Here is a 44,340-nt window from a genome sequence, read left to right on the forward strand (position 1 = left end):
TTCGGGGGGTCGGCACACACCCACCCACGGGGGTCGGGTCGGGTGCACGCGAGCACCGTCAGGCGCCCAACAAGAACAGGGGGTCCGGCACGCGGGGCACGGCCTCTCCACGCCGCCGGAACCAGATACAACCACCGACCGGGCTGGGTCATTCCCAGCCCACCCCGTTGATCATGAAGTTGTTGTCAGCCCGACCGGCGTGGCGTGACAACAACTTCATGATCAACGGGGCTATGGGGGGCACGCAGCGGCCAGCCGGCGCCGGGGGGGTTAGGCGGCGGGCCAGTCTTGGGAGGCCACACGCGGCGAGACCGCCCCCGGAGGGGCGGCCTCGAGCCAGGATAGGAATCCGGTGACGGTGGATCGTGCCATGGCGATCTCGACCGGAGCGTGTCGACTGGTACAGCGGAGAATGACCCAGTCTGCCGGCATGGACATTCGTTCCTGTCCTTCCGGCAACCGCCGTCGCTCCACGTTCAGGCCCTCGCGGGAGAGCACCCGCTTGGGACGTACGGCGAAACTGACCATTCGGTACCAGCGCAGTTCGTCACCGACGAACCGACCGAAACCGGGCGACCAGCCACGACCGTCGAGCATGGTGGAGGTCCGGACACTGAGCCGGATGATGCCTCCGCTCCGGGTGACCACGGCCCGCCGGATGAAGAGGAACAGGATCGCGCCGAGAACTACGGCGAAGCCGATTCCGATCCCTTCCACAATCTCCATCGGCGGGTCGGCTCAGTTGTCCGAGGCGGCGGAGGCCGGAGTGGCGCTCTCGGCCAGTACGGTGACGCCCTGCTCGTTGACGGAGAGGAAGCCACCGGACACCTCGTAGGCGACCTGCTCGCCACCGGGGAGCTTGATCCGTACCCGGCCGGGCTCGGCGAGTTGACCGAGCAAGGGCGCGTGCCCCGGCAGCACACCCAGCTCACCTTCGGTCGTCCGGGCCATGACCATCTCGGCCTTGCCGGACCAGACCTTCTCCTCTACGGCCACGAGCTGGACGTTGAGCTGCTCTGCCACGCTGTCTCCTTGTTGAGGCGGCGGATTGGGGAAAGTCTAGTCGCGTCCCGGGCGGGTTCTTCATGCGGGTGGCGAGACGCGCACCACGGTCAACCCTTGTTCACCAGCTTGGGGTGTTCGAGGAGGAACGGATCGAGCAGTTCGCGTTCCAGTGCGACGAAGAAGTCGTCGACCTCGGGTTCGAACCGCTCGCCGAGATAGTTGCCGTTGTCGAAGACGCCACCACCCGGCAGCTTGATCATCTGGATGTTGCCGGGACGGATGTCCTTGAGCGCCAGACCGAAGTCGACCACACTGTGCCCCCGGCCGCTGAAGATCAGCGACTCGCCGGCGGCCCGGAGCACGCGGTCCAGCTTGACCGGGTTGGTCACCACGTCGGCACTGAGCGCCTGACCGGCCATCGCCTTGACGAACTGCTGCTGGTGCCGCTGCCGGCCGTAGTCACCGTCCGGTACGCCGTTCTTCGGGTACCGCTGGCGGACGTAGTCCAACGCCTGCCAGCCCTCCAGGTGCTGCTTGCCCTTCGGGTAGACCGCCTGCGGCCCGATGTAGCCACTGCCGTTCGGGTTGCCCTTGCGGTGCTTGCCGTCCGGCTCGCGGTGCTCGGAGCGGACCTCCCGCTCGATGTTCATGGTGACGCCGCCCATGGCGTCGACGATCTTCTGGAAGCCGGAGAAGTTGATGATCGCACCGGCGTCGAAGCGCTCGATCCCGGTGACCCGCTGCACGGTGAGGGCGAGCAGTTCGAAGCCGCGCGCCGGGTCCGGCTTCCCGTTGGGCACCCGGCTGCCGAAGGACATGGCGGCGTTCAGCTTGGTGGTGGAGCCGTTGAAGTTGGCCTTGGGGAAGGCCGGGATCTCGACGTAGAGGTCGCGGGGCAGGGAGAAGAGGTACGCCCGGTCCATCTCCTTCGGCACGTGCAGGACCATGATGGCGTCGCTCAGCGGCGGGCGGTCGTCCCGGACCGGGTCGATGCCGACCAGCAGGATGTTGAGCGGGCCCTTGATGTCGCTCCTGGGCTCGCTGGCACCGGCGGCCTGGTCGCCGAAGAGATCCGCCTTGCCGACCGCGCCCTCGTAGCGGGCCATCAGCGCCTCGGCACCGACCAGCGACGTCCCGCTGAGCATCATCAGCACCACGCCGAAGATGGTGCAGAACTTCGCCCAGCCTGGCACGCCACGCCAGACGGACGGTCGTCCACCACGCTTGCCGCGTCTGCCGGCCTTACCCACGGGCATCTCCGTTCGTCGCGTCCCCAGGGGATACGGGTACGCGCATCCAGAAGGTTGAACAGGATCATCGCTCGTCGGCGCATGAGCGTGGCTAGACGGTATCTCGTGCTCGACCCGATCGCCGACCACGCAGAACCGGGCAGCGGCGACCTTACGTCCCGAAGATGAACGGAAGGCCGCCCCGGCGTGAACCGGGACGGCCTTTCTCCGTTCGGAGCGACGGACCGAAGGGTCAGCCCTTCATCAGCTCGGCGGCCTTCTTCTCCAGGTCGTCGAGCCCACCGCACATGAAGAACGCCTGCTCGGGGAAGTGGTCGTACTCGCCCTCGCTGATCTTCCGGAACGCCTCGATGGTCTCCTTGATCGGGACCGTCGAGCCCGGCACGCCGGTGAACTGCTCCGCCGCGTAGGTGTTCTGCGACAGGAAGCGCTCGATCCGGCGGGCCCGCTGGACCGTGATCTTGTCTTCCTCGGAGAGCTCCTCGATACCGAGGATGGCGATGATGTCCTGCAGGTCCTTGTAGCGCTGGAGGATCCGCTTGACCTCGCTGGCCACCTGGAAGTGCTCCTGGCCGACGAACTCCGGGGCGAGGATCCGCGACGAGGACGCCAGCGGGTCCACCGCCGGGTAGATGCCCTTGTCGGAGATGGACCGCTCCAGGTTGGTGGTGGCGTCCAGGTGGGCGAAGGTGGTGGCCGGAGCGGGGTCGGTGTAGTCGTCCGCCGGCACGTAGATCGCCTGCATCGACGTGATGGCCTGGCCCTTGACGGACGTGATCCGCTCCTGGAGCTCGCCCATCTCGTCGGCCAGCGTCGGCTGGTAACCCACCGCGCTGGGCATCCGGCCCAGCAGGGTGGAGACCTCGGAACCGGCCTGGGTGAAGCGGAAGATGTTGTCGATGAAGAGCAGCACCTCCTGCTTCTGCACGTCACGGAAGTACTCCGCCATGGTCAGCGCGGAGAGCGCGACGCGCAGCCGGGTGCCCGGCGGCTCGTCCATCTGACCGAAGACCAGCGCGGTCTTGTCGATGACCCCGGACTCGGTCATCTCGTGGATGAGGTCGTTGCCCTCACGGGTCCGCTCACCCACACCGGCGAAGACGGAGGTACCACCGAAGTTGCGCGCGACGCGGGTGATCATCTCCTGGATGAGCACCGTCTTGCCCACGCCGGCACCGCCGAACAGGCCGATCTTGCCGCCCTTGACGTACGGGGCGAGCAGGTCGATGACCTTGATGCCGGTCTCCAGCATCTCGGTCTTCGGCTCCAGGTCCGCGAAGGCCGGGGCCTTGCGGTGGATGCCCCAGTGGTCGTCGGCGGAGATGGTCTCACCCTCGGTGAGGTTGAGGCACTCGCCGATCGCGTTGAACACGTGACCCTTGACCGCGTCGCCGACCGGCACCCGGATCGGGAAGGCGGTGTCACGCACCTCGGCACCGCGCACCAGACCGTCGGTGGGCTGCATCGAGATCGCGCGGACCAGGTTGTCACCCAGGTGCTGGGCGACCTCCAGGGTCAGCGTCCGCTCGCCGCCGGAGAGGGACACGTTCACGTGCAGGGCGTTGAACAGGTCCGGCATGGCGTCGCGCGGGAACTCGGCGTCGACGACCGGGCCGATGACCCGAACCACGCGACCCGTGGCCGTCGTGGTCTCGGCTGGTCCTCCAGCAGCAGTGGAAACAGTCATCACACTTCACTTCCCGACGCGGCCAGCGCGTTGGCGCCGCCGACGATCTCACTGATCTCCTGGGTGATCCCGGCCTGGCGGGCCGAGTTCATCTCACGCGTGTACTTGTCGATCATCTCTTCGGCGTTGTCGGTGGCGCTCTTCATCGCCCGCCGCCGGGCCGCCGACTCGCTCGCCGCCGACTCCAGCAACGCCGCGTAGATCCGCGTGTTGATGTACTTCGGCAGCAACGCGTCGAGCAGTTCCTCCGGGTTCGGCTCGAACTCGTAGTCGGGCAGCAGCCCGGGGGCCGCCTCCGACCGAGGCCGCTCCTCCACCTGCAACGGACCGATGATCCGGGTGACCGGCGTCTGGGTCATCAGGGACTTGAACTCGGTGAAGACGATGTGCAACTCGTCCACCCCGAGCACCCCGTCCGCACCCGGACCGCCGTCGAGGTCGTCCGCGCCGGCCGAGAACGCCTTGACCAGCGTCTCGCCCACCTCGCGGGCGTCGGCGAACGACGGCTGCTCGGAGAAGCCCGTCCAGCTGGCCTCGATCGGCCGGTTACGGAACCGGTAGAACGACACGCCCTTACGCCCGACGACGTAGAGCACCGGCTCCTTGCCGTCCTCCCGCAGCCGCGCGACCAGCGACTCCGCCGTCTTGATGGCGTTGGAGCTGTAACCGCCGGCCAGACCCCGGTCGGCGGTCACCAGCAGCACGCCCGCCCGCCGCACCCGCTCGCGCGGGGTCAGCAGCGGGTGGTCGACCGACGCGTTGGACGCCAGCGCCGTGAGGACGCCGGTGATGGCCCGGGCGTACGGCAGGGACGCCTCCACCCGGGCCTGGGCCTTGGCGATCCGGCTCGTCGCCACGAGCTCCATCGCCTTGGTGATCTTCTTCATCCCCTTCGCCGAGCGAATGCGTTGACGAAGAACACGTACCTGCGCCGCCATGGCCCGGCCCTAACGCTTCTGGGCCGGCGCTGCGCTGTAACGGGTGACCGTCTCCTGCTCGGCCTCGCCCTCCAGCGGCGCCGCCGGCGCCTCGTTGATCGTGCGCTCGTCCTCCCGGCCGAGGAAGCCCTGCTTGAACTCCGTGACGGCCGCGTCGAGGGTGGCGATGATCTCGTCGTCCCACTTGTTGTCCGCGATCGCCAGCAGGGTGGCGTTGTGCTTGCGCCGCAGGTGCTCCAGGAACTGGGTCTCGAAGCGCCGCACGTCACCGACCGGGATGTCGTCCAGCTTGCCCTCGGTGCCGGACCAGACCGCGATGACCTGCTCCTGCACCGAGTACGGCGAGTAGTTCGGCTGCTTGAGCAGCTCCACCAGGCGGGCACCGCGGTCGAGCTGGGCGCGGGAGGCCTTGTCCAGGTCGGAGGCGAAGGCGGCGAACGCCTCCAGCTCGCGGTACTGCGCCAGGTTCAGCCGCAGCGAACCGGAGACCTTCTTCATCGGCTTCACCTGCGCGGCGCCACCGACCCGGGAGACCGAGGTACCGACGTTGATGGCCGGCCGGACGCCCTGGTTGAACAGGTCCGTCTCCAGGAAGATCTGGCCGTCGGTGATCGAGATGACGTTGGTCGGGATGAAGGCCGAGATGTCGTTGGCCTTCGTCTCGATGATCGGCAGACCGGTCATCGACCCGCCGCCCATCTCGTCGGAGAGCTTCGCGCACCGCTCCAGCAGCCGCGAGTGCAGGTAGAAGACGTCACCCGGGTACGCCTCACGGCCCGGCGGGCGACGCAGCAGCAGCGACACGGCCCGGTACGCCTCGGCCTGCTTGCTCAGGTCGTCGAAGACGATCAGGACGTGCTTGCCGCCGTACATCCAGTGCTGGCCGATCGCCGAACCGGTGTAGGGGGCGAGGTACTTGAAGCCGGCCGGGTCGGAGGCCGGGGAGGCGACGATGGTGGTGTACTCCATCGCGCCCGCCTCCTCCAACTGCCCCTTGATGGAGGCGATGGTGGAGGCCTTCTGGCCGATGGCGACGTAGATGCAGCGGACCTGCTTCTTCGGGTCGCCGGAGGCCCAGTTCTCGCGCTGGTTGAGGATGGCGTCCAGGGCGACCGTGGTCTTGCCGGTCTTCCGGTCACCGATGATGAGCTGCCGCTGACCACGCCCGATCGGGGTCATCGCGTCGATGGCCTTGATGCCGGTCTGCATCGGCTCGGAGACGGACTGCCGGGCCATCACGTTCGGGGCCTGCAGCTCCAGCTCGCGGTAGCCCTCGTCGGTGATCTCGCCGAGGCCGTCGATCGGGGCGCCGAGCGCGTTGACCACGCGGCCCAGGAAGGCGTCACCGACCGGTACCGAGAGCACCCGGCCGGTGCGCTTGACCCGCTGGCCCTCCTCAAGGCCGGCGTAGTCGCCCAGGACGACGACACCGATCTCCCGGACGTCGAGGTTCAGCGCCACGCCGAGCGTGCCGTCCTCGAACTCGAGCAGCTCGTTGGTCATGGTCGAGGGCAGGCCCTCGACGTGGGCGATACCGTCGCCGGTGTCGGCGACGGTGCCGACCTCCTCACGGGAGACGTCGGGCGAATAGGAGGAGACGTAGCGCTCCAGGGCGCCGCGGATCTCCTCCGTCGAGATGGTCAGCTCGGCCATCCTCTGCTTCCTTAAGTATCAGGGGCCCGGGATACCTAGTACCGACCGGTCCTCGGGTCGACTGTTATTCCGGGCGCTTCGCGGGGTGCTGGTCAGCGCTTCGCGAGCGCGTTACGGGTCTCGTTGAGGCGGCGCAGGATCGTCCCGTCGTACAGGTCCGAACCCACCCGGACGCTCGCTCCGCCGAGGATCGTCGGGTCAACCGTAAGCTTCACGGCGACCGCCCGGCCGTAGATGGCCGAGAGCTGGTTGGTGAGCCGGCTCTCCTCGTCCGCGGACAGCGGTGCTGCGACCGTCACGTACGCGACCTGCCGGTCACGCCGCTCGGCCGCCAACTCCACCAGCCGGGACAGCGCGGCGGAGAACGACCGACCGCCGAAGCCGGCCAGGGCCGCCTCCACCAGTCGCACCGTCACCGGCCGGGCCTTGCCCGTCAGGAGCATCCCGATCAGCTCGGCCCGTTGGGCCACCGGGGCCCCCGGGTCGGACAGGGCGTTGGAGAGCTGCGGGTCCGCCGCGACCACCTGGCCGAAGCGGAACAGCTCGTCCTCGACCTCACCGAGCTCGTCGGCGCGGGCCGCGCTGGCGAGCAGCGCCTGCACGCCGAGACGCTCGGCACCTTCGAGCAACTCCGACGGGGCCGACCACCGGCCGGCGACCAGCACCCCGAGCAGGTCGAGCGCGTCCGCGCCGACCTTGCCGGAGAGCACCGAGTCGAGCAGGCCGCTGCGGTCCGCACCGGCACGGGCCGGGTCGGAGAGCGCCCGGCGCAGCCGGACCTCCCGCCGCAGCAGGTCCGCCACGGCGAGCAGCTCGGCACCGGTGGTGGCGAGAGCCGTCGAATCGGCGCCCCGGACGTACTCCTCCAGCCGCTGACTCGCGGCGGTGTAGGACTCCCGGCTGGCGGCCTGCATCAGCGGGCCCCCGCGCTCTCGAGGTCGGTGAGGAAGCGCTCGACGGTGCCCTTACGACGGGCCTCGTCGGCGAGCGACTCGCCCACGATCCGCCCGGCCAGCTCGACCGCGAGACCGCCGACCTCCGCGCGCAGCTCGCGCACGATGGTCTGACGCTCGACGGCCAGCGACTCCCGGCCGGCGGCGATGACCCGGTCGGACTCCTCCCGGGCCTTGGCGAGGATGTCGGTGCGGATCGACTCGGCGTCGGCCCGGGCGTCGTCCCGGATTCGCGCCGCCTCGGTACGCACCTCGGCGAGCTGGGCCCGGTACTGCTCGAGCAGCTGGTTGGCCTCGGCCTGCGCCGCCTCGGCGCGCTTGAGGCCACCCTCGATCGCGTCGACCCGCGCCTGGTACATCGCCTCCATGCGCGGCATGACGAACTTCAGCAGCACGAAGCAGAGCAGGGCGAAGGCGATCGTCCCGATGACCAGCTCCTGCCACAGCGGCACGAGCGGGTGGTGCTCCACACCTTCGGCGGCGAGAATCATTTAGACCTCCGGGTCGGGAAGCGGACGGTCAGACAACGGCGAAGGCGAGCACCAGGCCGAAGAGGGCGAGCGCCTCGACCAGGGCGAAGCCCAGGACCAGCCAGGTGCGGTTGTAACCGGCCGACTCCGGCTGGCGGGCGCTGGAGTTGATGTACGCAACGAAGATCAACGCCACACCGATCGCGGGGCCGACGGCGGCGAGGCCGTAGCCGATCGTGTTGACGTTACCGCTGATCTCAGCCAGAACAGTGGTTGCGGGAACAGTCATTGCGGGTATTCCTCCTGTTTGACGCGTGAGGTTTCACGCGTACCGGTCGTACCTGAAGCTTGGGCGGGTGACCCGCCGGGCGGATCAGTGTTCGGACGCGAGCGCCGATCCCATGTAGTTGGCGCTCAGCGTGACGAAGACGTACGCCTGCAACAGCGCGATCAGCACCTCGAAGAAGGCCATCACGATCGCCATGATGAAGGAGAAGATCGAGGTCGCCTGGATGAAGACGTTGTCCGAGGCGAGCAGCACGAAGCCACCGATGGTGAAGACCAGCAGGATCAGGTGGCCGGCGAACATGTTGGCGAAGAGACGCACCGCCAACGTGACCGGCCGGTTGATGAAGGTCTGCAGGAACTCGATCGGGATCAGCAGGAAGTGCATCGGCCAGGGGATGCCCGGCAGGATCAGGCTCTGCTTGAGGTAGCCGCCGACGCCGTGCTGACGAACGCCGAGGTAGATGTACATCACGTAGGTGATCGCCGCGAGCACGATCGGGAAGGCGATGTGCGAGTTCGGCGAGATCTGCAACCCCGGGATGATGCCGAAGAGGTTGGTCAGCGCGATGTAGCAGAACAGCACCGTGAAGTACGGAGCGAACTTGACGCCGGCGCTGCCCATCTGCTCCCGGGCGATGTTGTCCCGGACCAGCCCGTAGATCGATTCCGCCACCCATTGACCCTTACCCGGCACCAGCTTCGGGTTCCGGTACGTGGCCATGAAGAAGATGATCAGCAGCCCGACGGCCAGCCAGATCATGAGAGTGAACTTGGTGACGAATGGGCCGGCCACTTCCGGCAGGTAGAAGTCCTTGACCCCCGGGGGCCAGGGCAGCCCTTCAGCGGCGACAAGCTGTGCGCTCACCGTGTCATCCTCCGCACTCGACAGACCCGCGCGTGCCGAAACTCAGGCACCGAGCCTCTTCATGATCAGGTAGATCGCTCCGGCTGCGCCGAGCATCATGCCCACCCCGATCCCGATGCCGGTCGGCAGGCCGAGGAACTTCCCCGCCAACCAGCCGAGGAATCCCCACGCCACGATGCCGGCGAGCAGGTAGCCAAGAACGGCTCCGGCAACGCCTTCCGACGAGTGCTCGTCGGAGCTTCCGCGGTGAGGGTTGTCGGCCATGACGAGGCGAACACTATCAGCCGGGTGTTTCGCGAGTGTGCGGCACCCCCCACACTGCAAGCAGCGTGCGGGCGGCGGGTGCGGGCGCGTCAAGCCGGGGTCAGCTTACTCCTGCATGGCCACCCGTACAGGGTGGCGAAACGCCCGGCGAACACCGGCCGTACGGTCAGTGACCCGTAGCCCGGTCCACGGTGGGCAGCGGGGCACGCCAGGCCCAGGTCACGTGGGCGACGATCCACACCAGCACGGCCGCGATGATGGCCACGCCCATGTCGGGCAGCCCGGGCCAGCCGGCGCTGGCCACGGCGGACATCACCACGCCCAGGAAGACCATCTTCGTGGCGTAGGTGACCAGCCCCACCGACATGATCAGCTTCGGGTTGACCGCGTCGGCCCAGGCCACCGAGAAGCTGGAGACCAGGTAGCTCACGATCACCAGGCCGATCCCGGCGGCCACCCCGGCCGCGCCGGTCGGACCCCGCAGCAGCGCGGCGAGCGGTACCCCGAGCACGGCGAGCGCGGCGCAGGCGAGCAGCGGCAGCCGCAGGTGCGGCAGCCGGGCCCGGATCGCGCCCCGCTCCCCCGCCCGCGGCGCGGGCGCCGGTCCGGACCCGGCCGGCGCGGCCCCGCCGGTCACGGCCGGCGCTGCCCCGCCGGTCACGGCTGGCGCAGACTCGGCCGGCGCAGACTCGGCCGGCGCAGCGGGCGTGCCGGGCGCGGTCCGGGGGGCGACGTGGGGCTCACGCGGCGCGGCCACCGTGGGCTGGCCGGGCTGACCGGTACCGGGCGCGCTCATCGGGGGTACGCCGGGAACTCGGCGACCAGGTCGGCCACGTCGGCGGCGACCCCGGCCAGTGCGTCGGCCCCGCCGGGGGCCGCGGGATCGGTGCGTACCGCTCGGGCGATCAACTCGGCCACCTGCCGCATCTGGGGTTCGTGCAGACCCTGCGTGGTGACGCTGGGGGTGCCCACCCGGATACCGGAGGCGACCATCGGCTTACGCGGGTCGTACGGGATGGCGTTCTTGTTCAGCGTGATGGTCGCCGCGTCGCAGCGCGCCTCGGCCTCGGCGCCGGTCACCCCGGTCTCCCGCAGGTCGATCAGGGCCAGGTGGGTGTCGGTGCCGCCGGAGACCGGCCGCATCCCCTCGGCGGCCAACCCGTCGGCCAGCGCCTGCGCGTTGGCCACCACCTGCGCGGCGTACCGGCGGTACTCCGGCTGCGCCGCCTCGCGTAACGCGACCGCCTTGGCCGCGACGGCGTGCATCAGCGGGCCGCCCTGGGTGAACGGGAAGACCGCCTTGTCGATCCGTTCGGCCAGCGACTCCCGGCAGAGGATCATGCCGCCGCGCGGCCCACGCAGTACCTTGTGGGTGGTGGCGCAGACCACGTCGGCATACGGCACCGGCGAGGGGATGGCCTGCCCGGCGACCAGCCCGATGAAGTGCGCCGCGTCCACCATCAGGTACGCGCCCACCTCGTCGGCGATCTCCCGGAACCGGGCAAAGTCGATCAGCCGCGGGTACGCCGTCGCGCCACAGATGATCATCTTGGGGCGGTGGGTCCGCGCGAGGTCACGTACCTCGTCATAGTCGATAAGCTCGGTGTCCCGCCGCACCGTGTAGCCGACGGTGGCGAACCACCTGCCGGAGAAGTTGACCCGGCTGCCGTGGGTCAGGTGCCCGCCGTGCGGCAGCTCCATCGCCAGCACCGTGTCCCCCGGCTGCACCAGCGCGGCGTACGCGGCCAGGTTGGCGCTCGCCCCGGAGTGCGGTTGCAGGTTGGCGTGCTCGGCGGCGAACAGCTCCTTCGCCCGGGCGATGCCGATCTCCTCGGCCCGGTCCACCTGCGCGCAGCCGCCGTAGTAGCGCCGACCCGGGTAGCCCTCGGCGTACTTGTTGGTGAGCGTGGAACCCAGCGCGGCCAGCACCGCCGGGGAGGTGAGGTTCTCGCTGGCGATCAGTTGCAGGCCGGTACGCAACCGGTCGAGTTCGCCGAGCACCACCTCCGCGATCTCGGGATCGCCGGTGCTCAGCTGCTCGAAGTCCGGCCCCCAGAAGGTGCCTCTCGCGGTCTCCACAGCGCCAAAGTCTATTGGGCGCCAGACTGGAGACCGTGAGATGCCTGGTCACCGGTGCCACCGGTTACATCGGCGGGCGGTTGGCACCCCGCCTGTTGGCGCAGGGACACGACGTACGCTGCCTCGCCCGGCGGGCCGGTCGGCTGCGCGACGTGCCGTGGGCCGGACAGGTCGAGGTGGCCGAGGCGGACCTGAGTCGGGCGGAGTCGCTGACCGGGGTGTTCGACGGGATCGACGTGGCGTACTACCTGGTCCACTCGCTCGGCCAGGCCGGTTTCGAGGCCGCCGACCGGCAGGCCGCCAGCAACTTCGCCGCAGCGGCCCGGGCGGCCGGCGTACGCCGCATCGTGTACCTGGGCGGGCCCGAGCCGGCGGCGGCCGACCCGGCCACCTCCGCGCACCTGCGCTCGCGCAGCGAGGTGGGCCGGATCCTGCTGGACAGCGGGGTGCCCACGGTGGTGCTGCGGGCGGCGGTGATCATCGGGTCCGGTTCGGCGTCGTTCGAGATGCTGCGCCACCTGACCGAGCGGCTGCCGGTGATGGTCACCCCGCGCTGGGTCAGCAACCGGATCCAGCCGATCGCCGTCCGCGACGTGCTGCACTACCTGGTCGGCTGCGCCACCCTGCCGCCCGAGGTCAGCCGGGGCTTCGACATCGCCGGTCCGGACGTGCTCACCTTCGGCGAGATGATGCAGCGCTACGCCCGGGTGGCCGGGCTGCACCGCCGGCTGCTGCTGCCGGTGCGCCCGTTGACGCCCACGCTGTCGTCGTACTGGGTCGGGCTGGTCACCCCGGTGCCGAACGCGCTGGCCCGGCCGCTGGTGGCCAGCCTGGTCCACGAGGCGGTGGCGCACGAGCACGACATCGCGGCCTACCTGCCGGACCCGCCGGGCGGGCCGACCGGTTTCGACCGGGCCGTCGAGCTGGCCCTGGCCAAGGTACGCGACGCGCAGGTGGAGACCCGCTGGTCGACGGCGGCCGGGCCGGACGCGCCCGCCGAGCCGCTGCCCAGCGACCCCGAGTGGAGCGGCGGCACCGCCTACACCGACGTACGGGAACGGACGGTGGCGGCGTCAGCGGAGGCGCTCTGGCGGGTGATCGAGGGTGTCGGCGGCGAACACGGCTGGTACTCGTTCCCGCTGGCCTGGTCGGCGCGCGGCTGGGTGGACCGGCTGGTCGGCGGGGTGGGGCTGCGCCGGGGCCGGCGCCATCCGCACCAGCTGCGGGTCGGCGAGGCGCTGGACTTCTGGCGGGTGGAGGAGATCGTGCCCGGCGAGCTGCTGCGGCTGCGGGCCGAGATGCGGCTGCCCGGCCGGGCCTGGTTGGAACTGCGGGTGCAGCGGGACGCCGCCGGGCAGGTCAGCTACCGGCAACGCGCCGTCTTCCTGCCGCACGGGCTGGCCGGGCACGCGTACTGGGCCGCGGTGGCGCCGTTCCACGCGCTGGTCTTCGGCGGGATGGCCCGCAACATCGCCGGTCGCGCCGAAGCAATGACGGGCGCCCTGGCAACGCCTTCGGCATAGAAAGGGCGCCGGCCGACCACCACCCGGCTAGTTGCCGGGTCTTCCAACATTGGCCGGGGTTACGCGCGGAAGGGCCAGGCATTGACTGCCTGCGGATCGTCGGGCTGGCGGCAGATCCGTGGGCAGGCGTGATTTCACACCGCAATCGTTATTTCACCGTGAAATCAGCGTCCGGAGGACGATCGTCCCGGGCGCGCCGTCCCCGGGCGCGCCGTCCCCGGGCACGCCGTCCCCGGGCACGCCGTCCCCGGGCGCGCCGTCCCCGGGCACGCCAGTCACGGATGCCGGCGCTGATCATCCAGCACCGGTCCCGCCGTCGCGACCGAGGCTAGTTGCCGTCGCGCTGGCCGGTGACCCGCCAGGCGGTCGTGTCGCTGGGCGGCACGAAGTCGCGTACCGGCTGGTCCCGCAGCGCGAAGGCGAGGATGTCGCCGACCGAGGCCACCATCCGGCTCTGCACCGCGCTGCCGACCGCGTCCCGGGGATCGTCCGGGTTGGCCGCCATCGCGGCGACCGCCAACTGCGGCGTGAAGGCCACCACCGTCTCCGTGGCGTACCGCTCGGAGCTGCCGGTCTTGCCACCCACCGGGCGGCCGAGCTGCCCGCGCAGCCGGCTGGCGGTACCGCCGTCGCAGGTGTGGTACATGGACTGGTCGCCGACCGGGCAGCGGGCCGCGTCCACCGCCGCCCGGGCCACGTCGACGTCGAGCACCTGCCGACAGTCCGGCTGCCCCGCGCTGACCGGGCGGCCGGCGGCGTCGGTGATCGAGGTGATCGGCGTCGGCGCGCACCAGGTCCCCTCGGCCGCCACCGCGGCGTACGCGCCGGCCAGGTCCAGTGGGGTGGTGGCGGCCACGCCGAGGGTGAACGGGCCCCACTCGCGGGCGCCGTGCCGGGCCAGTTGCGCGTCGCTCTCGGCCCGCAGCACGATGCCCAGCCGCTGCGCCATCTCCACCACCCGGTCGGCGCCGACATGCTCGGTCAACCAGGCGAAGTACGTGTTGACCGAACGGCCGAACGCGGTCCACATGTCGTGCTCGCCGCTCATCGACGCGCTCGCGTTGGCCGGGCACCAGTACCCGCCGCAGTTCACCTCGCCACTGACCCGGAAGTCGGTGACGATCCGCGACGGGGCGTCGAAGACCGTGTTCAACGGCAACCCCGCCTCCAGCGCGGCCAGCATGGTGAAGAGCTTGAAGGTGGACCCGGCCTGGTAACCGACGATGGTGCCGCCCCCGCCGATCAGCTGGTTGACGGTGTTCGGGTGGTTCTTCTGCCCGGACGGGTTCGCCGCCACGCTGTAGTTCCGGTTCACCGACATGGCCAGCACCCGACCGGTGCCCGGCTGCACCACGGCGGTCGGCATCGCGTACGGGTTGTCGGCGGAGTAGACCGAGCGGACCTGCTCGGTGGTGGCCCGCTGCACCGCCGGGTCGAGCGAGGTGACGATGTGGAAGCCGCCCCGGCGCAGGGTGCGCTGCCGTTCGTCGACGGTGCTGCCGAACGCCCGCTGGTCGTTCCACCACCGGGTGAACCAGTCGCAGAAGAAGCCCCAGTCGTTGTGCCCCTCGGGCACCGCCGTGCAGTCGTTGGGAGTCTCGCTCGGACGCAGGTCCAACGGCTCCGTCCGGGCGCGGTTCGCCACGTCGGGCGGGATCTGACCCGACTCGACCAGCCGGTCCAGCACGTACCCCCGGCGTTCCAGCGCACTGTCCGCGTCGCCGTTGATCGGGTCGTCGGTGTGCGGGGAGCGGACCAGCCCGGCCAGCAGGGCCGCCTGGGCCAACGTCAGCTCGGCCGGTGAGCTGGAGAAGTACCGCTTGCTGGCGGCGGCGACGCCGTACGCGCCGGCACCGAAGTAGGCGATGTTCAGGTACCGGGTGAGGATCTCGTCCTTGGTCAGCTCCCGCTCCAGGGCGAGCGCGTAGCGGATCTCCTGGATCTTGCGCGCGGTGCTCACCTCGGTGGCGGCGGCCCGCTGCGCCTCGCTCAGCCGGGGGTCGTTGCTCAACACGTTGCGCACGTACTGCATGGTCAGCGTGGAGGCACCCTGCCGGGTCGCGCCGTCGCGCCGGTTGACGGTGAAGGCCCGCACGATGCCCCGCAGGTCGACGCCGCTGTGTTCGTGGAAGCGGGCGTCCTCGGCGGCGATGATCGCCTGGCGCATCACCGGCGCCACCTCGCCCAGCGGCACGTCCACCCGATCCTCCTGGTAGAAGGAGGTGATCAGGGTGGTGCCGTCCTTGGCGTACAGGTTCGACCGCTGGGCGGTCGGTGGCGTACGCAGGGTGTTGGGCAGCTCCGCGTACGGCGCCGCGAGCGCGGAGAGACCGACGCCGTAGACCAGTGCGGCCGGCAGCGCCGCCACCGCGAGCGCCAGACCGGCCAGCGTGCCGGCCAGCAGGACGGTGAACATCTTCGGCAGGAACGCCCGGGTCATCAGCTCTCCCCGCAGGAGCCTTCAGGACCCTCCCAGAATGGCGCCAATCGCCCTTTCTGCTGCCTAATCCCCTAAATCCGCAGGAAGTTCACCGATCAGGGCAGCAGGGCCGCGGCGAGCGGATGGACCGTCTCCTCGATCTCGTCGGCCACCCGGCTGAAGCACTGGTCTCCCCGTCCCCACGGGTCGTCGAGATCGTCCGTGGGCAGCAGGGCGCTGCCCTGCCGAGCGGAGTTCACCGCCTCGACCAGCGCCACCCCGCGGGCGTACAGCGCGTCCGGAGTCGCCTCCGCCGCCGGCAGCGCGGCCAGGTCCAGCGTGGCCAGCAGCCGGCCGAACTCCCCCAACACGAAGGTGCGCGACGCGGCGTCGGGACGCAGCGCCACCACGTACTCCTGCTGGTCGGCGGTGGCGGTCAGCACCAGGTCGGCGGCGTCGATGTGGTCGGAGCGCAGCTTGCGCGCGGCGAACCCGGCGGTGCCGCCACCCCGGGTGGTGACCTGCCGGGCGGCCGGCGGATTCATCTCCTCGCCCGCGTGCCAGCCACCGGTACCGGCGCTGTGGCTGTGCAGCAACTCCTCGGCCCGGGCCGGACCGCCCTCGCGCCGGGACAGCCGCTCCCGCAGCGCGACGACGAGCAGCCGCTCGGCCATCGGCGACCGACAGATGTTTCCCATACAGACGTGCAGGACGGTGAACGGAGGCACCTACGCCACCTGGCTCTCGCGCAGCTCCGGCACCACGTCACGGAGCCGGGCCAGGCTGATGCCACCCTCCCGGACCAGGACCGGCTCGTCGCCGGTCAGGTCCACGATCGTGCTCGGCACCGGATCCACCGCCGGCCCGGCCTCGAGGTACGCCCGCACCGAGTAGGCCAGCTGGTCACGTGCCTCGTCGGCGGTGAGCGCGGCCGGCTGGCCGGTCTTGTTGGCCGAGGCGACCGCCATCGGGCCGGTCTCCCGCAGCACCTCCAACGCCACCGGGTGCAGCGGCATCCGCACCGCCACCACGCCGCTGTCGTCGCCGAGATCCCAGCGCAGGCTCGCCGAGTGCTGCACCAGGATGGTCAGCGCGCCCGGCCAGAACGCCTCCACCAGGTCACGCGCCGCCGCCGGCAGCGAGTAGACCAGGCCGTCGAGGGTGTGCCGGGAACCGATCAGCACCGGTGGCGGCGTGTGCGGGGCGTCCTTGGCGTCCAGCAGCGCCTTGACCGCGTACGGGGTGAAGGCGTCCGCGCCGACCCCGTAGACCGTGTCGGTCGGCAGGACCACCAGCTCGCCGTTGCGGACCGCTTCGATGGCCGCAGCGATGCCGCGGTCCCGGTCGGCCAGTGACCGGCAGTCGTAGAGCATCACGATGAGCCAGTCTGCCACGTGCCGGTCGCACCGGCTGCCGGGCGGTCCGCTCGGCGGGACGCCGTGGTGAAACGCGGCCGGCCGACGAGGTCGCGGTGCGCCTCGATCGTGGTGTAGCGGCCGTCCGCGGCGAGCAGTTCGGGCAGCGCCGTGCCGTGCGTGTCGTCGTGCTCGATGCCGAGCACACCGCCGGGTCGCAACAGGGCCGCCGCCCGATCGATCACCGGCCGGATGACGTCGAGGCCGTCCGCCCCGCCGAAGACCGCCTCCGCCGGGTCGTGCCCCGCCACCTCCGGCGGTACGGCGACCGCCCGCGGCACGTACGGCGGGTTGCAGAGCAGGACGTCGACCCGACCGGCCAGCTCCGCCAGCAGGTCCGGATCGGTCACGTCCGCCTCGACCACCTCGACCGGCCGATCCCCCGCCCCGACCCGGGCCGACGCGTTGTCGCGCAGCCAGACCAGCGCGGCGGCGGACCGCTCCACCGCCACCACCCGGGCCGCCGGCACCTCCTGGGCCACCGACAGCGCGATCGCCCCGGAACCGCTGCACAGGTCCACCACCAGCGGCTCCGGACGCGCACGCCGGGCCTGCTCCACCCCCCAGCCGGCGAGCAGCTCGGTCTCCGGACGCGGGACGAAGACCCCCGGCCCGACGGCCAGCTCCAGATGCCGGAAGGCGGCACTGCCGGTCAGGTGTTGCAGCGGCTCCCGCCGGGACCGCCGGCGCACCAACTCCCGGTAACGGTCGAGTTGGCCGTCGGTGAATCCGTCGGCGAGGGCCAACCGGCCCCGGTGCACCCCGAGCACGTACGCGGCCAGCAGTTCGGCGTCCGCGCGCGCCGAGACCACGCCGGCGGAGGCCAGGTCACGGGCGGCGGCCGCCACCTCGGGAGAGGGGCGGTGTCGTCTCGTCCCTTCGGACGGGTGTTGCGGCACGGTGGTCACGCAATAATCATGAGTCGTCGCGGTGCACGTGCAGCAGCAGGTGCAGCCAGCGGCACACCGACAGGAGGTCGCGGGTGGGCTGGCTCGACCGGGTCGACGACCAGGTTGACGCCCTGACGAAGGCGCGGGCGTTGCAGGAAGTGAGCCGTTCCGCGGAGGCGTACGCGATCCTGGAACGGGTGGTCCGCACCACCCGCGCCCCGAACGCCCGAGCCGACGCGCTGGTCCAGCGCCTCTCCGCGCTGATCAACCTGGGCCGGACAGCCGAGTACACCCGGGCCATCGAGGAGGCGTCCGCCGCCGTACGGGATCTCGCCGAGCCGTACCTGCACGGGCACCTCAACGCGCTGGCCGCGCTGGCCGCGCACCACCAGGGCGCCCTGGACCGTTGCGTCACCCATCTGGTGCGGGCCGCGCGGGCGCTCGGCGCGGTGGACGACCCGGACCGGGACACCGCCTGGGGCTGGCACGACCTGGCCATGGCCTACTCCTACCTGAGCTTCCACGGGTACGCCCTCGGCGCGATCGAACGCGCCCGGCAACTGGGCAACGCCGCCGGCATACCGGAGGAGACGTTCGCCGCCCCCGGCATCCGGCTGCGCAACGCGGTGGCCCTGGACCACACCGGCGACGGCGACGGCTGCCTGCGGGTGCTGCGGGACATCGCCACCGACCTGGAGCGGTTCATCGCCGCCGGGCGCGCCGACCGGTTGCGTCCCAGCAGCCTGGCCGCCTACGGCTACGCCGGTGCCCGCCGCGCGGCCCTCGGCGACCGGGTCGACGACGACCGCGGCACCGACCCGACCCGGCTGCTCGGGCACGGTGCGGACAGCGCCCGGGCCCGCGACATGCGCCAACTCGGCCAGGTCTGCCTGGCCATCGCCGCCGGCCGACCGATCGAGGCGGTCACCCGGCTGGACACCGTCCAGGTCTCCGCCGAGACGCTCGGCGCGGCCGAACCCGCCCGGCTGCGCAGCATCGCGCTGGGCCGGGCGGGCGACCACGCCGCCGCGCACCGGGCCGACCGGCTGGCCTTCCGGCTCGCCGCCCAGCGCCACGACCGGCTCCGGGACGTCTACATCGACGGCATCGCGGCCCGTATCGACCACGAGGAGATGCGCCGGGAGGCGGCCCGCTTCGAGGGTGAGGCGCTGACCGATCCACTGACCGGGCTGCCAAACCGGCGCCGGCTGGAGCGCTACATCGCCGCCGTGGTGTCCCGGGGCGAACGGGTGGTGATCGGCGTCTGCGACCTGGACGGGTTCAAGGCGGTGAACACCCGTCACGGGCACCACTCGGGCGACCTGGTCCTCCAGCGGGTCGCCGGAGTGATCAACCGGGTGATGCGTCGGGGCGACTTCGTGGCCCGCTACGGCGGCGACGAGTTCGTGGTGGTGCTGCCCGGTGCGGGGATGGCCGAGGCGGCCGAGGTGGCCCGTCGCATCGACGCCGCGGTGCGGACCGAGGACTGGGAGTCGCTGGTGCCCGGCACCCCGGTCGGCGTCAGCATCGGCTTCGGCGAGGTCGGTGCCGGCGGACCCGGCCAGCGGGACGCGCTCAGCGCCGCGTTCGAGGCCGCCGACCGCGAGATGCTGCAGGCGAAGGTCCGCCCCCGCAGCGCCTGAGCCCACCCGTACCCCGGTCGGAGCCGGCGCGGTGCGGTACCGGGCTCAGCGCCGCGCGAGCTCCGGATCGCCGGCCAGCCGGGCCGCCCGGTCGGCCTCACCGAGCGCGTCGAGTACGCCGTCGAGCTCCCCGGCCAGCGCCAGGTCCAGGTTGTACGCGGTGTAGCCGATCCGGTGATCGGTAATCCGGTTCTGCGGGAAGTTGTACGTGCGGATCCGCTCCGAACGGTCGACCGTACGCACCTGCGCCTTGCGGGCGTCCGAGGCGGCCGCGTCGGCCTGTTCCTGGGCGGCGGCGAGCAGCCGCGCCCGCAGGATCCGCATCGCCTGCTCCCGGTTCTGCAACTGGGACTTCTCGTTCTGGCAGGAGACCACGATGCCGGTCGGCAGGTGGGTGATCCGCACCGCGGAGTCGGTGGTGTTCACCGACTGCCCACCGGGACCGGACGAGCGGAAGACGTCGATCCGCAGCTCGTTGGGGTCGACGGTGACGTCGACCTCCTCGGCCTCGGGCAGCACCAGGACACCGGCGGCGCTGGTGTGGATGCGCCCCTGTGACTCGGTGACCGGCACCCGCTGCACGCGGTGCACGCCGCCCTCCCACTTCAGGCGGGACCAGACGCCGTTGCCGCCCTCGGGGACACCCTTGGTCTTGATCGCCAGCGAGACGTCCTTGACCCCGCCGAGGTCGGAGTCCTGTGCGTCGATCACCTCGGTGAGCCAGCCACGGCGCTCCGCGTACCGGGTGTACATCCGCAGCAGGTCACCGGCGAACAGGGCGGACTCCTCACCGCCCTCACCGGCCTTGATCTCGACGATGACGTCCTTGGCGTCGTGCGGGTCGCGCGGGATCAACAGCTCGGCCAGCCGTTCCTCCAGCGCCGGCAGGGCGGCCGCGATCGTCTCCGCCTCGGCCGCGAACGACGCGTCCTCGGCGGCCAGTTCCCGGGCCGCGGCCAGATCCGCGCGGGCCTGCTCCAGCTCCGCCGCGGCCTTGTGCAGCGGGACCAGCTCGGCGTACCGGCGACCGACCCGACGGGCGGTGCCCTGGTCGGCGTGGATGGCGGGATCGGCCAGCCGCTTCTCCAACTCCGCGTACTCGTCGAGGAGCCTGGCCAGGCGCTCGCTGCTCATGCTGTGCATCGCTCCTTCGACGGCGGACCGGGCATACAGACGGACGACGCCCGCGTCCGGCGGAAACCGGACGCGGGCGTCGGACCAGGAGCTACTTGGCCTTCTTGGCCTGAACCTTGGCGTACTTCTGCTGGAACTTGGCCACCCGGCCGGCGGTGTCCAGGACGCGCTGCTTGCCGGTGTAGAACGGGTGGCAGGCGCTGCAGGTCTCGACGTGGATCGAGCCGCCCTTGGCGGTGCTACGGGTGGTGAAGGTGTTGCCGCAGGAGCAGCTGACCTCGGTGGTCACGTACTCCGGGTGGATGTTGGACTTCATGTCGCCTCGGTCCTCTCGTCATGGTCGCCGGGTCGCCCTGGCGCGCCGCTGCGCGCCGATTAAGGGCGTGAACCGGAACCGGTGGCCGATTGACCAGTGTGCCATGGGCCCCGGTGGGCCCGGGAATCGGGCCACACCAGCTGGTCGCCGGTAGCAACATCGGGCCTGACGTACGCATTCCCGCCGCCCCCGCGGAGCATTCCTCCGCCCCCGCCCCCGCCCGCACCCGCACCGGCACCGCCACGGCTCCACGGCCAGGAGCCCGATCCCCGCGCGGAGCCGTATCCGGCCGCGAGATACCCACCTCCATGCGCCCTGATGCTCTGCTTCAACCGGCGCACCGGTTTCGGACCGTTTCCCGTTGCGTGGGGTGACGCAGAGCAACGGGCCGAAACCCGAGGGTACGGGCGCGGGCGCACGCGGGGTCGGCCGGCTGCCCGAAGGGCGTGGCCGGGCAGGTCACGCGAAGGGGCGTGGCCGGACCGGCCACGCCCCTTCGTCGATCTTCGTCGGGAGGGGTTACTCCCCCGGCGTCGACTTGGCGATCTGCATCAGGAACTCGATGTTCGTCCGGGACTGCTTGAGCCGGTCCAGCAGGAGGTCCAGCGAGGCCTGCGAGTCCAGCGAGTGCAGCACCTTGCGGAGCTTGTGCACGATGGCCAACTCCTCCGGCGCGAGCAGGATCTCCTCCTTGCGGGTACCGGAGGCGCTGACGTCCACGGCCGGGAAGGTCCGCTTGTCGGCGATCTTCCGGTCCAGCTTCAGCTCCGCGTTACCGGTGCCCTTGAACTCCTCGAAGATGACCGTGTCCGCCATCGACCCGGTCTCCACCAGCGCGGTGGCGAGAATGGTCAGCGAGCCGCCGTTCTCGATGTTGCGGGCCGCACCGAGGAAGCGCTTCGGCGGGTACAGCGCGGTGGAGTCGATACCACCCGACATGATCCGGCCGCTGGCCGGCGCCGCCAGGTTGTACGACCGGCCGAGCCGGGTCACCGAGTCGAGCAGCACGACCACGTCGTGACCCAGCTCGACCAGGCGCTTGGCCCGCTCGATCGCCAGCTCGGCGACAGTGGTGTGGTCCTGCGGCGGACGGTCGAACGTGGCCGCGATGACCTCGCCCTTCACCGACCGCTGCATGTCGGTGACCTCTTCGGGCCGCTCGTCCACCAGCACCACCATCAGGTGGCACTCCGGGTTGTTGTGCGTGATCGCGTTCGCGATCGCCTGCAGCACCATGGTCTTACCGGCCTTGGGCGGCGAGACGATCAGCGCCCGCTGGCCCTTGCCGATCGGCATGACCAGGTCGATCACCCGGGTGGTGAGGATGTGCGGCTCGGTCTCCAGCCGCAGTCGCTCCTGCGGGTACAGCGGGGTGAGCTTGTAGAACTCCGGCCGCCGCTTGGCCTCGTCCGACTCCATCCCGTTGATGGTGTCCAGCCGGACCAGCGGGTTGTACTTGTCGCGCCGCTGCTCGCCGTCGCGGGCCGCGCGGACCGCGCCGGTGATCGCGTCGCCGCGCCGCAGGCCGTACTTCTTGATCTGGGACATCGACACGTACACGTCGTTCGGGCCGGCCAGGTAGCCGGTGGTCCGCACGAAGGCGTAGTTGTCCAGCACGTCGACGATGCCGGCCACGGGGACGAGCACGTCGTCCTCGCCGACCTGCGGCTCCCGGCCGCCGCCGTCGCCACCGGACTCACCACGGTCGTTGCGGCCCCGCCGACGGTCCCGGAAGCGGCTGCGTCGGCTGCGCCGACCACCACCCTCGCCGTCGTCGTCAGCGTCGTTGTCCCGGTCGGCACGCTGCCCCCGGTCGCCCCGATCGGCGCCCCGCTCACCGCGCTCACCGCGCTCACCCCGGTCGGCGCCCCGCTCCGCGCGCTCGCCCCGGTCGGCGCCCCGCTCGGTACGCTCGCCCCGGTCGCCGCGCTCGGTACGCTCACCGCGGTCGCCGCGCTCGGCGGCGCGCTCGCTCCGCTCGGCACGGTCACCACGGTCGGCACGCTCAGCGCGATCGGCGCCCCGCTCGCCACGATCCGCACGCTCACCGCGCTCGCGACCGGCCCGGCCCTCGGTCCGCTCGCCGGCCTCGGCGACGGCCTCCTCGGCGCGCGGCTCGGCCGCGGCGGCCCGGCTGCGTCGGGTCCGGGTACGACCCTCGGTCTCGACGCTCGCGGCCGGTTGCTCGGCCCGGCGGTCGCCCTCCGGCCGCTCACCCGCCTCGCGTACCTCCGCGTGGACCTCCTCGCGGACCGGTGCGGCGGCCGCCGCGACCTCGGCCCGCGGTCGAGGGGCCCCTGCGGCGCCGCCCTGCCGCTCGGTGATCGCGCTGATCAGCTCGCCCTTGCGCATGCGAGCCGTGCCCGAGATGCCGAGCGACGCGGCCAGGCTCTGCAGCTCCGGCAGCAGCATCGCCGACAGGCCGGTGCCGCTGCGCCGACGCCGGGCAGGGGCAGCGGTGGTGGCCTCGCCAGCGACGTTGGAAACATCCGACGTCACGTCGGTGGTGTCGCTCAATGGATTCCTTCCCTCGATAGGCCGGGACTGCCCGGAATCGAACAACAGGTGGCCGGGCGGCCTCGGTGCACCCGCCTCGCATGACGCTTTGCGGGAGTCTGTGACACAGCAGCCGGTCGGTCGCCCGACCCACCGAAGGGAGCCGGTGAGCGGGTTTCGCCGTCTGCGGCGACCAGTGAAGACTGCGGTGCGGCGTGGGCCTAGGCAGGGATGACGGGCTTACCGCCGAGAGCTTCGGGGGTGCGCCGACCCGCAGGAGATCGCATGCTTCGCGGCTGTGCTAAGTCTAGAGCGTAATCAACTCTTCCGACCTGCGGCAACAGGGTCCCGCTCCGCGTGTCCGAGTGTACCCCGTCGAACCTGCGCGCCGCGTACGTCTGCCGGCAACCGCAGGACTTGCCAATCTGTTCCCGCCTCGAAGCCTTTCGGCAGCTCAGACAGGGCGAGCACGGTCGGCCCGGCCCCACTGACCACGGCCGCCACGCCGGCCTCACGAAGCTCACCGACGACCGCGGCGGTGGCCGACATCGAGGATGCCCGGTAATCCTGGTGCAGCCGATCGACGGTGGCCGGCAGCAACAGCGCCGGCTCTGCGGTGAGCGCGTGCACCAGCAGCGCCGCCCGGCCGGCGTTGAGTGCGGCGTCGCCGTGCGGCACGGTCGCCGGCAGCGCCGCGCGGGCGGACGCGGTCAGCCCCCGCTCGGTCGGCACCAGTACCGTCGGGCGTACGCCGTCGGCGACCGGCAACGACACCGCCCGCGCGCCCGCGGGTTCCGTCCAGGCCACCGTGAAGCCGCCGAGCAGGCAGGGGGCCACATTGTCCGGATGGCCTTCGAGCTGCGCGGCCAGGCGCAACACCCCGGCGGGGTCGAGCCGCTCCCCGTCGGCGACCAGCGCCCGGGCCAACAGCACGCCGGCCACGATGGCCGCCGACGAGGAGCCGAGTCCACGGGCCTGCGGGATCCGGTTGACACACTCCACGGCCAGCCCCGACGGTTGCCCGCCGAGCGCGTCGAAGGTCGCCCGCATGGCGCGTACCACGAGGTGGCCGTCGTCGGTGGGCAGATCGCCGGCGCCCTCACCGGTCACCGACACGGTGACGCCGGACGCGGTCACCTCGGCTGCGACGTCGTCGTACAGTCCGAGGGCGAGCCCCAGGGCGTCGAAGCCGGGCCCCAGGTTCGCGCTGGTGGCGGGGACCCGGACCCGGACCGGACCGGCGGCGAATGTGGTCGACACAGGCCCCATGCTAGGGCCCGAGCCGTCCCGGGTACGCCTCCGCCCGCCCGCTGGGACGCTCCTCAGCGCCGCTACCCCCGCCCAACCGCCCGCTCCCTCCCGCCCTCGCCCCGCGCTGGCGGCGCACCGCAACGGCGGCTACCGCACCGGGGTGGCCTGCGCGGCGGCCGCCGGGCCGGTGAGCGACAGGCGCCGGGTGGCGATCCGCCAGCCGAGGGCGTACGTCAGCGTGACGAGGCCGCACCCGGCCAGGATGACCCGCTCGTCCACCCCGTCCACCACGAACGCCACCACGAGTTGACTGACGGAGATCGCCAGGGTCGCGAGCATCATGTCGGTGGCGAAGACCCGGCCCCGCAACCGGTCCGGCACCTCACCCTGCAACGCGAAGTTGGACATGACCCAGTTGCTGCCGCCCGCGAAGTGCGCCACGAAGACCAGGGCCAGTACCAGCGGGAACCAGGTCACCACCGAGGTACCGAGGTAGGCCAGCCCGTACGCCGACATGGACAGCGCCAGTCCCGGCAGCAGCCAGGCCCGGTTGGTCAGCACCCGGCGCATCAGGATCGGACCGACCAGCGCGCCCGCGCCGCGTACCGCGAACAGCAGGCCGGTACCCACCGGGCCGACCCCGTAGACGGCGGCCAGCAGCGGGAAGACGGTCAGCACGCCGTTGCCCAGCCCCACCGCGGACTTCACCGTGACCAGTGCCAGCACCCGCGGCCGGTGCCCGATGTAGCCCAGCGCCTCGCGGATCGCCGCCCAGGTCTGCGGCACGGGCGCGTCCGCCTCGCGTGGGGCCTGCAACGGCCGGCGGATCCGGGTGGCCAGGACCGCGGCGACGACCAGGCCGACCGCGCCCACCCAGAAGCAGACGTACGGGCCGGCGGCGGCGGTGAGCAGGCCACCCAGCGACGCGCCCACGATGCTCATCGTGCCCCAGGCCGAGCCGGCCACCGCGTTGCCCGCGGCCAGTTCCTCCGGGTCGAGGACGTTGGGCAGGGCCGCCTGGGCGGCCGGGGAGTAGAACGCCTTGGCCACCGCGACCACGCCGATGCCCAGCATCGCCAGCCAGGCCGTACCGGCGCCACGGACCCCGAGCAGGAGCAGCACGCCGACCAGCGCGGCCGCATTCGAGATGATCATGATCTTCCGGCGGTCGAACCGGTCGGCGATGGTGCCGCTGTACGGCAGCAGCAACGCCAGGATGCCGGTGTCCACGGCAAGCACCAGGGCTCCCCAGACCCCGCTGCCGGTCAGGTCCGGCAGCAGCACGAGCAACGGCACCATCACGAACCAGTCGGCACCGAAGACCACCAGCTCGGCCAGGACCAGGTTGCGGAAGTTCCGGTTGCGGGTGAGGACCGAGAGGGTGGATGCCACGGAGCGGACCATACTCCGCAACCCCCACAAGCTGAGTCGGGGCGCGGACAACGCAAGCCACGTCACGTCCTCGCCCGACCAGCGCCCCGGCCGGACCACCCGGTGCCATCACGCCGACGCCCCCGGCCGCTGGCCGGGGGCGTCGGTGGGTGAAGTCACTCGCTGGGCGGGAAGGGCGAGTTGCGGCTCTTCGGCAGCCGGAGCACCTCGAACTGGTCGGTATTGTCCACCAGCGCGCCGGACGGCGCCGCCGGGACCGGTCGGTGCGCCGGCTTCTCCTCGGACGTCGCGGCGCCGACGCCGACCGGAATCCGCTCGCCGGCAAGCGGTTCCGCACCGCCCGACATCGCGCCACCGGTGCCCCCGCCGGTGCCGTCGGAGCCGGCGCCGGACCGGCCCGCCCGCCAGGCCCGCACCGACTCCTTGGTGTCCTCCACCATGGCGTACAGCGTGGGCACCAGGATCAGGGTGAGCAGGGTGGAACTGATCAGCCCACCGATCACCACGATCGCCAGCGGCCGGGAGATGAAGCCGCCCTCGCCGGTGAGCCCGAAGGCCATCGGCGTCAGCGCGAAGATGGTCGCGATCGCGGTCATCAGGATCGGGCGCAACCGGTGCCGGCCGCCCTCGACCACCGCCTCCCGGACACTCATCCCCTGCGCGCGGTACTGGTTGACCAGGTCGAGCAGCACGATCGCGTTGGTCACCACGATGCCGACCAGCATGAGTACGCCGATCAGCGCCGGCACGCTCAGCGTGGTACCGGTGAACAGCAGCAGGGCGACCGCGCCGGTGGCCGCGAACGGGATGGAGACCAGCAGGATCAGTGCCTGCACCACGCTGCGGAAGGTGGCCATCATGATCAGGAACACGATCGCGATCGCGGCCAGCACGGCCAGGCCCAGATCGGCGAAGGTCTCCCGCTGTTCGGCGCTGACCCCGCCCAGGGTCAGCGTGGCCCCCGGTACGTCGATCGCGTCGAGCCGACTCTGCAACTCGGTGCTGATCGCGCCGAGGTCGGAGCCGGTCACCGTACCGGTCACCGTGGCACTGCGTTCACCGTCGATCCGCCGCACCTGCTGCGGTCCCTCGGTCTCGGTGACCTCGGCGATGTCGCCGAGCTTCACCGGGCCGACGGGCAGCGCCTGCAACGCGTCCACCGTCGTCGGCGGCTGTGCCGACAGCCGCAGCACCACGTCGCGGTTGTCGCCGTCGAGGCTCAGCTGGCCCACCGGCGTACCGCGGAACGCCTGTGCGACCAGCTGGCCGACCGCCGCCTCGGTGAGCCCGGCCCGGCTGGCGGCGACCCGGTCGACGGTCACGTCGATCCGCGGCACCCGCTGCGCCAGGGTGGTGGAGACGTCCTCGACCCCCTGGATCCCGGCCAGGGCCGCCCGCGCCTGCTCCGTAGCGCGGGTCAGCGCCTCCGGGTCGGCGGCGCGGACCACCACCGCCAGCTCGTTGGCGGACGCGCCGCCCTGGCCGGCCGGGAAGGTGATCTCACCGGCCGTCGACCCGAGCGCCGCGAACCGCTCCCGCAGTACGCCGCGCATGGCCTTGGCGTCGGTGTCGCCGTCGAGCCGCAGCGCGTAGCTGGCCACGTTGTTGCCGGCGCCGCCGGCCCACGGGGTGTTCCCGCCCCCGGCGGTCACCTGGTACGACTGGACCCCCGGGGTGTCCGCCAGCACCGCCTCGACCCGTCGGGCGGCGGCGTCGGTACCGGCCAGCCCGGTGCCCACCGGCAGCTCCTGCCGGATGTTGAGGGTGTCCTGGCCGGAGTCGTCGAGGAAGTTGGTCTCCAGCTGACGGGCCAGGCCGAAGGTGCCGGCCAGCACGAGCAGGCCCATGGCCAGGGTGGCCCAGCGGAACGCCCGCCGGCCGGTGGCGAACCGGATCACCGGCAGGTACGCCCGCTGCAACGGGCTGCGCAACTCCCGCTGCTCGGCGGCCTGCCGGATGGCGGCACCGTCGGCGCCGGTGACCGGCTTGAGGAACCAGTACGCGAGCACCGGCACCACCGTCAGCGACACCAGCAACGAGGCCAGCAGCGCCACGGTGACCGTGATCGCGAACGGCGCGAACAGTTGCCCGACGAAGCCGCCGACCAGCGCGATCGGCGCGAACACGGCGACCGTGGTGAGGGTGGAGGCGGTGACCGCGCCGGCCACCTCGCGGACGGCGGTGAGGATCGCCTCCCACTTCGGTTCGCCGTAGGTCAGGTGCCGCTTGATGTTCTCCAGCACCACGATCGAGTCGTCCACCACCCGGCCGACCGCGACGGTCAACGCACCGAGGGTGAGCAGGTTGAGCGAGTAGTCGCCGATCCAGAGGGCGAGCAGCGCCACCACCACCGAGAGCGGGATGGAGACGGCGGTGACCACGGTGGACCGGATCGACAGCAGGAACACCAGGATGACCACCACGGCCATGATCAGGCCGAGCAGGCCCTCGGTGCTCAACGTCTTGATCGACTTCTCCACGAACGGGGCCTGGTCGAGCACCACGGTCAGCTCGGCTCCGGTGGCGGCCCGCAGGTCGTCGAGCCGGTCGGCGACCGCGTGCGAGATCTCCACCGCGTTGCCGTCCGGGTCGGCGGTCACCGCGATGCCCAGGCTCTCCCGACCGTTGGTACGGGTGATCGCCGTGGCCGGCGCGAGTTGCTCCGCCACCGTGGCGACGTCCCGGAGCCGGACCGGACCGGCCTTCTTGACCGGCGGCGCGACGATCACGTCGCGCAGCTCGTCCAGCGTGGTCAGCGGGGTACCCACCTGCACCGGCAGGCTGCGCTCGCCGTCCAGGACGGCACCGGCCGGCACCGCCACACCGTTGGCCTTCAGCGCGGTGCCGATCGCGGTCGGCTGCACCTTGGCCTTGGCCAGCTTGGCCGGATCCGGCGTGATCACCACGAGTTCGTCGCGGACGCCGGTCAGCTCGACGCTGCGGACGCCCTCGATCGCCGCCAGCTCCGGCACCACGACGTCACGCAGTTTCGCGGCGAGGTCACGCTCGTCGGCGCCGCCGGAGGCGGCCAGCACCACGGCCGGCAGGTCGTCGGTGCCACCCGCGAGCACCTGCGGCTGCACGCCGTCGGGCAGGTCGGTGCGGTTCAACGCGGTCTGCATCTTGCTGACCACGTCGTCCAGGTCGGTACCGAACTCGTACTGCACCTGGATGGTGGTGAGACCCTCACGGGAGGTGGAGGTGACGGTATCCAGCGCGGGGATGCCCCGCAGGCTGTTCTCGATCGGCTCGGTCACCTGGGCCTCGACCACCTCCGGCGCGGCGCCGGGATACGAGGCCACGATGAACGCGGCGGGAAACTCCAGCGACGGCAGGAGTTGCTGCTTCAGCGACGGCACGGCGTACACACCGAACGCCGTGGTCACCACCGCGATGAGGGCGACCAGCCCTCGGTTGGCGAGGCTGAATCTGGCGAGCAGCGACATCGGCGTGGCTCACTCCTGAGGAAGACGTTCCGGGGGCACGAGCAGTGTGCCCGACCCGGTCCGCTCGCCGACTCGCGGGGCCACACCGGTCCACCCCCACCCGCCCACCCTCGTTGATCATGAAGTTGCCCTGGCGGCAAGCGCTTGCCGTCGCCGCAAACCTCATGATCAACGAAGCTCCGGACGGGACGCGCCGGACGGGGGTGGGGGTGGGGGTGGGGGTCAGGCGAGGTCTAGGGAGCGGGCGGCGGCGAGCGGGTCGTTGGCGATGGTGACCGGAGCGGGAGCCGTGGTGATGGCCCACTCCGGGTCCTTCAGGCCGTGCCCGGTGACCGTGCAGACCACGGTGGAGCCGGCCGGCACCCGGCCGGCGGCGGCCTGCTGGAGCAGCCCGGCCACGCTGGCCGCGCTGCCCAACTCGACGAAGACGCCGACCTCCCGGGCCAGCAGCCGGTACGCGGTCAGGATCTCCCGGTCGGTGACCGCCTCGATCAGCCCACCGGAGGCGTCCCGGGCGTCGAGAGCCTTCGTCCAGCTCGCCGGGTTGCCGATCCGGATGGCGGTGGCGATGGTGGACGGCTCCGGCACCACCTGACCGGTCACGATCGGCGCGGCGCCGGCGGCCTGGAAGCCGTACATCTTCGGGGTGCGGGTGCTGTTACCGGCCTCGGCGTCCTCGGTGTAACCCATCCAGTACGCCGAGATGTTGCCGGCGTTGCCCACCGGCAGACAGTGGATGTCCGGTGCGTCACCGAGCGCCTCGACGATCTCGAACGCCGCCGTCTTCTGGCCGTGCAGCCGGTCGATGTTGACCGAGTTGACCAGCGCCACCGGGTAGTCCTGGGCGAGCTTGGCGGCCAGCGCCAGGCAGTCGTCGAAGTTGCCGTTGACCTGGAGCAGCTTCGCGCCGTGCACCAGCGCCTGCGCCAGCTTGCCCAGCGCGATCTTGCCCTGCGGCACCAGCACCGCACAGGTGACCCCGGCCCGGGCCGCGTACGCGGCGGCCGAGGCGGAGGTGTTGCCGGTGGAGGCGCAGATGATCGCCTTGTTGCCGGCCTCGACCGCCTTGGAGACGGCCATCGTCATGCCCCGGTCCTTGAACGACCCGGTCGGGTTCGCGCCCTCCACCTTCAGGTAGACGTCGCAGCCGAGCCGGGCGGAGAGCACCGGCGCGGGCAGCAGCGGCGTGTTGCCCTCGTGCAGCGTGACCACCGGCGTGGCGTCGGTGACCGGCAGCCGGTCCCGGTAGGCGTCGATCAGGCCCCGCCACATGGTGTTCTCCTCGACTCCGCGGCCCATCACAGGCCGCCCTCGACCCGCAGCACGCTGGCCACGGACCGGACGATGTCCAGCCCGCGCAGTTCCCGGACGGTGGCCGCGAGCGCGGCGTCCGGCGCCACGTGCGTCACGATCACCAGGACCGCCTCGCCCGCCGCGCCCGCGGTGCCGGCCGCCGGCCCCTGGCGGACCGTGGCGATGGAGACGTCGTGCCGGGCGAACACCCCGGCCACCGCCTCCAGCACGCCGGGACGGTCGGCCACGTCGAGGCTGATGTGGTAGCGGGTCAGCGCCTCCCCCATCGGCCGGACCGGCAGGTCCGCGTAGGCGGACTCGCTGGCGGCCCGGACCCCGGCGAGCCGGTTGCGGGACACCGCCACCACGTCGCCGAGCACCGCGCTGGCGGTCGGCGCACCACCGGCACCCCGCCCGTAGAACATCAGCTGCCCGGCCGCGTCGGCCTCGACGAAGACCGCGTTGAAGGCGTCACCGACGCTGGCCAGCGGGTGGGTCAGCGGGATCATCGCCGGGTGCACCCGGACGCTGACCGCCTCCCGGCCCTGCCCGTCGGTGCCCCGGGCCGCGATGCAGAGCAGCTTGATCGTGCAGCCCATCGCCTTCGCGCTGGCCACGTCGGCGGCGGTGACCTCGGTGATGCCCTCCCGGTGTACGTCGGCCGCGCCGACCCGGGTGTGGAAGGCCAGCGAGGCGAGGATGGCGGCCTTGGCCGCCGCGTCGAAGCCCTCCACGTCGGCGGTCGGGTCCGCCTCGGCGTACCCCAGCTCGGTCGCCTCCTCCAGCGCCTCGGCGAAGCCGGCGCCGGTGGCGTGCATGGCGGAGAGGATGAAGTTGGTGGTGCCGTTGACGATGCCGGTGACCCGGGTGATGCGGTCCCCGTGCAGCGACTCGCGCAGCGGGCGCAGCAGCGGGATCGCCCCGGCCACCGATGCCTCGTAGTAGAGGTCACCACCGCCCTCGGCCGCCGCGTCGTGCAGCGCACCGCCGTCCTCGGCGAGCAGCGCCTTGTTGGCGGTGACCACGCTCTTGCCCGCCCGCAGCGCCTCGACCAGCCAGCTCCGCGCCGGCTCGATCCCGCCGACCACCTCCACCACCACGTCGACGTCGTCGCGCTTGATCAGCCCGAGTGCGTCGGTGGTGAACAGGGTCGGGTCGACCGGCAGGTCGCCGCGGTCACGCCCCAGCCGGCGCACGGCGATGCCGGCGATCTCCAGCGGGGCACCGATCCGGGCGGCGAGGTCCGCCGACTGCTCGTGCAGCAGCCGGACCACCTCGGCACCGACGGTGCCGCAGCCGAGCAGGGCCAGACGCACAGGTTGTTTCATCCCACATCCAAGGCGAGCAGGTCGTCTTCGGTCTCCCGTCGAACGATCAGCCGGGCCCGGCCGTTCCGCACCGCGACCACCGGCGGGCGGGGTACGTGGTTGTAGTTGCTGGCCATGCTGCGGCAGTAGGCACCCGTGCCGGGCACTGCGACAAGATCTCCGGGCTGCACGTCGGCGGGCAGAAATTCATCCTTCACCACGATGTCCCCGGACTCACAATGCTTTCCCACCACGCGGGCGAGCATCGGCTCGGCGGCGCTCGCCCGAGAGGCCAGCGTCGCCGAGTACGAGGCGTCGTAGAGCGCGGTACGGATGTTGTCACTCATCCCGCCGTCGACGCTGACGTACGTCCGGATGCCGTCCACGTCCTTGACGGTGCCCACCTGGTAGAGGGTGAACACGGCCGGCCCGACGATCGCCCGGCCGGGCTCGACGGACAGGTGCGGCACGACCAGCCGCTCCGCCGCGCACTCCGAATCCACGATCTTGCGGAGCCGCTTGGCCAGGTCCTGCGGGGCCGCCGGATCGTCCTGGGTGGTGTACGCGATGCCGAAACCACCGCCGAGGTCCAGCTCGGGCAGCTCCACCCCACGGGCGTCGCGGATCTGCGCCTGCAACGCCAACACCCGGCGGGCGGAGACCTCGAACCCGCTGGTGTCGAAGATCTGCGAGCCGATGTGCGAGTGCAGGCCGCGCAACTCCAGCACGTCCTCGTCGAGGATGCGCAGCGCGGCGGCGATGGCCGCGCCACCGGCCAGCGAGAAGCCGAACTTCTGGTCCTCGTGGGCGGTGGCGATGAACTCGTGGGTGTGCGCCTCCACGCCCACGGTGACCCGGACCAGCACCCGGGGCCGCACCCCGCGCTCGCGGGCCAACGCGGTGAGCCGGTCGATCTCCGCGAACGAGTCGACGATGATCCGGCCGACGCCGACGTCCAGCGCCCGCCGCAACTCCGCCTCGGACTTGTTGTTGCCGTGGAAGCCGATCCGCGCCGGATCCATCCCGCCGGCCAGCGCCACGGCCAGCTCACCGCCGCTGCACACGTCGAGGAAGAGCCCCTCCTCGGCGATCATCCGGACCACCGCGCGGCAGAGGAATGCCTTGCCGGCGTAGTAGACGTCCTCGTCGGGGAAGGCCGCCCGGAAGTCCCGGCAGCGTGACCGCAGGTCGTCCTCGTCGAGTACGTAGACCGGGGTACCGAACTCGGCGACCAGGTCGCGTACCCCCACACCGGCGACGACCAGGGCGCCGTCGGCACCGCGGCTGGTGTTGCGCGGCCACAGCTGCGGCACCAGGGCGTTGACGTCCGCCGGGGTACGCAGCCAGGCCGGCCCCCGGTTGCCGATGTCGCCGTGCAGCGCACCGGCCTCATGAGCACGCATCAGCCCGCTCCTCCACTCGCCTCGCTCGCCTGCGCGGTCATCGTGCTCACATCCGTTCCGGGGCCGAGACGCCGAGCAGCCGCAGGCCGTTGGCGATGACCACCCGGGTGGCATCGTTGAGCCAGAGCCGGGCCCGGTGCAGGTCGGTGACCTCCTCGTCACCCCGGGGCAGGATCCGGCAGTTGTCGTAGAACCGGTGGTACGCCCCGGCCAGATCCTCCAGGTAGCGGGCCACCCGGTGCGGCTCACGCAGCTCGGCGGCGGTCGCCACCACGGCGGGGAACTCGGCGAGCGCCTTGAGTAGCTCGTTCTCCTTGTCGTGGCCGAGCAGCTCGGGCCGGAACGACTCGGCGTCACCGCGGGTCAGGCCCACCTCGGCCGCGTTGCGCCCGACGCTGGCCGTCCGGGCCGCCACGTACTGCACGTAGTAGACCGGGTTGTCCCGGGTGGCCCGGGTCCACAGCTCGATGTCGATGTCGATCGGCGAGTCGCTGGAGTAGCGGGCCAACACGTACCGGGCGGCGTCCACCCCGATCGACTCGACCAGGTCCTCCAGCGTGATCACCGTGCCGGCCCGCTTGCTCATCCGGACCGGCGCACCGTCGCGGACCAGGTTGACCAGCTGGCCGATGAGGATCTCCAGGTTCTGCGCCGGGTCGTCACCGAAGCAGGCCGCCATCGCCTTCATCCGGCCGACGTAGCCGTGGTGGTCCGCGCCCAGCATGATCACGACCCGGTCGAAGCCGCGCTCCCGCTTGTCCAGGTAGTAGGCGCAGTCCGCGGCGAAGTACGTCCACTCGCCGTTGGACTTGCGCAGCACCCGGTCCTTGTCGTCACCGAAGTCGGTGGTCCGCAGCCAGGTGGCGCCGTCGGCCTCGAAGAGGTGCCCCTGCTCGCGCAGCCGGGTCAGCGCGTGCTCCAGCTCACCCCGGTCGTGCAGGTCCTTCTCGTTGAAGTAGGTGTCGAACTCCACCCCGAAGTCGCGCAGCGAGGACTTGATCTCGGTGAACATCAGCGCGACGCCCTCGACCCGGAAGACCTCCTCGGCGGCGGCCTCGTCGAGCCCCAGCACCTCGGGGCGGCGGGCGGTCACCTCGGCGGCGATCTCGGCGATGTACGCCCCGCCGTAGCCGTCCTCCGGAGCGGGCTCACCCTTGGCGGCGGCGAGCAGCGAACGGGCGAACCGGTCGATCTGCGAACCGGCGTCGTTGAAGTAGTACTCGGTACCGACGTCGGCACCGGTGGCGCGCAGCAGCCGGCCCAGCGCGTCGCCGACCGCCGCCCAGCGGACGCCACCGATGTGCACCGGGCCGGTCGGGTTGGCCGAGACGAACTCCAGGTTGATCTTCAGGCCGGCGAGCCGGTCGCTGCGACCGTACTCCGGGCCAGCCTCGACGATCGTCCGGGCCAGCTGGCCGGCGGCGGCCGCGTCGAGCCGGATGTTCAGGAAGCCCGGGCCGGCGATCTCCACCGACTTGATCCCGGGGGCGCTGGCGAGCTGGGCGGCCAGCGCGGTGGCCAGCTCGCGCGGCGGTACGCCCACCTTCTTGCTCAGCTGCAGGGCCAGCGTCGAGGCGTAGTCGCCGTGCTCGGCACTGCGCGGTCGCTCGACCGTCGTGCGCTCCGGCAGCGCGGCGCGGTCCAGCCCTCGGTCGGTGAAGACGGCGTGAGCGGCGGCAAGGACGGCTTCGGCGAGTTCTGCGGGAGTCACCGAACCATGTTATCGGGGGTAGACTCGGTCCCCGCGGCGGCGACCCGGCATCGGGGGCCGGGCCGCCGGATCCCCTGACCGACCGACCTGACGAGGACCGATGAGCATCAGCACCCCGGGCGGCCCGCAGCGCCGTCCGACCGTGGTCAGCACCGGCAAGAAGCCGGCGGCGGGTCGGCCGGCCGCCGACGCCAAGGCCGCTACGGACAAGCCGGCGACTCCCAAACGTGCTGGCGGAGGCGGCAAGGGGCCACGCAAGCCGATCGCACCGGTCAAGGTCAGCCAGGGCCGCTCGTGGGGGCCGATCGCGCTCTTCGTCGCCGTCGGCGTGCTCGCCACCTCGATCATCGGGTTCGGCGCCTGGGCGACCGTTCAGGGTGGCCAGTCATGGCAGGACAAGGCCTCGAAGATCGACGGCATCGTCAACTTCCGGGAGACCGACCCGGAGAGCGTCAGCAACCAGGAGCACCGCTCCGGCAAGATCGAGTACGCGCAGAGCCCGCCGGTCGGCGGCCCGCACAACAACACCTGGCAGCGCTGCCTCGGTGACGTCTACGACGCGCCGATCGCCAGCGAGCACGCCCTGCACAGCCTGGAACACGGCGCGGTCTGGCTCACCTACCGCCCCGACCTGCCCGAGGCCGACGTGGCGAAGCTGTCCGAGGTCATCCGCGGCAACGACTTCATGTTCATGAGCCCGTACGAGGGCCTCGACGCCGCCGTCTCGATCCAGGCCTGGGGCTACCAGCTCAAGGTCGACGACGCGGGCGACCCGCGGATCAAGGAGTTCGCCACCGTCCTGGCGCAGAACGCCTCGATGGAGCCGGGCGTGCCCTGCTCGTCGGGCAACTACACCACCGGCACCGGCACCGAGCCGCGCGAGATGCAGCCCTCGATGGGCGGCTGACGATGCCCAGCGCGGTGCAGGAGACGACGGTCGACGAGCAGACGACGCAGCCGGCCGAGCCCCGGCCGACGTCCCGGACCCTGCGTTACCTGACGCTGGCCGTGACGGCGCTGCTGCTGCTCGGCGTCGGCTGGACGGCCGCGACGCTGGCCACCGGACGCACCCCGGGTGAGGAGTCGGCCGAGGCCGGCTTCGCTCGGGACATGTCCCGGCACCACGCCCAGGCCGTGGAGATGGCCATGGTCGCGTACGCCAAGGGGCAGGATCCGGCGATCCGGCAGCTCGGGTACGACATCGCCCTGACCCAACAGGCCCAGATCGGTCACATGCAGCGCTGGCTACAGGAGTGGGAGTTGCTGCCGACCGGTTCCCGGCCGGCGATGTCCTGGATGCCCGACGGGGTCGGGGTGGACGAGAACGGGCTGATGCCCGGCATGGCCACCCGCGAGGAGATCACCCGCCTGCACGAGGCGCAGGGCGTCGAGGTCGACCGCCTCTTCATCGAGTTGATGATCAAGCACCACATCGGCGGCGTGCACATGGCCGACGGGGTACTCAAGGCCTCCGACCGTCCCGAGGTGGTCCGGCTGGCCCAGGCGATGAAGCAGGCCCAGCAGAAGGAGATCAACGAGCTGCGCAAGCTGCAGCAGGGCGCCGGCTGAGGCCGCGTCCACCACTCGACCGGCGCCGTCCCGCTCACCCCAGAGCGGGACGGCGCCGTCGTTGTCCGGGCCGCCGACGACGCCACGCTCGCCCAGAGCTGACGGCGCCATCGTGTCCGGTCCGCCGACGACGCCTCGCTCACCCCAGAGCGGGACGGCGCCATCGTGTCCGGGCCGCCGACGACGCCCCGCGGGCGCCTGCGGCAGGCCGACCGGGATCGACGCGACCGACACCGGTCCCCGAGCAAGCCCCGCCACCGCCAGCCGCACCCACCCGCACCCGGACCCCGGACGTGGAAGATCGTGCTCGATCAGGGATCGAGTGGCCAACCGGGCGCAGCGAGACCACTCGATCCCTGATCGAGCACGATCATGGGGTGCTGGAGCCATGAACTCGGCCAGTCATGCGTGTTTTGTCCGCAATCCGGACAGGGAACGGCGTGCCATAGATCAGGTCGAGGTTCACGTCCTCCCGGTCGGGCTCCTGGTCGGCGTTCCCGCGCCGAGGGGAACGGCGCGCCGTGGATCAGGTCGAGGTTCACGTGGTCGAACGGCCCGCCGGGATCGTCCGCAGGCTCGTCGTGCAACCTGCCCAGCTCTCGGGTGAGCCGCAACGGGTGGAGGCAGCAGCCCAACGCCCACCCGGTACGCCGACCGGGATCGGCCACTCCATCACCCCTTGCACGTATAAGACCGATTTTCCCTCTAGGGGTTACTTAGAGAGAAGTGCACTCGTTGTCCTGGACGTGGGGGTTGCACTCAGAGACGCACGGCGTTCCGTCACCAGCTGGTGCCGGCGCCACACCATCGGCGGTGACGGGACGGTGGCAGCCGTCCGTCGCGGACAGCGGCAGGGCGAGCCGGGAGCGCTCAGCCGCGAACAGGAGCTGGAACTGATCGACACCCTCCGGGGCGTCCACCCTGACGCGTTCGGCCTGGACGAGGAGCTGTGGACCCGGCAGAGTCTGCAGGGCCTGATCCAGCAACACTTCGGGTTGACCCTGGAGACCGGCACGGTCGGGGCGTACCTGCGAGCCTGGGGGTTGGGCCCGCGCGAGCCCCGGGAGCGGGCCTGCGGGCTCTGCGTGGGCGCGGTCGAGCGGTGGGTACGCAGCGAATACCCGGCGATCACCCGGGCCGCCCAGGAGCACCTCGCCGAGGTCTACTGGCTCGGCCGGGTCCGCCTGCGCGGCACCATGCCGGCCGCCGACGTGGTCTCCGCCGTCTCCTCGCGCGGCCGGGTCCGGTTCATGATCACCACGCCGTCGGTCGACCCGGCGCTGCCCCGGGACTTCGTCCTGCGGCTCAGCGGCGCCGAGCAGCGCACCGTCCACCTCATCGTCGACGGCTCCTGGGCCCGCAACGAGTGGCCGCGCCGGCTGCCCCGGCGGATCGTGCCGCACCCGCTGCCGAGTTGCGGACGCGCGCAGGCCGCCTGACTCGCCGATACCGATTCGGCGATCGGCTACGGGGTTTGCTAGTCTTCTCCCGTCGCTGAGCCCCCGTAGCTCAGGGGATAGAGCACCGCCCTCCGGAGGCGGGGGCGCAGGTTCGAATCCTGCCGGGGGCACCAGAGCAGACCACCACGATGAGGCCGCCGACCCGGTAACCCCGGTCAGCGGCCTTGATCGTCTCCGGGCCTCGGTAGCCCGCAGCGGGTACCGGGCTCACCGACCACCAGCTCAGGTGCCGGCCGGGGAGAAACTTCCGCGCTGGGCCGCGATCGTGATGTTCGCCCTGCCCTCGGTCGGCAGCATCAGCGGTGACTCCTTGCGTCCACCCTCGATCAGCGGCGAGACCACGACGACGCGTACCTCGCCCGCGGCGTCGTTGCGCGGCAGCAGCACCTTTCCGGTGGCGTCCGACCTACCCGACGCGTGGACCTGCCCACCGAGGTCCACCAACGACACTTCCGCCTCCGGGATCCCGAGGAAGAAGCAGCCGGCGTCGCCCTCCACACAGACGTTCACCCAGAGTTGTACGTCGACGTCGGCGGGCTCACCGCCGCCGCAGCCGGCCGCACCCGTCACGGCCAACATCAGCCCGAGGATCGGCCCGAGCTTGACAAGCTTCGTCCCCATGCTCTCCCCCGTCGCGCCGCTACGGCTCATCCGCGAAGGTACCCGTCCAGGACGGGACCTTGGTCCCGGTGACCTGAGGTGTTCCGGCCCGCGCGCCCGGACCCTGCCAAGGGTGACAGTGGTGGGGAAGAAAGCGAAGACCGGAGGCGACGATGACCATCCAGCACAACACCCACCGCTCGATCGAGCGGCCCCTCGAACACGCCGAACTGCCCGGCTCGATGTTGACCACCACCGCCGCCCGGGCACTGGCCGTGCTGCGGGTCGCCACCGGGCTCGTCTTCCTGTGGGCCTTCCTCGACAAGACCTTCGGCCTCGGGTACGCCACCCCCGCCGAGCGGGCCTGGATCAACGGCGGCTCCCCGACCAAGGGGTTCCTGGCCAACGTCGAGGTCGGACCGCTCCAGTCGATCGCGCACACGATCGCCGGCACCTGGTGGGCGAACGTCCTGTTCATGGTCGGCCTGGCCGCGATCGGTCTCGCCCTCGTCGCCGGGGTCGGGCTGCGCCTCGCCGCCGCCTCGGGCACGCTGATGATGGCGCTGATGTGGCTGGCCGAGTTCCCGTTGGCCCGGTTCACCGCCGCCGGCGACCCGACCGGCTCGACCAACCCGCTGGTCGACTACCACCTGATCTACGCCGTGGTGCTGGTGGTCCTGGCCGCCGCGTACGCCGGACACACCTGGGGGCTGGGGCGGCTCTGGGCCCGGCTGCCCTTCGTGCAGCGACACCGCTGGATGATCTGACCCCGCGCGATCAACGTGCGCCGGACCGCCACGGTCCGGCGCACCGTCGTGTGCGTGCCGCGCCGTCGGCCGCCACGGTCGACGCCCGTCGACGAGACGCCGGTCGCGTCGTCACGCGTACTCACCCGGTGGCGGCGCGGCGGGCGCGGGCCCGGCGGCGGCCCTCGTGCATGGCCTGCACCCGGGGCACCGGGATGGCCCGCCCCTCCTCGACGAGGTCGGCGGGGAGAGCCTGCGGCGGCGGCATCAGCCGCACCCACGGATCCCGCTCGGCCAGCAGGCCCGGCGCGGTGCGGATGGTGAAGTCGGCCGGGGCCACCGACGCCAGGTCGGGCCAGGGCACCGGGAAGGAGACCGGTACGTCCGGACGCAGCCGTGGACTGTAGACGGAGACGACTGTCGCGCCCCCGCTGCGGGTCGGGTCGATGAAGACCCGGCCGCCCCGGTCATCCCGGATGAAGGCGGTGGTCGCCAGGGCCGGGTCCAGGCGTTCCGCCCGGGCGGCGAGGGCGCGGGTGGCGGCGGCCAACTGCTCGGCGTCCGGACCGGGGGCGACCGGGACGAAGACGTGCACCCCCTTGGCGCCGCTGGTCTTCACCGCACTGGTCAGGCCGACGTCGGCCAGCGCCTGCCGAACCAGCAGCGCCGCGGCCACCCCGGCGACGAAGCCGTCGCCCTCCGGCGGGTCGAGATCCAGCACCAGGTGGGTGGGGCGGCTCAGGTCGTCCACCGTGGCCAGGGTGGGGTGATACTCCACCGCGCGCTGGTTGGCGAACCAGAGCAGGGTACGCCGGTCGTCGCAGAGCCCGTACGCGATCTCCCGCCGGGATGCCTCGGCCCAGACCGTCTCCCGACGTATCCAGTCCGGGGTGTAGCGGGGCAGGTTCTTCTGCATGAACGGCGGCTGACCGGGACGCACCCGGACCACCGACAGCGGTCGACCGCGCAGCTGCGGTACCAGCCGGTCGGCCACCGCGTCGAGGTAGTCGACCAGGTCGCGCTTTGTCGCACCGGACCCGTCGAACAGCGGCTGGTCCAGGTTGGTCAGCGCCACCCCGTCCCTGGTCTCCTCGGCCCCGCCCATCCGACCACCATCCCCGCCCGGGGCCCGGCGGTCAACCGGAACACGGGGTGCGGCGCTCAGGCGAGTTGGCGGCCCGCGGCCACGGTGGCGAGCAGCCGGGCGGTGTGGGCCTGGGTCGCCGCGTACAGGCCGGGGCCGTAGCTGACCCGGGCCACGCCGAGCGCCGCCAACTCGGGCGGCGTGGGGGCGGCCGGGTGGGCCAGTACGTTCACCGGGGCGTCCACCGCCGCGACGAAGGTACGCAGCTCGGCGGGGTCGGCGAGCATGATCGGGTAGACGCAGTCCGCGCCGGCGGCCAGGTAGGCCCGGGCACGTTCGATCGCCGCGTCGAGCCGCCCGGCCGGGTCGCCGCCGGCCCGTAGGAAGACGTCCACCCGGGCGTTGACGACGATCGGCACGCCGGCCGCGTCGGCCGCCGCCCGGACCCCGGCCAGCAGCTCGACCTGCGCCTGCGGGGACACCAGGGTGCCGACGCCCGGCGCGGAGTCCTCCAGGTTCAGCCCGACCGCTCCGGCGTCGAGCAGCCGCCGCACCAGCTCGGCCGGGGGCAGCCGGTAGCCCCGTTCCAGGTCGGCGGTGACCGGTACGTCCACCGCTCGGCTGATCCGGGCCACGGCGGCGAACATCTCCTCCACCGGGGTGTCCTCGCCGTCGGCGTACCCGAGGGACTCGGCGACCGCGGCGCTGCCGGTGGCGACCGCGGCGAAGCCGGCCGCGACCACCGCGCGGGCCGAGCCGGCGTCCCAGGCGTTCGGCAGCACCAGCGGGTCGCCGGGTCGGTGCAGGGTACGCAGCGCGATCGCGTGGTCCGCCGGAGTGCTGGTCATGGAGCCGATTCTCGGTGGCGCTCGGGGTGGTCCGGAGAGCCAATCCGCAGCCGGTGGTTGTGGCGAACGCCACTGATCTGACCGAACGGTCAGCCTCTGACCGATCGGTCAGGCATGCTGTAGGCCATGGCCCGCACCACCCCGCAGAAGCATGACGAGATCCTGGCCGCCGCGGCCCGACGCTTCGGCGTCACCGGCTACCGGGGCACCTCGTTGCAGGACATCGCCAGCGAGGTGGGCTGCTCCAAGGCCGCGGTGCTCTACCACTTCGCCAACAAGGAGGCCATCCTCACCGAGCTGATGGCCCCGGCGATCGAGGTGCTGCGCGCGCTCGACCGGCGGATCGCCGCCGAGTCGGACCCGGAGTCGGCCCAGCGGGTCGCCGCCGAGGGCTTCGTGGCTCTCGCGATCCGCTTCCGTGGCGAGATCGCCCTGCTCCGCGGGGAGTTCCCGGCGCTGCTGCAACAGCCCGACTTCGCGCACGTCCAACAGATCTCCGAACGGCTGCTCGACGCCCTCGCCGCCCGGTCCGCCCGGGCCGCGGCCCGGATCACCGCGTTCGTGATGCTCGCCGGCATCGCCGAGACCTGCGGCGAGTTCGCCGACGTGTCCGACGACGAGCTGCGCGACGCCCTGCTGACACTGCTCCGGCGGGCGCTCGAACCCGTCCACTGACCCGTCCCACATCCACGACCGAGGGAAAGGACCTCATGGCGACCCTGCTATACCGGCTTGGCCGGGGCTCGATGCGCCGACGGCGACTCGTCGCCGCCATCTGGCTCGTCGTACTCGTCGGGCTCGGCCTGGCCGCGGCGACCCTGCGCGGCCCGACGGCCAGCAACTTCACCATGCCCGGCACCGAGTCCCAGCGCGCGCTCGACCTGCTCGCCGAGCAGTTCCCGGCGGCGGCCGGTGCGACCGGCACCATCGCGGTCAAGGCGCCCGGACCGGGCCAACTCGGCACGCCCGAGGGTCAGGCGGTGGTCCAGACGATCACCGAGGAGGCGACGACCGTACCGGGTGTGGTCGCCGCGGTGAACCCGTTCCAGGTCGGCGCCGTCTCCCCCGACGGCCAGTACGCGCTGGTGCAGGTGCAGTTCAGCGACGGCGCGGACGCGGTGACCGAGGAACAGCGGGACGCCTACGAGGAGGTCGGCGCCCAGGCGCGGACGCAGGGCTGGCAGGTCGCCCCCGGCGGCGAGGTGCTCAACACCGAGCCCGAGGTCGGCTCCACCGAGGCGATCGGTGTCGCGGTGGCGTTGGTGGTCCTGATCGTCACCTTCGGCTCCCTGGTAGCCGCCGGCATGACCATGCTCAACGCGCTGATCGGCGTCGGCGTCGGCATGGCCGGCCTCTTCGCGCTCAGCGGCGCGGTGGAGCTGACCAGCACCGCGCCGATCCTGGCGCTGATGCTCGGCCTGGCCGTCGGCATCGACTACTCGCTCTTCATCACCTCCCGTTACCGGCAGAACCTGCTGGACGGGGTGCCCGCCGACGAGGCCGTCGGCCGGGCGGTCGGCACCGCCGGCTCGGCGGTGGTCTTCGCCGGAGCGACCGTGGTCATCGCGCTGGCCAGCCTGGCCGTGGTGAACATCCCGTTCCTCACCGTCATGGGTCTGGCCGCCGCCGGCACGGTGACCGTCGCGGTGCTGGTGGCGATCACCCTCCAACCCGCCCTGCTCGGCTTCGCCGGTAGCCGGGTGCTGCCGCGCCGGCTGCGCTCGACGGTCCGGTCGGCCGACAACGGCGACAGCCGGGCCGCCGACGGCACCTCGACCGAGCACACGGGGGCGGAGGCGGCCACCATCGCCGGTGAGGACCGCTCGACCTTCGGGTTCCGCTGGGCCCGGCTGGTCACCCGCTTCCGGATCCCGGTGATCCTGGTCGGCGTACTCGGTCTCGGGTTGCTGGCACTGCCCGCGCCGGACATGCGGCTCGCGCTGCCGGACGCCGGTACGGCCCCGGTCGGCTCCCCCGCCCGGGTCTCCAACGACCTGATCACCGAGGGCTTCGGGCCCGGCTTCACCGGCCGCCTCGCGGTGGTCGTGGCCGGCGACGACGCCGAGGCCACCGCCGCGGCGATCCCGCAGGTGACCGGCCTCATCCAGGGAACGGAGAACGTGCTGGCGGTGGCGCCGCCGCAGCTGAGCCCGGACGGCCGGACCGCGCTGCTCGGGGTGATCCCGCAGACCGGCCCGACCGACCCGGCCACCGAGACGATGGTGCACGACATCCGTACCGCCGTCGCCGACGTACCCGGCGCCGACGTGCTGCTGACCGGCGTGACGGCGATCGGGATCGACATCTCGGAGAAACTCTCCGACGCGATGCCGGTCTACCTGGCGCTGGTGGTCGGGCTGTCGATCCTGCTGCTGATGTTGGTGTTCCGGTCGCTGCTGGTGCCGGTCAAGGCGGCGCTGGGCTTCCTGCTCACCGTCGCGGCCACGTTCGGCCTCACGGTGGCGGTGTTCCAGCAGGGGCACCTCGCCGACCTGGTCGGCCTGGACACGCCCGCCCCGCTGATCAGCTTCCTGCCGATCCTGCTGATCGGCATCCTGTTCGGCCTGGCCATGGACTACGAGGTGTTCCTGGTCTCCCGGATGCGGGAGGACTTCGTCCACGGCGACACCGCCCAGCAGGCCACCGTCAACGGGATGGGGCACGGCGCCCGGGTGGTCACCGCCGCCGCGCTGATCATGACCTCGGTCTTCGGCGGCTTCGTCTTCCTCGACGACCCGGTGATCAAGTCGATGGGCTTCGCGCTGGCCGTCGGCGTGGCGATCGACGCCTTCGTGGTCCGGATGACCATCGTCCCGGCGGTGATGTCCCTGCTCGGCAAGGCCGCCTGGTGGCTGCCGGGCTGGCTGGACCGGCTGCTGCCGAACGTCGACATCGAGGGCGAGAAGCTGCGCGCCCGACTCAACGAGAAGGTGCCGGTCTAA

General features: G+C 71.8%; 38 protein-coding genes and 1 tRNA gene. 9 read left to right on the plus strand and 30 right to left on the minus strand.

The genetic code is table 11. The features are described 5' to 3' along the window. Window positions 1–270 precede the first annotated feature (270 nt). The 13 genes from D2L64_RS24585 to D2L64_RS24645 form a co-directional block, all read right to left on the minus strand. A complete protein-coding gene (locus D2L64_RS24585; protein WP_119579577.1) occupies window positions 271–726 on the minus strand; it encodes a DUF2550 domain-containing protein in 456 nt (151 codons plus the stop codon). A 12-nt stretch (window positions 727–738) separates the two neighbouring features. Next, entirely contained in the window at window positions 739–1,023 is a 285-nt protein-coding gene (locus tag D2L64_RS24590; RefSeq protein WP_119579578.1) for a F0F1 ATP synthase subunit epsilon, read from the minus strand. Between the two features lie 89 nt (window positions 1,024–1,112). Then, entirely contained in the window at window positions 1,113–2,261 is a 1,149-nt protein-coding gene (locus D2L64_RS24595) for an LCP family protein (RefSeq protein ID WP_119579579.1), read from the minus strand. A gap of 226 nt (window positions 2,262–2,487) precedes the next feature. After that, entirely contained in the window at window positions 2,488–3,942 is a 1,455-nt protein-coding gene (atpD, locus tag D2L64_RS24600) for a F0F1 ATP synthase subunit beta (protein WP_119579580.1), read from the minus strand. Further along, window positions 3,942–4,880 carry a F0F1 ATP synthase subunit gamma gene (locus D2L64_RS24605; protein WP_119579581.1) on the minus strand — a complete coding sequence of 313 codons (939 nt, stop codon included), beginning with the start codon at window positions 4,878–4,880 and terminating at the stop codon, window positions 3,942–3,944. Before D2L64_RS24605 ends, atpD begins: the two co-directional genes overlap by 1 nt. Before the next feature lie 9 nt (window positions 4,881–4,889). Next, window positions 4,890–6,533, minus strand: a complete 1,644-nt coding sequence (gene atpA, locus D2L64_RS24610; RefSeq protein ID WP_119579582.1) for a F0F1 ATP synthase subunit alpha — start codon at window positions 6,531–6,533, stop codon at window positions 4,890–4,892. Window positions 6,534–6,625: 92 nt separating this feature from the next. Then, complete coding sequence (locus D2L64_RS24615; protein ID WP_119579583.1) at window positions 6,626–7,447, minus strand: F0F1 ATP synthase subunit delta; 822 nt, start codon at window positions 7,445–7,447, stop codon at window positions 6,626–6,628. Further along, window positions 7,447–7,977 (minus strand): F0F1 ATP synthase subunit B, encoded by a 531-nt coding sequence (locus D2L64_RS24620; protein ID WP_119579584.1) that lies wholly within the window; start codon window positions 7,975–7,977, stop codon window positions 7,447–7,449. Before D2L64_RS24620 ends, D2L64_RS24615 begins: the two co-directional genes overlap by 1 nt. 28 nt (window positions 7,978–8,005) lie before the next feature. Beyond that, window positions 8,006–8,245, minus strand: coding sequence for an ATP synthase F0 subunit C (atpE, locus tag D2L64_RS24625; protein ID WP_119579585.1), 240 nt, complete (start codon window positions 8,243–8,245; stop codon window positions 8,006–8,008). An 84-nt stretch (window positions 8,246–8,329) separates the two neighbouring features. Next, entirely contained in the window at window positions 8,330–9,109 is a 780-nt protein-coding gene (atpB, locus tag D2L64_RS24630) for a F0F1 ATP synthase subunit A (protein WP_119579586.1), read from the minus strand. 42 nt (window positions 9,110–9,151) lie between these two features. After that, on the minus strand, window positions 9,152–9,373 hold the full coding sequence (locus D2L64_RS24635; protein WP_119579587.1) for a hypothetical protein: 222 nt from the start codon (window positions 9,371–9,373) through the stop codon (window positions 9,152–9,154). 166 nt (window positions 9,374–9,539) lie between these two features. Continuing rightward, entirely contained in the window at window positions 9,540–10,010 is a 471-nt protein-coding gene (locus D2L64_RS24640; protein WP_119579608.1) for a hypothetical protein, read from the minus strand. Between the two features lie 155 nt (window positions 10,011–10,165). Further along, window positions 10,166–11,452, minus strand: a complete 1,287-nt coding sequence (locus tag D2L64_RS24645; RefSeq protein WP_119579588.1) for a serine hydroxymethyltransferase — start codon at window positions 11,450–11,452, stop codon at window positions 10,166–10,168. A gap of 35 nt (window positions 11,453–11,487) precedes the next feature. On the opposite strand from D2L64_RS24645, the gene D2L64_RS24650 reads away from it, so the two are divergent. Beyond that, a complete protein-coding gene (locus tag D2L64_RS24650; protein WP_119579609.1) occupies window positions 11,488–12,975 on the plus strand; it encodes an SDR family oxidoreductase in 1,488 nt (495 codons plus the stop codon). Between the two features lie 328 nt (window positions 12,976–13,303). On the opposite strand, the gene D2L64_RS24660 is transcribed toward D2L64_RS24650, so the two are convergent. From D2L64_RS24660 to prmC, 4 genes are all read right to left on the minus strand, one after another. Beyond that, window positions 13,304–15,415 (minus strand): transglycosylase domain-containing protein, encoded by a 2,112-nt coding sequence (locus tag D2L64_RS24660; RefSeq protein WP_119579589.1) that lies wholly within the window; start codon window positions 15,413–15,415, stop codon window positions 13,304–13,306. A gap of 95 nt (window positions 15,416–15,510) precedes the next feature. Then, the gene (locus D2L64_RS24665) at window positions 15,511–16,122 is read right to left on the minus strand and encodes an arsenate reductase/protein-tyrosine-phosphatase family protein (protein ID WP_119579590.1); all 612 of its coding nucleotides are present in this window, start codon (window positions 16,120–16,122) and stop codon (window positions 15,511–15,513) included. After that, window positions 16,123–16,767 (minus strand): L-threonylcarbamoyladenylate synthase, encoded by a 645-nt coding sequence (locus D2L64_RS24670; RefSeq protein ID WP_119579610.1) that lies wholly within the window; start codon window positions 16,765–16,767, stop codon window positions 16,123–16,125. Then, window positions 16,767–17,717 carry a peptide chain release factor N(5)-glutamine methyltransferase gene (gene prmC, locus D2L64_RS24675; RefSeq protein WP_119579591.1) on the minus strand — a complete coding sequence of 317 codons (951 nt, stop codon included), beginning with the start codon at window positions 17,715–17,717 and terminating at the stop codon, window positions 16,767–16,769. Before prmC ends, D2L64_RS24670 begins: the two co-directional genes overlap by 1 nt. Before the next feature lie 74 nt (window positions 17,718–17,791). Here prmC and D2L64_RS24680 point away from each other — a divergent pair, with 74 nt between their 5' ends. Beyond that, entirely contained in the window at window positions 17,792–19,342 is a 1,551-nt protein-coding gene (locus tag D2L64_RS24680; protein ID WP_119579592.1) for a GGDEF domain-containing protein, read from the plus strand. Window positions 19,343–19,387: 45 nt separating this feature from the next. Here D2L64_RS24680 and prfA read toward each other — a convergent pair whose 3' ends face one another. The 10 genes from prfA to argS all read right to left on the minus strand — a co-directional run bounded on the left by prfA (window position 19,388) and on the right by argS (window position 35,091). Next, on the minus strand, window positions 19,388–20,476 hold the full coding sequence (prfA, locus tag D2L64_RS24685; RefSeq protein WP_119579611.1) for a peptide chain release factor 1: 1,089 nt from the start codon (window positions 20,474–20,476) through the stop codon (window positions 19,388–19,390). Window positions 20,477–20,567: 91 nt separating this feature from the next. Beyond that, complete coding sequence (gene rpmE, locus D2L64_RS24690; protein WP_088998650.1) at window positions 20,568–20,792, minus strand: 50S ribosomal protein L31; 225 nt, start codon at window positions 20,790–20,792, stop codon at window positions 20,568–20,570. Window positions 20,793–21,311: 519 nt separating this feature from the next. Beyond that, window positions 21,312–23,309, minus strand: coding sequence for a transcription termination factor Rho (gene rho / locus D2L64_RS24700; RefSeq protein ID WP_119579593.1), 1,998 nt, complete (start codon window positions 23,307–23,309; stop codon window positions 21,312–21,314). 297 nt (window positions 23,310–23,606) lie between these two features. Beyond that, window positions 23,607–24,548 (minus strand): homoserine kinase, encoded by a 942-nt coding sequence (thrB, locus tag D2L64_RS24705; RefSeq protein WP_119579594.1) that lies wholly within the window; start codon window positions 24,546–24,548, stop codon window positions 23,607–23,609. A gap of 138 nt (window positions 24,549–24,686) precedes the next feature. Continuing rightward, on the minus strand, window positions 24,687–25,931 hold the full coding sequence (locus tag D2L64_RS24710; RefSeq protein ID WP_119579612.1) for an MFS transporter: 1,245 nt from the start codon (window positions 25,929–25,931) through the stop codon (window positions 24,687–24,689). A gap of 155 nt (window positions 25,932–26,086) precedes the next feature. After that, window positions 26,087–29,377, minus strand: a complete 3,291-nt coding sequence (locus tag D2L64_RS24715; protein ID WP_119579595.1) for an efflux RND transporter permease subunit — start codon at window positions 29,375–29,377, stop codon at window positions 26,087–26,089. 222 nt (window positions 29,378–29,599) lie between these two features. After that, the gene (thrC, locus tag D2L64_RS24720; protein WP_119579613.1) at window positions 29,600–30,649 is read right to left on the minus strand and encodes a threonine synthase; all 1,050 of its coding nucleotides are present in this window, start codon (window positions 30,647–30,649) and stop codon (window positions 29,600–29,602) included. Window positions 30,650–30,675: 26 nt separating this feature from the next. Then, a complete protein-coding gene (locus D2L64_RS24725) occupies window positions 30,676–31,986 on the minus strand; it encodes a homoserine dehydrogenase (RefSeq protein WP_199714753.1) in 1,311 nt (436 codons plus the stop codon). An 8-nt stretch (window positions 31,987–31,994) separates the two neighbouring features. After that, window positions 31,995–33,380, minus strand: coding sequence for a diaminopimelate decarboxylase (lysA, locus tag D2L64_RS24730; protein WP_119579597.1), 1,386 nt, complete (start codon window positions 33,378–33,380; stop codon window positions 31,995–31,997). 46 nt (window positions 33,381–33,426) lie between these two features. Continuing rightward, window positions 33,427–35,091 (minus strand): arginine--tRNA ligase, encoded by a 1,665-nt coding sequence (gene argS / locus D2L64_RS24735; protein ID WP_119579598.1) that lies wholly within the window; start codon window positions 35,089–35,091, stop codon window positions 33,427–33,429. Between the two features lie 100 nt (window positions 35,092–35,191). Between argS and D2L64_RS24745 the strand changes: the two genes are divergently transcribed. From D2L64_RS24745 to D2L64_RS24760, 4 genes are all read left to right on the plus strand, one after another. Beyond that, a complete protein-coding gene (locus tag D2L64_RS24745; protein WP_119579599.1) occupies window positions 35,192–35,998 on the plus strand; it encodes a DUF3105 domain-containing protein in 807 nt (268 codons plus the stop codon). Between the two features lie 2 nt (window positions 35,999–36,000). Beyond that, window positions 36,001–36,660, plus strand: a complete 660-nt coding sequence (locus tag D2L64_RS24750; protein ID WP_119579600.1) for a DUF305 domain-containing protein — start codon at window positions 36,001–36,003, stop codon at window positions 36,658–36,660. A gap of 746 nt (window positions 36,661–37,406) precedes the next feature. Further along, window positions 37,407–38,099 carry a winged helix-turn-helix domain-containing protein gene (locus tag D2L64_RS24755; RefSeq protein WP_119579601.1) on the plus strand — a complete coding sequence of 231 codons (693 nt, stop codon included), beginning with the start codon at window positions 37,407–37,409 and terminating at the stop codon, window positions 38,097–38,099. A gap of 59 nt (window positions 38,100–38,158) precedes the next feature. Further along, window positions 38,159–38,233 (plus strand) — tRNA-Arg (locus tag D2L64_RS24760). Between the two features lie 109 nt (window positions 38,234–38,342). On the opposite strand, the gene D2L64_RS24765 is transcribed toward D2L64_RS24760, so the two are convergent. Beyond that, window positions 38,343–38,741, minus strand: a complete 399-nt coding sequence (locus D2L64_RS24765; RefSeq protein ID WP_119579602.1) for a hypothetical protein — start codon at window positions 38,739–38,741, stop codon at window positions 38,343–38,345. A 152-nt stretch (window positions 38,742–38,893) separates the two neighbouring features. Here D2L64_RS24765 and D2L64_RS24770 point away from each other — a divergent pair, with 152 nt between their 5' ends. Next, window positions 38,894–39,487, plus strand: a complete 594-nt coding sequence (locus D2L64_RS24770; RefSeq protein WP_119579603.1) for a DoxX family membrane protein — start codon at window positions 38,894–38,896, stop codon at window positions 39,485–39,487. Between the two features lie 121 nt (window positions 39,488–39,608). Here D2L64_RS24770 and D2L64_RS24775 read toward each other — a convergent pair whose 3' ends face one another. Together D2L64_RS24775 and D2L64_RS24780 are read right to left on the minus strand one after the other, a co-directional pair. Then, window positions 39,609–40,571, minus strand: coding sequence for a DNA polymerase domain-containing protein (locus D2L64_RS24775; protein ID WP_119579604.1), 963 nt, complete (start codon window positions 40,569–40,571; stop codon window positions 39,609–39,611). Between the two features lie 56 nt (window positions 40,572–40,627). Beyond that, window positions 40,628–41,398 (minus strand): isocitrate lyase/PEP mutase family protein, encoded by a 771-nt coding sequence (locus tag D2L64_RS24780; protein WP_119579605.1) that lies wholly within the window; start codon window positions 41,396–41,398, stop codon window positions 40,628–40,630. A gap of 126 nt (window positions 41,399–41,524) precedes the next feature. Here D2L64_RS24780 and D2L64_RS24785 point away from each other — a divergent pair, with 126 nt between their 5' ends. Together D2L64_RS24785 and D2L64_RS24790 are read left to right on the plus strand one after the other, a co-directional pair. Next, window positions 41,525–42,073, plus strand: a complete 549-nt coding sequence (locus tag D2L64_RS24785; RefSeq protein WP_119579606.1) for a TetR/AcrR family transcriptional regulator — start codon at window positions 41,525–41,527, stop codon at window positions 42,071–42,073. 35 nt (window positions 42,074–42,108) lie between these two features. Further along, a complete protein-coding gene (locus D2L64_RS24790; protein WP_119579607.1) occupies window positions 42,109–44,340 on the plus strand; it encodes an MMPL family transporter in 2,232 nt (743 codons plus the stop codon).

The sequence above is a fragment of the Micromonospora radicis genome (assembly GCF_003583405.1).
Classification (GTDB): domain Bacteria; phylum Actinomycetota; class Actinomycetes; order Mycobacteriales; family Micromonosporaceae; genus Micromonospora; species Micromonospora radicis.

Excerpts from the sequence above, each read along its gene's own strand:
- D2L64_RS24585 (WP_119579577.1), bottom strand. The coding sequence starts at position 726 with ATGGAGATTGTGGAAGGGATCGGAATCGGCTTCGCCGTAGTTCTCGGC.
- D2L64_RS24595 (WP_119579579.1), bottom strand. The coding sequence starts at position 2,261 with ATGCCCGTGGGTAAGGCCGGCAGACGCGGCAAGCGTGGTGGACGACCG.
- atpD (WP_119579580.1), bottom strand. The coding sequence starts at position 3,942 with ATGACTGTTTCCACTGCTGCTGGAGGACCAGCCGAGACCACGACGGCC.
- D2L64_RS24605 (WP_119579581.1), bottom strand. The coding sequence starts at position 4,880 with ATGGCGGCGCAGGTACGTGTTCTTCGTCAACGCATTCGCTCGGCGAAG.
- atpA (WP_119579582.1), bottom strand. The coding sequence starts at position 6,533 with ATGGCCGAGCTGACCATCTCGACGGAGGAGATCCGCGGCGCCCTGGAG.
- D2L64_RS24615 (WP_119579583.1), bottom strand. The coding sequence starts at position 7,447 with ATGCAGGCCGCCAGCCGGGAGTCCTACACCGCCGCGAGTCAGCGGCTG.
- D2L64_RS24620 (WP_119579584.1), bottom strand. The coding sequence starts at position 7,977 with ATGATTCTCGCCGCCGAAGGTGTGGAGCACCACCCGCTCGTGCCGCTG.
- atpE (WP_119579585.1), bottom strand. The coding sequence starts at position 8,245 with ATGACTGTTCCCGCAACCACTGTTCTGGCTGAGATCAGCGGTAACGTC.
- D2L64_RS24635 (WP_119579587.1), bottom strand. The coding sequence starts at position 9,373 with ATGGCCGACAACCCTCACCGCGGAAGCTCCGACGAGCACTCGTCGGAA.
- D2L64_RS24660 (WP_119579589.1), bottom strand. The coding sequence starts at position 15,415 with ATGACCCGGGCGTTCCTGCCGAAGATGTTCACCGTCCTGCTGGCCGGC.
- D2L64_RS24670 (WP_119579610.1), bottom strand. The coding sequence starts at position 16,767 with ATGCTCTACGACTGCCGGTCACTGGCCGACCGGGACCGCGGCATCGCT.
- prfA (WP_119579611.1), bottom strand. The coding sequence starts at position 20,476 with ATGAGCAGCGAGCGCCTGGCCAGGCTCCTCGACGAGTACGCGGAGTTG.
- rpmE (WP_088998650.1), bottom strand. The coding sequence starts at position 20,792 with ATGAAGTCCAACATCCACCCGGAGTACGTGACCACCGAGGTCAGCTGC.
- D2L64_RS24715 (WP_119579595.1), bottom strand. The coding sequence starts at position 29,377 with ATGTCGCTGCTCGCCAGATTCAGCCTCGCCAACCGAGGGCTGGTCGCC.
- thrC (WP_119579613.1), bottom strand. The coding sequence starts at position 30,649 with ATGTGGCGGGGCCTGATCGACGCCTACCGGGACCGGCTGCCGGTCACC.
- lysA (WP_119579597.1), bottom strand. The coding sequence starts at position 33,380 with ATGCGTGCTCATGAGGCCGGTGCGCTGCACGGCGACATCGGCAACCGG.
- D2L64_RS24745 (WP_119579599.1), top strand. The coding sequence starts at position 35,192 with ATGAGCATCAGCACCCCGGGCGGCCCGCAGCGCCGTCCGACCGTGGTC.
- D2L64_RS24750 (WP_119579600.1), top strand. The coding sequence starts at position 36,001 with ATGCCCAGCGCGGTGCAGGAGACGACGGTCGACGAGCAGACGACGCAG.
- D2L64_RS24765 (WP_119579602.1), bottom strand. The coding sequence starts at position 38,741 with ATGGGGACGAAGCTTGTCAAGCTCGGGCCGATCCTCGGGCTGATGTTG.
- D2L64_RS24770 (WP_119579603.1), top strand. The coding sequence starts at position 38,894 with ATGACCATCCAGCACAACACCCACCGCTCGATCGAGCGGCCCCTCGAA.
- D2L64_RS24775 (WP_119579604.1), bottom strand. The coding sequence starts at position 40,571 with ATGGGCGGGGCCGAGGAGACCAGGGACGGGGTGGCGCTGACCAACCTG.
- D2L64_RS24780 (WP_119579605.1), bottom strand. The coding sequence starts at position 41,398 with ATGACCAGCACTCCGGCGGACCACGCGATCGCGCTGCGTACCCTGCAC.
- D2L64_RS24785 (WP_119579606.1), top strand. The coding sequence starts at position 41,525 with ATGGCCCGCACCACCCCGCAGAAGCATGACGAGATCCTGGCCGCCGCG.
- D2L64_RS24790 (WP_119579607.1), top strand. The coding sequence starts at position 42,109 with ATGGCGACCCTGCTATACCGGCTTGGCCGGGGCTCGATGCGCCGACGG.